The sequence below is a fragment of the Flavitalea sp. genome, from assembly GCF_035489435.1.
In the GTDB taxonomy this organism is placed as follows: Bacteria; Bacteroidota; Bacteroidia; order Chitinophagales; family Chitinophagaceae; genus DATHKG01.
On the sequence record NZ_DATHKG010000027.1, the window covers coordinates 1 to 57,671 of the forward strand.

The window sequence follows — 57,671 nt, forward strand, 5'->3', positions numbered from 1 at the left end:
ATCGCCACAATGAAAGAAGACAAAATTGATGAAACACTCGTAGAAGCAGGAGCTTTATAACTGGAGCTTCATAACAAGTGCTTCATAATTTATTTTATTTTATGGCTGGTATTTTAGCACAATCGGTTAAGCTGAATACCATGCTACTGTCGAAAACCAGGGATGAAACATTTCTAAATACCATTTTCCCGTTATTTTCTTCCACATCGCCAAAACCTTCAAGCAGTTCATCGCCACGTTTGAGAAAAACAACCTGTCTCACAGAGGTGGTTCCCTCCGAATTGAATTTATAATCAGCTATGATTGTATCCCCTTTTACTGTTCCGTTAATGATTCCCGTGTTGCGATCCTTTTGAAAAAACTGGTATGTAAGTTCACCGCTTATCGCTGTATCACTGCGGGTGAAACTCAACAAAACGGTATCCCTGTTCCTGAAATTTGAATAACATATCCTGGTACCGCGTGCGAATCCGGAGGCTACGTCACTTCCATCTTTTACTGATACATCCTGGCTTGTTGTATCATTCCCTTTAACCGTGGTGGCGTCGGCTGGTTTATCATTACATGCAATAAGAAAAAGAATGCTGGTTGCAAGGAATATTTGTTTCATTGGTTCTTTTTTTTGTTTTCAAATTTTATCAATCATCACTTTGTATTGAGGATCCTCGATAATATTGACTTCGATAATGGAAGATGCGTTATTTAGTAAGGTAACACTATCAGGACTAAGATGCCGGAGATGAAGTGTTTTGTTTTGATGCTTGTATTTTTCGGTTAATTTATTAATTGCCTCTATTCCACTCATGTCAGCTATCCTGCTGTCCTTAAAGTCAATAACAACTTCAGGTGGATCACCACTTACATCAAATAGCCGTCTGAAAGCGGTTACTGATCCAAAAAATAATGGTCCATATAATTCATAATGTTTTACCTGGTTTTCGTCGGTATATTTTTTCGCACTGATTCTTTTTGCGCTCTCCCAGGCAAAGACCAATGCCGAAATGATAACTCCAATCAAAACAGCAAACGCAAGATTATTAGATACAACAACAATAATCGTGACAAGAGTTCCAACCAGGATATCATGCGTTGGCATTTTTCCAATCATTTTGAAACTTGCCCACTCGAAGGTTCCAATAGCAACCATAATCATAAGGCCGGTTAATGCTGCCAACGGAATACGACTTATAAAAGAAGAACCAAACATCACAAAAACAAGCAACATAACGGCCGCTATGATAGATGACAAACGTGCACGCGCACCTGCAGATATATTGATAAGACTTTGACCAATTAATGCGCAACCTCCCATCCCGGAAAAAAATCCGGTTATGAAATTGGCTGCGCCCTGCGCGATGGCTTCTTTATTACTTCGCCCCCTGGTGCCTGTAATTTCATCGATCAGGGTAAGGGTAAGCAAACTCTCTATAAGGCCCACACCGGCAACAATAGCTGAATACGGAAGAATAATAATCAATGTCCCGATGTTGAAAGGCACCTCCGGAATATGGAATGGTGGAAATGTTCCTTTTATCGCTGCCATGTCACCAACTGTTCTTGTATCGATATTAAACCCTATCACAAGAGCAGAGATCAGAAGTACAGCTGCTAATGAAGATGGAAAAGATTTTGTTAGTTTTGGCAATCCCCAGATCACGAGCATCGATAAGAGTACGAGCCCTGACATGATATACAAAGGCGAACCTTTCATCCAGTGTAATTCTCCGGTGGCATCTTTTACCTTGAATTGCGAAAGTTGCGCAAGGAAAATAATGAGCGCTAATCCATTTACAAAGCCAAACATAACCGGGTGTGGTACAAGCCGGATGAACTTCCCCAAACGAAAGAATCCTGCTACAATTTGAATAATACCAGCAAGTATCACCGCCGCGAATATGTATTCCGTGCCTTGTTCTTTGGCTAGTGTAACAATTACAATTGCAACAGCGCCTGTAGCTCCTGAAATCATACCTGGTCTTCCGCCGATCAACGCAGTTATCAGCCCCATGGTAAAAGCTGCATATAAACCTGTTAATGGCGAGAGTCCCGCCAATAAAGCAAACCCAACGGCTTCAGGAATAAGGGCCAGGGCTACTGTAAGGCCGGAAAGTATTTCAGTTCTGTAATTTATTTTTTGGGAAAAGTCAAACAACTTAAATATAGGCTTCATCTCTAATTAATTATCGGCCAGGCTTATCAGATCAACGAGCAAATGCCAGCCTGTTATTACCAGCTCCTGAAAGGCCGGTTTGTCATTATCAAATCCCTCAATAGTAATGTCAGAATCAAACAAAATTAATGTGCGGCGTATAGTTCTTCAAATTAAATTAAAAACATGGTTGCAAAAATCACGCACAAAACGGCCCGTAGACTGTGATCTGCAACCATCATGCAGACTCTTATTTGATTTTCGAAAACGAATCAGCTAATTTTTTGTTTTAATAGAATCAAGGAATAGTTAATGAATAAAATTCAGCAGAAACCCAATCATGAGCATGGCCTGGACAATAACCGCCAGGATGGGCATATTCATGTTAAACAAAATCATGGTGCAGATAGCCATAACGACCATATCCATGCTCACAGTGACCATGGCGATGACGACCACAGCCATGGCGACGGCGAGGTGCCAGGTTGGAAAAAGCACTGGGATCTGATACTGGCATTTACGATCCTCGCTATAATGCTTGTGATGAAGTATGCCTTTAACCTCGTATTAGCAGAGCCTTATCTTTTTATTGTAAATCTCTCTGCATATATACTGGCCGGAAGAGAAGTGTTTATGCATGCATTCAGAAAATCGATCAGGGGAGATTTTTTTAATGAATTTGTTTTGATGACTGTAGCTACGATCGGGGCTTTTATACTGGGTGAATATGAAGAAGGTGTGGCAGTCATGGTGTTCTACCAGATAGGCGAATGGTTCCAGGATTCCGCGGTCAGCCGCGCTAAACGTAGTATAAAATCTTTGTTAGAAATAAGACCCGACCATGCAACTGTTATCAGATCCGGCCAGCCTGAAACAGTGGACCCGGCACAAATAAGGCTGGACGAAATTTTAGAAATAAAGGCCGGCGAAAAAGTTGCGCTGGACGGCATTCTTGTTTCTTCCCAGGGTTCATTTGATACTGCCGCTTTAACCGGCGAAAGCAAGCCCGATACAAAATACAGTGGTGAAATAGTTTATGCGGGAATGATCAACCTGAATACAGTAGTGCAGGTTCGGGTGTCGGCGCTATTCAAAGACAGCAAACTGAGTACCATTCTTTCCATGGTCCAGGATGCAACCGCCAGGAAATCCCAGACACAACTATTTATTTCAAAATTCGCCAGGGTATATACTCCCATCGTCTTTTTCCTGGCGCTTGCAGTTTGCCTTCTACCTTATTTTTTTGTAGCTGATTATCAGTTCAGCACCTGGTTTTATCGTGCTCTTGTATTTCTTGTAATAAGTTGTCCTTGTGCTTTGGTTGTGTCTATTCCATTGGGATATTTCGGCGGCATTGGCCTGGCTTCCAGGAACGGAGTTCTGTTTAAAGGCGGAAACTTCCTGGATGTAATGGCCAGGATTGACACAGTTGTAATGGATAAAACCGGGACTTTGACCAGGGGCGTTTTTAAAGTTCAAAAAGTAGTCGCTGTTTCCATGCCTGAATCAACATTTGTTTCACTGGTGGCTGCACTTGAATCAAATTCCACACATCCTACGGCCAAAGCTATTGTGAAGTTTTCCGAAGAACCGCTAGCTTCAGGTCATTCGCCCGCAACAATCAACAGACACGCAGTCAGTGATGTTGAAGAAATTTCGGGACATGGTCTAAAAGGAAGATTAGCCGGACAATCTATCATGGCTGGCAACCTGAAACTACTCAGCAAGTTTAATATCAGTTATCCATCGTCGCTGGATGATATTGTAGAATCAATTGTGGTGGTGGCTATCAATTCAAAGTACGAGGGCTATATTACGATAGCTGATGAATTGAAAGAGGATGCGGTTGACGCGATTCGACAAATGCATGGGCTCGGTATTAAAACAGTAATGTTGTCGGGAGATAAGGAATCCGTTGTATCGCAGGCTTCCCGCTCGTTGGGCATAGACGAAGCCTATGGCAACCTGCTGCCGGAAGATAAGGTGGCGAAAGTTCAACAGTTGAAAACCCAGGGCAGACGTATTGCATTTGTGGGTGATGGGATAAATGATGCACCCGTAATCGCCCTGGCTGATGCCGGCATTGCCATGGGAGGCCTGGGCAGCGATGCTTCTATAGAAACAGCCGACATCGTGATTCAAAATGACCAGCCATCCAAAATCATATCGGCAATAAAAGCCGGAAAGATTACCAGGAACATTGTATGGCAAAACATAACGCTTGCAATGACAGTAAAAGTAATTGTACTTGGCCTTGGAGCCGGTGGTGTGGCAACTTTATGGGAAGCTGTAATTGCTGATGTAGGTGTCGCACTACTTGCCATATTGAATGCAGCCAGGATACAACGCCTGAAGATCTGATTGTTTACCGAAAGTCAGATCCCCACTGGTTATTTCCTGGCCATAATCATGTTTGGAAAAGATGTCGAAGGTTTTTATTAAAAAACCCTTGCCATTCAATCGAATTTGTTGGTGCATTGAAAATAAATTATATATTTATCGAATCTAAGGCCGAATCAAAGCTTCGTGAAAAAACTGCTCGCGCTAACACTGCTTATTGTCCATCTTTTTAATCTTACGGGATATACATTCCTATTCAGGTATCTGGGTCAGCAGGCATCCATGCAAATCACAAAACAGATCGATCAACATAGCTATAAAGATGCTGAACTCGTAGAGATAAGAATTCCTTTGAATCTTCCATATATAAGTTCCTGGGGCGATTACGAAAGACTGGATGGCGAAATCACCATCAATGGCAATCATCATAACTATGTAAAAAGAAAAATTGCCGGTGATACGCTTTATCTACTTTGTTTACCCAACAAACAGAAAGATGAATTACAGCTTGCTAAAAGCAATTTCGGCACTGATGCTAATGACCTTGACAGCAAGTCTGACAAACAACAAATAAAGAAAGCTGAGGTTTTTAATCAGTATCAAATTCAGGATATCGGGTATGCCATTACTTCTGAAATGGGTTCTCTTGTCAAATCTTATCCCGTTATCACATCTTCACTAACTTATTCATTTATTGATAAACATGGCAGGCCACCTCGATCATAAAGCTGACCCTCTCAACTTCTGATCATTAGAAACTTAAGCCATTCCATCATCCCGGTACAGGAGCATCTTCCTCGTATCGCCGGCTGTTTGGAATTTCATGAACACCTCAAAGTTCATAAACCTCAATCAAACAACTAACTCTTAACTCTTTTCAAATATGAAATACGCATCTGCGCTCATTATCGCGCTTGCATTTTGTTTTTGTGCCTATACCCAGGATCTCAAATTATCGGGCACTGTAACTGATGGTATCACCCGCGAGCCAGTGAGTAGCGCGAGTATTACCGTAAAAGGAAAAACAAACGGTACTATCTCAAACGATAAAGGTTTCTTTTCACTAAACATTTCAAAACTTAAATTTCCTTTTACAATTCTTATTTCATCCGCCAGTTATGCTGAGAAAGAATTAGTCATAACATCTAATTCTACTTCCCTGAATATTTCACTTGATCAGAAATCAGCTCTTAACGAAGTAGTGGTTTCTGCATCAAGAGTGCGGGAAAACATTTTGCAATCGCCGGTAAGTATAGAAAAAATGAACTACCAGGCGGTTAAGGAGACTCCTTCGCTCAGCTTTTATGATGGGCTTCAAAGCCTTAAAGGAATGGAAATGTATTCCGTTGGCCTGGGAATGAAAACCGTTAACACCCGTGGATTTAACGGAACTTCCAATGCCCGGTTTTTGCAACTCATTGACGGCATCGATAATCAACCTCCCGGACTCAACTTCCCAATGGGTAATCTATTTGGGGTTTCAGATATTGATGTGGAAAGCGCGGAACTTATCCCCGGCGCTGCATCTGCACTTTATGGGCCTGCAGCATTTAATGGTATGTTGAGTATTCAAACAAAGGATCCCTTCAAATACCAGGGTTTATCCGTCCATCTGAAAACCGGTTTAAATCACATTGATGAAGATTTCGCTAATCCACATGGAGTAAATGATATTGCCGTTCGCTATGCAAAGGCTTTCAATGACAAGTTTGCCTTTAAAATTAATATCGGTTATTTCAATGGTCTTGACTGGTACGCAAACAACTATACTGACATTAGTCCCGGCACCCCGGTTGCCAACCGTGGCCCCAAAAATCCTGGCTATGATGGACTAAACATTTATGGAGATGAAGTGTCAAGAACGCTACCCGGTATCGGCCTTGTTGCGAGAACCGGCTATGAAGAGAAAGACCTTATGAACTATAACACCTATAGTTTCAAAACAAACGCTTCGCTTCATTATAAAATAAACAATAATCTCCGCCTTATTTATCAATACAACCGCGCACAGGCTTTAGCAGGGTTCACCAGCAGCGCGCGTATGAATGTGAATGGCTTTGTATTACAAACGCACCGACTGGAATTAAGACATAATAATTCCTTCATAAGAATTTATAGTTCAGCTGAACGGTGTGATAATGGTTATAATACCAGGACCCTTGGACAATTTATTAACCGTTATTGGGTGAAAGGTCTTGATGGCAATACGGTTGCCCCGAATGTTGCAGACAATACCTGGTTCACAAGATATTCAACTGCCTATAATGGGGGCGTAAGTGGTGTTACTGCCGCAGATCATACAATGGCGAGGGCATTTGCTGACCAGGGAAGACTATTACCAAATACACCGGGATTCAATGATGCCAAAGATGTTATTTCAAAACAATACGGCACGCAGGGAGCAGGGATATTCAGTCATAATAAATTTTATCATGCAGATGGTCAGTATGAATTCGAAACAATAAAGGTTGTTGACCTCCTCGCAGGAGCAAGCTTCCGTTACTATGACATGAACACCAATGGAACATTGATAGACGATAAGGACCAAAAAATAACCATTAAAGAATATGGCGCTTTTGTTCAGGCAGCCAAACGCCTGTTGAATGACAAGCTCAAGTTGACATTATCTCTGCGGTATGACAAAAACGAAAACTTTGAAGGAAGCTTTACTCCACGTTTTTCCGGTGTGTATAGCGTTGCTCCAAATCATTACCTGAGGGCTTCTATTCAAACCGGGTTCAGGAACCCAACGCCGATTGATCAATACATCAAACTGAATGCCGGACCAATCACTATTCTTGGTGGTGTGCCCAACAATAGCATCGATATGAATGTTTATGAGAATTCATTTACCTCAGCTTCTGTTGCTCAGTTCGGTGGTGCCTATGCCGCTATGATGGCTGCAGGAGGCAAGACGCCTGTACAGGCAATCGAAGCAACAAAAAATCTGCTGGTACAGTCAAATTATCCTTATATAAGTCCTGAAAAACAAAATGCCTGTGAAGTTGGTTACAAGGCGCTGATAGGCCAGAGACTTTTTGTAGATGTGAACTATTATTATAGCCGTTATACAAATTTCATATTGAATGCGGTGGTGGTTCGTCCGCAGAATCCCGTGATGGCAGACGGTGCTATTAATTCTGCTGCAGCTGCTGATATACTTAACGGCGGCGTCCAAAATTTCCAGTTGTATACAAATGCTGAAGATAAAGCTTCTGCACAGGGAGTAACCACGGGCCTGACATATAACCTCGACAAGGGCTATACAATCGGAGGTAATGTTACCTGGTCATCCTTTATACTTGGCAAAGCTGATGCAACAAAAGTTGCTCCTTTCAATACCCCGGAATGGAGTACGAATCTGTCCATTGGCAATCCTGATGTCTACAAAAACTTTGGATTCAATGTTTCCTGGCATTGGCAGGATGCATTCCAGTGGTACGGACCATTCAATGGCATGAGGCCTGGCCCGGTGACAGCTTATTCATTGGTTGATGTGCAGATAAATAAAAAGATCCCCAATGCGAAGGCAATGATTAAAATCGGCGCAAGTAATGTTTTGAACAATAAGATCTACACGGCCTACGGTTCACCATCTATTGGTGGAATTTATTATGTTTCCTTTACGATTGACGAACTGCTTAAATGAGTAACTATGAACAAGACATCGAATCTATACCTGGGTGCACTGTTCACAATTTGTTTTTTGTGCAGTGTACTCGGAGGAACAGTGTCCACCCTGATGTCGGTTTACCTGCCGGTTGCAGTAAAAGATTTGCTTGGTGAAACCACCACAGATCTCAATACTATCAGTGGCTATATCAATGCACTGTTTATTTTTGGTTGGGCCTTTGGAGGGTTCACCTGGGGCGTGATCGGAGATGCGATTGGCAGAAAGAAATCGCTTCTGTTCGCTATAACCTGTTATGGGATTTTCACCATACTCACAGGCTTTATGACTAACTGGTGGGCTGTAATGCTTTGCAGATTAATGAGCGGATTTGGAGTTGGAGGAGTTGCGGTAGCATCTTATACGCTGTTAAGTGAAGTGTGGCCTCAGAAATCCAAGGCAATAGTAATCGGAATCTTATCTATTGCTTTCCCAATTGGAATATTTTCAGCCGGGTTGATCAATTATGTCGTGAGTTCTTGGCGCGAAGGATTTATGGTCGGCGTGATCCCAATGGCATTAGCAATAGTTGGCGCTATGATCATCAAAGAATCAGACAAATGGATAGCCGACAAAAACAGTCTTTTGCAAAGAGAAAATACATTCAAAACGATGTTCTCCGACAACCATCGTAAAGATGTTATCAGTAGTTCCGTGATTTATGGTACTATGTTGATTAGTCTCTGGGCAATTTTTTCGTGGTTGCCGACCTGGGTGCAAAGCCTCATAACTGACGCGGACGCACAAAAGGAAAGAGCCACTTCAATGATGCTGCTTGGAATGGGTGGGCTGGCTGGAGGTTTCTTATCCGGGTGGATAGTGAGAGCTATCGGGATCCATAAGTCAATGACAATAGGCTTTGCAACCTGCGCAGTATTGTCTTTTATATTATTCAAAAGTAACAGCGTATTCAGCCCGGTGATCTACCTGGAGATTGGGGTGTTGTCTATCTTTTTTGGACTGAATATGGGAATTATGTCATCTTATATTCCGCAGTTATTCCCCACACAGATCCGCGCAACGGCTACCGGTTTTTCGTTGAACATAGGCCGCATTTTTACGGGACTCGGAGTTTTGTTTGTTGGAGTGCTTGTTACGCTTATGGGTGGCTATGGCAACGCGTTGCTGATTTTCTCTATGATTTTTGTTTGCGGACTTATCGTTGTATTATTTGTAAAACCAAAGTAAAATTATTTTTATGGCATATATCAATGTTCCTGAAGGCGTGCCCGGTATTCGCAGCCTTGCAATGTTCAGACCTGAAACAGGCAAACATCTTTATGAACTCGCACAGGTGTTGCTTCGTGGACCATCGCCGCTAACTGAGGCGGAAAGAGAAATTATCGCAACATTTGTTTCTTCCCGTAACAACTGCAAGTTCTGTGCAAACAGTCATGGTGCAGCGGCGAAAGTTTTATTAGGTGATGGAGCGCAGTTAATGGATGATGTTATAAAAGACTATCAAACTGCGGGCATCAGTGATAAGTTGAAAGCATTATTGAACATAGCTGGTAAGGTCCAGATTTTAGGTAAAGAAGTTAAGCAGCAGGATATAGATTCGGCACGCCTCGCGGGCGCAAACGATCTGGACATTCATGATACTGTTTTAATCGCCGCAACTTTTTCGATGTTTAACAGGTATGTGGATGGGCTTGCAACCTTAACACCAAATGAACCTGGCGACTATCTTGAAATGGGCAAAAGGCTTGCAGAGAAAGGATATGCGGTGCCTCAATCTCAAACTGTTCAACAATCATAATCAATCACTAAATTTTTTGTATGGCACATATAGATTTAAAAAACGATGAACCCGGTATCCGGGGGCCCATGGCATACAGTCCTGAAACTGCAAAGCCCATGAATGAACTTGCAGAAATTTTATTAAGAAGTGAAAACAACTCGTTGACCAAAGGCGAACGAGAGTTGATCGGAACTTATGTTTCTTATCTCAATGACTGTTTTTTTTGCCAGAGTGTTCATGGCGCGATGGCCGGATATTATATGGAATGTGATATTCAGCACATAAACGATCTCAAACAAAACTTTCTGAATTCTGATCTTTCAGAAAAAATGAAGGCTTTGCTGGTGATTGCAGGTTCGGTACAAAAAGGGGGAAAATATGTAACTGATGAGCAGATTCGCTATGCCAGGGAAAAAGGAGCCCTGGATAAAGAAATCCATGATACTGTGCTTATCGCTGCTGCTTTTTGTATGTTTAACAGGTATGTGGATGGGCTGGGCACTTCGGCACCAGGGGATCCGCAAATTTATGTAAACCGTGCACCCATGCGGGCGGCACAGGGTTATATTGGTTCTGTGCCGGCGGCGGTTCATGAATAATTACCTTGCTTCATGCAGGTCTTCGAAAACCTGGTTCTGAGCCGATTAATTTAGTTAATCGGCTCATTTATTTTGGATACTTGAGCCGAATAAAAGGAACATAGGTTCAAGGCAATTACACCTGGGAACAAAAGAACTGGTACTACTTTACAAACACAAAGGCTACCGCCACCCGGTGATCTGCAGGATCTTGCAGAGAACTCTGCTTTTTATGTCTTATGTATGCCCTATGGTAAAGGATGAAGACGAAGCAATAATCAGTAGATCAAATTTCAAACAGCGTTAAAGGCACTCATATAATTCTGCAATTTATTTAAGTGAACCTCCGTATATTAGAGCAACTGTCAGCTCCATTTACCATTATCTTTTAGAGGTCACATGGTAGCAGGCTCCGATTGCTGCCATCAAAGAATTATTCCCAACGCAAAACTGACAATATGCAATTACTGAAATCACTTTCTGTTGTTTCCCTTTTATTGGTATCACTTAATTCAATTATTCCGATCAACGCTTATTCACAAAACAAGACCGTTAAAACGGATCCTAAGGTTGAGGGCTGGAAAAAAGATGTAATAAAGTCATTAGATGGCAAATTGAAAACCGCCCAGGAAATGGTAGACCAGGTTTTCAGCTTTTCTGAACTTGGTTTCCAGGAGACTGAAACCTCGGCTTATCTCACAGGAATACTGGAAAAAAACGGTTTTACCGTAGAGCGCGGTATTGGTGGCATACCCACGGCATGGATTGCAAAATGGGGAAATGGTAAACCGGTAATTGCACTTGGAAGCGATATCGATGGTATTCCTAAAGCTTCTCAAAAGCCGGGTGTTGCATACAAAGAGCCTATAGTAGAAGGCGCGCCTGGTCATGGCGAGGGACATAATTCCGGTCTCCCCTTATTGATCTTATCTGCACTGGAAGTAAAGCAAAAAATGGAGCAGCAGAAATTACCTGGCACTTTAATGATCTGGCCCGGCGTTGCAGAAGAACTGGTCGGTACCAAGGCCTGGTATATAAGAGATGGATTTTTTAAAGATGTTGATGCCTGTATATTCACCCATGTCGGCAACAATCTCGGTGTATCCTGGGGTGATGCCGGAAACAACGGTCTCGTCTCTGTTGAATTTACATTTGAAGGCAATTCTGCTCATGCTGCCGGTGCACCGTGGCGGGGGAAAAGTGCTTTGGATGCAGTTGAGCTAATGGATATTGCCTGGAACTTCAAAAGAGAACATCTGAAACCGACTCAACGTTCGCACTATGTGATTACTGATGGCGGCGATCAGCCAAATGTAGTGCCTTCCAAAGCTTCAGTATGGTACTACTTACGTGAAAGAACATACGAAGATATTAAGTCGATGTATGATGAAGCGGTGCTTTACGCAAAATCAGTAGCTACCATGACAGGGACAACAGTTAGTTATAAACTATTGGGGACTGCATGGCCTGGGCATTTCAATAAGGCGATTGCAGAATCGGTTTATAAAAATATTCAGACCGTTGGTTTGCCTGTTTGGGATTCCGCTGATCAGCAGTTTGCAAGGGCGGTACAGAAGCTCGTAAACGCTCCGAAGAAAACACAGCGTGGTGAACCAATTGACGGCCTTGCGAAAAAGATCGATACGCTTAGCGGGCCCGTGCAATTTTCAATGGGTGGCGGTAGCGATGACATTGCCGATATAGCCTGGAATGTACCGACAGTAGTGGTTCGTTATCCTTCAAATATTCCAGGCACACCTGGCCACAACTGGGCTGATGCGATGGCGATGGCTACGCCGATAGCTCATAAAGGAGTATTGGCAGGATCAAAAGTAGTGGCTGCTACATTGCTGGATATGTTAACTGATCCGAAGATCATATCAGATGCATGGACCTATCACAAAAATGTGCAGACAAAGGAAACAAAATACGTATCATTTGTTCAGCCAGATGACAAACCGGCAATTCATCTTAATAAAAAGATAATGGATGAATACAGACCTTTGTTAAAAAAATATTATTACGATCCCTCTAAATACAAAACATATCTTGAACAGCTCGGAATAACTTATCCGCAGTTGCAGAAAAAAGCTTTTTGATTATTATAGACCACTAAGTTGCAGCAAAAAGGTTTCTGACATCATATACCGTCACTGAGCCTTCATAATTTCTAAGAGCATACATATTCCTGGGGGCAGATGTTCATCGCTAAGTGACTTTCACTTAACGATGAACATCTGCTCCCATTTTTATTCAGACAATTTTGAACCGGCGCTGACCGAATCTTTTTCCGCAGATTTTGAAGCCGGTGTATTCCATTCCCTGATTTTATTAAAAGGAAGTTTTAATAGATACCCGATGGTCAATTCCGATTGATCACTATATGAAGGCACGCCAGTCACAACCAGGTTCTGATCGACATTCAGGCGAACAGTTTTATGTATCCGGTCCCACCATGAAAAAACAACTGAATAATTGCTATCCGTTTGTTGCCTGACAACAGAATGATGAATACCATGCATCCGGGGCGTCACTATAACCAGGTTCAATATTTTTTCCAAGCGAAACGGCAGTCTCCAATTGCTATGATGAAATTGAGTCGCAGCTTCAAAAACGATTTCATAAATCAAAACCAGTTCCGGAGTAGCGCCAGTCAACAGAACAACCGCGCCACGAGAAAATACTGATCCTATCAGCTCTCCGAAATGAAAACGAAAAGCAGTAGTTATGTCAAGGTCAGGGTCCGTATGATGCACCAAATGAAATCTCCAGAGAAAGCCAAGCTTATGATTTAAAAAATGCCAGATGTAATTGCCATAATCAAGTAACAGGAAAGCAATGCAGCTTTCTGGCAAATCAGGCAAATCATAGAGATAGTTTAATCCAAATCGAAATTCCTGGTTTGCAAAGGCAATCCATACCATAGCCGGAAGCAAAAGAAAACGTAGCAATGTGAAAGCCGGTATTGACACAACCGAGTTGGTGATAATCCGCCGCCATCTATTACCCACTCTTTTCCGCAATTGAAACCTGGACTCCAATACGAAAAGTACTACGAAGATAACAAGCAATACAGGGATGCCTATGGTATCAAAAATATAGTGGATCATTCAACCAAAAAATTTAAATGCGCCTTTTAATATTTTTTTTACTGTTGAATTAAGGCTTGACTCTTTTAGTTTAACAACCAGCTGTTGGTTAATTCTTGCGGCAACAGGATAAGGATAAATTTTATCAAAAATTGCATTCACAGAGATCCGGCTTGTATTCGCCAATATCAGTTCCTGGACCAGTTCACCGGCACCAGGTGCAATCATTGTTCCACCGAGAATTTTTTGATTACCAAATAGATTCTTAGGGGTCAGGTATAAAATAAGCCTGGCATATTCAAAATTTCCTACCACGGCCCGGTCATCCGTATTGAAAGTCTGTTCTGCTTTCAGGTGGCGAATCTTTTTTTCGTTTAACTGCTTTTCGCTAAAACCAAAGGTAGCCAGCTGTGGATCAGAAAAGGTGACCCAGGACATATGCCGGTTATCGAGCTTTTTTTTGAATGGGGAAAAGAAATTATTGATCAATATTCTTGCATGAAATTCCGCAGCGTGAGAAAATTTCAGATCACCGGCAACATCACCACAAACGAAAACATTTTTGTTGCTTGTTCTGAGGTACTTGTCTATAACTATCTTTTCATCGTGCACCCGTATACCCGCTTTTTCCAGGCATAGCGTTTTAAAATTCAAATCCCGGCCGACAGCGGCGAATACCGCGTCGAACTTAAATGTATAACTGTTTCCATCATGGCGTTTTATGACAGCCTCGGTACCAGACAAGAATGCTTCAAGCCTTGCATTTAATTCAACAATAATTCCCTCTTCCCTGAGTTTGGCAAGCAGGATTTCGGCAATTGCCTGATCATCGCGATCCAGGATCATATTTCCACTATGTATGAGTGTGACCGCCGTTCCCAACCTGCTTAAAGCCTGGGCCATCTCAACACCAACAGGCCCGCCACCTATTACTAATAACTTTCCTGGCAATGACTCCAACTCAAATACATTTTCATTATTTAAAAAACGCACTTTTTCGGATCCAGGCACAATGAGCCTGGAAGGAGTTGAACCCGTCGCGATAACAATTTTTTTCCCGGAGTAGGTCTGACCATCCACTTCCACTTCGTTTTTGCCAGCAAACGATGCCATTCCGAGTGCCACCGAAATCCCTTGCTTTCTGAGCCAGTCTGCATTTTCGTGCTGACGGATCGACTCTTGTTTCGAATGAACATAAGCGATCACTTTTTGAAAATTAACGCTGCCCGCAACTTCCAGGCCAAAGCCGGAAGCCAATCTTGCCTTGTTAATAATTTCAGCAACATGGATCAGCGCTTTGCTTGGAACGCAACCATCGTTCAGGCAATCACCGCCAATATCCCTGTCAGTTTTGGACATCATCAAAACCCTGAAACCGGCCTTATTCATAAACAAGCCGACACTGAGTCCAGCTGAACCTGATCCTATAATAATGATATCGTATTGCTGCACTGGCATGATGATCGTTTGCTTCTTTTTTTGTGGTGCTTTTGCTATAGCTTGTCTTGTTTTATGAGTTTGCGATATGTGGTAAGAAGTTGTTGTTGTGAGTAACCGAGTTTGTACATAAAAAAAATCAGAAAGAATACAGCCTGAGTTTTATAGATGCCGTTTGCCAGGTACTTTCTTGCGGAGGTTAACACGGGCAACCTGATAATAACAAACTTTGATTTTTTCCTGATTCTTTTGACCAGTTCATGATCCTCCATTAAGATATGGTCCTCACGAAAACCATTTTTTTGACCGAAGAGATTTTTCCTGATAAATAAACTCTGATCACCGTATCTGAAAGCATCGAGGTCAAATCTTGTAAACCAACAGAGCGTTTTCAGGAACCAGTGATCATGATCAAAAGCCAGCATGAAACATCCGGCATCGGCACCAGCGCTAAAAGACCTTGCAATATCTGTCGAATATCCATGCGGCGGCGTGGTATCAGCATGAATGAAATATAACAGTTCATTAGAAGCAAGGCCAGCGGCAAAATTCATCTGTGCCGCCCGGCCTTTACGCGGTGAACTTACAACAAAGCTATTGGTTAATTTGGCTACCCTTATCGTATCATCTGAACTGCCCCCGTCTGAAATGATTATTTCAGAAATAAGTTTGTCAACATCGCGTTGCCTGATAAGTTCGACGGTAGCGGCAATATGATTTTCTTCATTATATACAGGTATGATGACACTAATCATAGATCCATTCATTCAATGGTTTAAGGGCGAGAAGGTCTTTCTCAGTATCTATGTCTGACAATTCTTCCATTAACAAGTTTGAAAGTCTGCTTTGGGCGCATGCAAGCAACGTCTGTTGTAACACCTGGTCTGTGCTCCATGAAATGTTATCAAAAAGACCTGGATAAAGTTTTTTCATGCCCAGCAGGTAGTACCCGCCATCCCTGGCCGGGCCTATAACAATATCATGATTATTTAAACTGTCAAAGGCCGCGGTTATTATTGCGGGCGATAGTTCAGGGCAATCTGTTCCGATAATTAGCACCCTGCTATAACCCTGAGTAAAAAGATCTGAAAAAGCATTTTTCATTTTTTCTCCAAGCCCTGCACCCGACTGTAATTTTTTTGAGTAGATGTTGTTGCTCCAATTGTCATCGGGTTCTATCGAATCTGAATAGAAGATAAATTTCGGTACGGGTAACTGATCTGTAATTTCAATTGTATAATGAATCAACTGTTTGTAAACTGCCAGTGCCTTATCGTTTCCTATAGTAGTGGCGAGCCTGGTTTTTACCTGGCCATGAATGGGATTTTTTGTGAAAATGATGAGCGCCTCGTCCATAACAAATTTAGGTTGACAGATGCTTTATCGTATCGTAAATAAGTTGTGATAGCACAAGATCGGCCTTCCCGGCAACGGCAATAATTTCACCGATATTAACCGGTTTCAAATTATCGGGATCGCATTCATCCGTTACCACAGAGATGGCAGCACAAGGGAGTTGCATATGACTAGCTGCAATAACTTCCGGTACTGTTGACATTCCCACCAGGTCAGCGCCGATTACCTTGAGGTAACGATATTCTGCCTTTGTTTCAAGATTTGGACCATTTACGGCAGCGTAAACCCCTTTTGAAAGTTTAATACCGAGCCGACCCGCCTCTTCAAGAATAGCGGCTGATAAATGTGCGCTGTATGGTTCGCTCATGTCCGGAAAGCGGCCTCCCAGTTCGTCAAAATTCTTACCGGTTAACGGGTTTCCTGTCTGCAGATTAATATGATCTTCTATCAACACCAGTTCGCCTTTTTTATAATCCAGGTTTATCCCGCCTGCCGCGTTGGAGAGAAACAACTGCTTTATTCCTAACAATCGCATTACGCGTACAGGAAAAACTATTTCCTGTAAACTATATCCTTCGTATGCGTGCAACCGGCCCTGCATAATGAGCAGGTAATGATTGTCGATTTTGCCATAAACAAGGTTACCCTTATGAAATTCCACTGTTGATACCGCGAAGCCCGGAATGCTGGTGTAGGGTATTGTTTCTATCACATCAATCAGGTTGATGATATGATGCAGGCCGGTGCCTAACACCAGGCCTGTTGTTACTTGTTCTATACCAAGGCCGACTAAATAATCCTTTGCTTCAATTAATTTTTCCATCCCGTTGTCCTATTAATTTTCGATCTGAGTTTAATAGCTGTTGCAGCGATAGCCTCTTTGTTTAACAAAATCATCAGGTCACGACACCGCCGCAGCTGGAACCTGCACCGGCAGTACATCCGAAACAATGCTGACCAATAACAATATTACGCTTCTGCAGGCTTTCATCGTTGAATTGTGATATATGGTTCAGTGAATGATCAACCTTTAATTCGAGCATCTGGTTAAAATCGCAATCATATAAGAATCCATCCCAACCAACAGAAATAGTGTTCCGGCACATAACATTAGCTGCAGCGGCGGGATTGAATGCGTTGGCAAGTTTTTCCATGTATTGTTCATAGTTGCCACTTTGCAGTAGGTAGTCGAGGAACCGACTTATAGGTAGATTGGTGATTGCATAAAGATTGTTAAAGAAAATATTGAAAGTTGACTTGAGTGCCATCTTGTATTCCCTGGTGAGGGCATCCTGGGATGGGGGCAAAAAAGCACCTGCCGGATTATACACAAGATTCAGAATTAACCCGGTTCCTTCGATACCATAACCTGTTTCATTCAACATCTGCAAAGCCTTTATACTGTCTCTAAAAACACCTGACCCTCTTTGCCTGTCAGTTCTGTCCTGGGTATAAAATGGTAGCGAAGAAACTACCTCAATGTTATGTGATTTGTAAAAGGCGGGAAGATCATTATACTTTTTGTTAGCAACTATGATGGTTAGATTGCAGCGGACAATCACATGCCGTTTAAGTTTTTTAATCTCATCAACGAACCATCGGAAATCAGGATTCAATTCAGGTGCACCCCCGGTCAGGTCGACTATCTGAAGGCCAGGATTATTTTCAAGAGCCTGCAAACACTGAAGCATAGTGGTTCTTGTCATAATCTCTTTACGATCAGGACCGGCATCTACATGGCAATGCTTACAAACCTGGTTACACATCTTTCCGACATTAACCTGCATTATCTCCAGTGCTAACGGCGCCAGGGGAAATAATCTGCTTTCCAGTAATTTTTGCTGGAAGGGAACAAGGTTGAATTCGCCAGAGCGGCCACGCATAAGTATCCCCTGCTGAACCCTGGCATCAGCAAGTATATTATGTTGTGCCTGGAGTGATTTAATCATTACATCGCAATTTCCTTTACTTTATTCATCATCTGAACCCCGTGTACCAGTGAGGCTCCGCCACGTATTGATGCTGCTACATGAACCGCTTCCATCATCTGTCCTTCACTCCAGCCCTTTTCAAATGCATCGCTGCTATATGCGTCTATGCAATAAGGACATTGCACGGCATGTGACACGGCTAAAGCAATCAATGACTTTTCACGGGCGGTTAATTCGCCGTCTTTGAATACTTCGCCATACCAGGCAAAAAATTTTTCTCCCATCGCTTGCTGAAAGTCTGTGATATTACCGAATTTCTTCAGATCAGCCGGGTTATAATAACTATTGTTCATGTTTGACGAATTTCGTTTAATCTATTTAACTACATCTGTTTAGCTAAATCTGCTTAGCTACGTTTGCTTAACTACATCTGCTTATACAAACCGCAACATCATAAGTTGTAAACTCGCCTGAAGGATATTTGTCTGATTCATCTTCTGATCTACTGCCTGTAGCCATAAATCTTTTTTGCTTTATTTGGATCCGGGGTTGATGGCAGCTATTACTGACTTCAATAGTTCGGTTTCGCCCCAATGACTTGCGCGGGTCAGTCCCAGCCTAACTACAACCAATTTTTGTGAGGGTATTACAAAAATATTCTGTCCTTCATAACCATCGGCATAAAACATATCGGCCGGCAGTTCCGGGTAAAGCCTGTTAACCGGATTGTTTTTTGCACCGGCGTTTAACCACCATTGCAATCCGTATTCACCCTGTTCGGCGGCATTGGAAGGAGTGGTCGTTTGCTTAACCCAATCTTCAGGCAAGATCTGTTCTCCATTACTTTTACCATTATTCAAATATAATAATCCAAACCGCGCCCAGTCCCGGGCAGTGGCATAGCAAAATGAAGATCCGATAAAAGTGCCTGAGGCATCGGGTTCCATCACAGTGTTGTACATACCCAGCTTATAAAAAAGTTTGCTATATGGAAATGAATGATATTCCTTGTCGCCAACTGTTTGCCTTATGATCCTGGAAAGAATATTCGTGTTGCCACTGCTATAACGAAAATCTTCACCGGGACGTTTATTATAAGCCTGGGAAGCGGCATATACTGCCGCATCCCCTTCTATAAAAAGCATTTTATTGGCATGTGAACTCATATCATATCTTTCCTCGAAATCAAGTCCTGTTGGGTTCGCTAAATTAACTGGAATAAATTAACTGGGAAAGCAATTAATTATTTGATCGAAGTTGAAATTTAGAGGAAGTATAACTTGATCGGGAATTATGACTTGTTTGGGAAGTATAACTTGATAGAGAAGTATTACTTAATTGGGAAGTATTACTTTGATTGCTAAATATGACTTAATAGAGAGGTCATTATTTTTGATTAAGCACATTTATGAACCGGATATTTCAATAAGTTTTTCTTTCCGATTGGTTCGCTTTTTGAAAACCGTTTTATTCGGGCATCAAATGAGTGAAGGTATAAGCTGATGTTTGATATTAAGGAGGGCGAAAATGCACATTTTTTGCCCTCCTTAACCCTTCAAGGGCGATTTCTGTCCTTGAAAATTATTCAAAAAAATAATGCGAACGCGGTCACCATCTGCGCCGTCAAACATTCCAATACATTTTTGGTGTTGGTGTTCAATACAAGTTTGCGTTTCGCCAATTGTGGCGGAAACAAAAATGAAAGTAGTATTATCTCAATAATATTTTTCCCTGGCTAATATAGCCCTGGGGTGTTACTAACTGGTAAGCATAAACGCCGGGTGGATAATTGCTCAGATCAATGTTCAGGGCCGATCCTGCATCGGCCGTGTTTACCTTATGTGTTTGTATCTTTCTGCCGCTTCCATCGTGAATAGTCAGGTTGCCATTATTTATTTTTCCATTTATGTTGATACGAACCTGCCTGGCAGATTGATAAGCCAGTGCTACTGTTATGTTGTTGCCCGGGCCCTGGTTTACCAGTAACACTTTAGATGCTGTTTTATGGCCTTCACGATCCACCTGTTGTAAACGGTAAAAGTTCTTTCCGTTCAGGGGATTTTTATCAGGGAATACATAAGACTTAGACGAGATAGAATATCCTGCGCTGTTAACGTTGCCAATAGGAGTATAATTAATTCCATCTGCGCTTCTTTCAACTATAAAACGATCAGCGTTTTCTTCCCCTGATGTGGTCCATTTTAATATTACTTCGTTTCCACTTTTGTCCGCTTTGAAGCTTGATAAATTCACATCCAGGATCACGAAACCGCCATGTATCCAGAATTCGCCGAGGGTGTTGGTCGTAAATTCAAGGTATTGCACTCCATGATCTGTACCTGTAGTGATAGCTGCTGAGGGAATGAATTCAACCGTTCCGGCGGATGTATTATAGGTTCCATCTTCACCCGGTCCGGTATAATTTGTTACGTTGAGATCGGCTACAGAGAGTATAGTCGGATCTACGAGTCTTAAAGCCAGCAATTCCAAATTCGTAATGTAAAGACGCACCTGAACCGGAGCAGATGGCGTAACTGCGGAGCCCACTACAAAATGTCGCGCCAGGTAACGCTGCCCGGTAAAAACAGTGCCTGGCACAAGATCCACATAAACCGAACTTGTGACTGCTCCTAAGTTATTTCCGTTTGATTTTACAGATGCGATTACGTTGTTCGTTGTCGAGTTGTAGACGGTTTTCCAGGTACCATTATCACATACGTTGTTGGCGAATAATGTAATTGGCACAATACCGGAAAGTACCAGGACGGGCGTTAAATTTCTATATACACCAACTGTACCGGTGGAATTGCTTGTTACAGCTGCATCCACCTTCCCGTCATTGTCCACATCATGCAATGCTACGCCAAGAGCGTTATTACCCGCTGGAAAACTAACCATCGGGGCAAACGAAATTGTTCCAGGTACAGAGGTGTTGCGAAAGCCGGTTAATCTTGCGCTGGATGCTGTATTGCTTGACGCTGCCATCTCAGGCCTTCCGTCGCCATCTAAATCGGCTAAAGCAATTTCACGCGGACTGGTGCCTGCAGTATAATCCGTTTTAGGTGATATCGATATAGTGCCTGATGCTGAAGTATTGCGAAAAACCGAAACAGAGTTTGAGCTGGTATTTACTACGGCGATATCCTGCTTTCCATCGCCATCAAGGTCTCCAAGTGCCACAACCCTTGGAGCATTGCCAGTGGTCGCAGTGACGGGAACATCAAATGTGAAAGCGCCGCCTGCAGGAGAATTGTTGCGGTAAACCAATATCCTGTTTCCTATTTCGTCAGACACAACCATGTCCGCTTTTCCGTCTGCATTCATATCGCCTACCGCTAATTCCCTTGGTCCGGTCAAGCCGGTATTATGTATCTGCCTTACAAAGGTTGGGGTTGCACCGACCGTTGTATTGCGAAACAATGCTACAGAAGAAGTACTGTAATTGGCAATAGCAATATCTGGCTTACCATCCCCATTCATATCATGAATTACCACCCCCAATGGATTAATGAATCCCGATGGCGGCATCACATCCCAGGTAGCAATATCTACCCTGGTTGCAAATGTTATGGTTGAGCCAACTGTAGTATTAATAAATATTGAGATGTCCATCGAGTTATAATTACTAACAACGATATCCAATTTACCATCTCCGTTTAAATCGCCGGTTGATATACCAGAGGTACCGACACCGGCGGCAAATTCGAGCTTGGTGGCAAACAATGGCAATCCCGGCAGCGAGAGATTTCGGAATACCGAAATATCACCGCTACCAACGTTTGTTGCAATCATATCGGCTTTTCCATCATCATCCAGGTCAGAAAAAATAACAGTCCTGGTAGTTGTACCTGTAGCATAGTCAGTTCTCGTTGACAGTGAACTTGCATCAAAGGGTGCGCAGCCGGAAAAAGTTGTTGTAAAAGGCAAAGCAGAGTAGCCAGTTAGTTTGCTGGTATTGTTCAAGACATTTATATACTCAAAGCCGGTACCCGAAGGCGATGAGACAGTAAGAGTAGTTGCGGTAGCCGAAATAACATTCGCTCTGACAACACCGAAATGTACAATATTGTCAGAAACTGTGGCATTGAACCCAGTACCGGTAATGGTAACAGTTGTGCCGATAGGTCCATTAAGAGGAGTAAAACTTGTGATTGAGGGGGTTTGCGCACCAGCTATCTTGATGAGAAGCAACAAACAGGTTGTAATTACTGCGAAAAAATTCTTCATAGGGTTTGGAGGTTACTGGATTTGTCGATCATTAAGACTTGCCAGCCTGGCTTTTGTAAAGCCGTAAGGACGGATAAGTCTTAATTATTAGTTGCCATTTCTTAATTACTGGTTTCACTTTGAAAGATAAAAAATGCCTTAGGCTAAAAGTATTTTTTTCGCTGAACCACACTTAAATCATGGCTGAAGAAACATATCATAAACTTTCTTACTCCTTCAGTTTCATTTATCTGTGTAAGGTTTTTCATCAATTTTTGATAAGTGTAAACCACATAGGTACATAAGTGAAATCTGGCGAAATTATTGTGCGGGCAATCTAAAACAAATCGATATTGATTTTAATCAAGTTGCGTCTAAAGGGTTGTTGGTATCCCCTTTAGAGACTTTTTCACCTTGCCAAAGCACCTGCAAAAACAAGCGTTCAAACGATTAGTGCTTTGTTGCCAGAATTGTAATCTTCTTGCTTTAGCACATTCATGAACCTATAAAAAGATTGGGATTCGGTAAATTGGTTATGGTCCCTTTCAGTTCCGATAATGGGCAGCTCGGTTTGATCTCTTTTTAAGCATCGCAGGTGTTCGACAACCGATTTCGGTGCCAGTCTAATTCCTGCCCTTGAAACATCGGAAAACATATAGTTAGAAGTTAAGGTTTGTACACTGGTTCAGTGGACAAGGTCAATTCAGCAAAGTAGCCCTGACTGACTTCAAATATTTATTTCCAGAATGTTACCCAATTTTTTACTCTTTGCCATTTTGATGGTTGGACGCAAATGCCTCCAGTAAAAACTATATCCCCCAGCAACGTGTTCTCAACCGGAACGAGGGAAACGTTCAGTGCCCTCGCAAATGGAACCTTAACTGAAAGGAGCTGCACGTTATAACCGACATGCTGAATAGATAGTTTTATTGAATCAGCAATTTGCTCATCAGGCACTTTTAATGAAAAGCGTCCATCATTGTTGGTAGTTACTCCGATTGGACTACCATGGATAATTACACTCACCCCTGCTATTGGCAAACCCGTAGTATCTTTCACGATTCCTGTTATAACAGTATCAACAATATTGAAGTGATTAGTTAAATAATCGGAACCTCCGGTCTGTAGCAGATCCTGGTTCTGTTTTCCGATGTTTGGGCTGATCAGTACATTGTCTTCTGGTTTGCTATCTTGTGTTTTACTGCGGTCTGCTTTACTTCGGAATTCTCTTCTTGCTTCTGCGTCACCATTTTCTAGTTTACCATCGTTTGATCTAAGATCATTTAGTTTTCTCTCTTCTGATTTACTAAAATTTTCGGATGATAAAGAAGAATCAGCAATGTGGGTTTCTGTTATTTCAACCTCTCCCAATGATACTTGGCCCATGGCCGGAATGCAGGAAGTTATATTCAGCAGCGAAAAACCCAGGCCAACGAGCAATGGTGATTGCCGTATTGAATAAGGTTTTGAGGCGGCGGCAGATTTTGAAACCCAAGAAGCTCTTAAATTTGCCAGGCTTCGGTCTATCTGTCCGGAGGAAAGTTTCCCACAAATATTTTTGGGATATGATTTAAAATAAGCCGCAAGTTGAGCATCTGTAAAGCCGGTAAAATCGATCACATTTTTTGCGCACGCGTTGCAAAACCTGCCATCCAAAGCGGGTTGCATTTCGTTCCATTTCTGGTTGCAGGGTTCAGGAATAACAAGTTTCATCATTTAGCGAAGTTTAGGTTCCCTATATGATGTGATTTGCGGGTGAATTACATAATCACCTTCTGATTCGTGAATTACCGGCGCCGGGAGGTGGCCGTAATAAAAAAAGCGACTACAACATTCGTTATAATCGCTTCTTCATGTTTGTGGTGTGAGGCGGGATCGAACCGCCGACACAAGGATTTTCAGTCCTTTGCTCTACCAACTGAGCTACCGCACCATCACGCCTGCTTTTGAAGTAGCTGGCTTGCCACCCGAAACAAACTTCGCTCTCATGACCAGCATGAAAACTATAATGAATCTAGCGGGCTTCGCCCGCCGAAGCCACACAGAGTAGTTGAGTATCAACCTCCCCTCGGCGTAGGCGGGCAGCAAAAATAGGATTTGATGATCAAAATGCCAAAAATCTTGCCTGTGATTTAAGAAGTAAAATAAATTCAGATCACGAATAAATTCCAATCGCTAGTTACCATATTCACTCAAAAACTTAATTCGCATAATCTTCAGCTGCTCCCAGGTGAAATTGCTTTCCTTTAATTCATCAAGCGCAATCTGTAAACTGGAAGTTTCGCAGCTTTTGAAATATTCAATGATCTCTTCCTGTTCGTATTCGTCAAGAATCTCGTCAATTGCATAATCCAGGTTAAGCCTGGTTCCGCTTGCAGCAATCGTTTCCATGTTTTCCATCAGGGCATCTATTCGAAGATCCTTGTTTTTGGCAATGGTTTCCAGGGGTATCTTCTTATCAACCTGTTGAATGATATAAACCTTATTCAGACTCTTGTTGGCCACATTTTTCATGATGAAATCATCGGGCTTAACAATGTCGTTTTCTTTCACATATTTATCGATCAGTTCTACAAACGGTTTCCCGTAACGGATCGATTTGCCTTTGCTCACACCCTGGCATTTTTCCAGGTCGGCCAGCGAAGTTGGATATAAGGTCGCCATATCCTGCAATGAAGTCTCCAGGAAAATCACAAAAGGTGGCAGTGTTTTTCGTTTTGCTTCCTTTTGACGTAGTTCCTTTAGCATATCAAACAGCTTCTCATCAACTGCAGCCCCGGTATTGGATTCGACTGCCGCTTCTTCGTCATCGGCATTTGCCTCTTCAAACAGGTTATTTAAGACAATCTTGAATGATTTTGGCTTTTTAGCAAACTCAATGCCCTTTTTGGTTAGCTTAAGAACACCATAATCTTCTATATCCTTGCTTAACAGACCTTCCAGTAACATCTGGCGGATCAGCGAGTTCCAATAGTGGTCTTCCTGTTCCTTACCTATTCCGAATTCAGCCAGTTTTTCATGACGATACATGGCAATGTTTGGTGTCAGGTGTCCACGCAAAACATGAACGGTATAAATTGTGGCAAAACACTCATCAAGCGCCTTGACGGTCTTCAATACTTTAACTACATCGTCTTTCGCCTCAATTCTTTCTTTCGGATGAAGACAGTTATCGCAGGATCCGCAGTTTGGAATATCATATTCTTCGCCGAAATAACTCATCAGCACCTTACGGCGGCAGACTCCTGTTTCCGCAAAAGCTACCGTTTCGTTGATCAGCTGTGCACCCACTTCGCGTTCGCTCAATGGTTTATCCCGCATCAGGTGTTCCAGTTTGGAAACGTCCTTATGTGAGTAATAGAGGATACATTTTCCTTCCAGTCCGTCACGACCCGCACGGCCGGTTTCCTGGTAGTAATTTTCTATACTTTTCGGTATATTATAATGTATAACGAAGCGAATATCAGGTTTGTCGATGCCCATTCCGAAGGCGATGGTCGCAACAATGACCTGAACATCTTCGTTCAGGAATAAATCCTGGCGGGAAGCGCGCAGTTTACCATCGAAACCGGCGTGATAAGCAACTGCCTTAATGCCATTGGCCTCCAGGGTGCCCGCAAGCTCTTCCGTTGTTTTCCGGTTAAGAGTATAAATGATGCCGCTGTTGCCTTTCATGCCCTTTATAAAGCGTACAATGCTTTCATCGGTCTGGCTTTTTTTGATCTTCGGCTGGATCTCGTAATAAAGGTTAGTCCGGTTAAAGGAAGAAATGAAAATATTAGCGTCCCTCAGACAAAGATTTTTTACGATATCACTCTGCACCTTTGGTGTTGCGGTGGCTGTGAGTGCAATCATCGGGATATCCGGGTTGATTTGTTCCATCATTTCCCGCAAGCGGCGGTATTCAGGGCGAAAGTCATGGCCCCATTCCGAAATACAATGTGCTTCGTCAACAGCGAAAAAGGAGATCTTTAAATCTGAGAAGAATTCCATGTTCTCCTGCTTTGTAAGTGTTTCAGGAGCAACGTATAACATCTTGGTATGTCCATCAGTAAGATCTGATTTCACTACCGCTATTTGTTTTTTTGTAAGCGTCGAGTTTAGAAAATGCGCTACATGATCTTTTTCACTGAAACCGCGTATCAGGTCAACCTGGTTTTTCATCAGGGCGATCAGGGGACTCACAATAATTGCCACACCTTCACTCATAAGCGCGGGTAACTGGTAACATAAACTTTTACCTCCGCCAGTTGGCATGATCACAAATGTGTCTTTCCCCGATAATAAACTTGTAACTGATTCTTCCTGGGTTCCTTTAAATGTATCGAAGCCAAAAAATTGATGCAAAGCTTTGTATAAATCAGCCTTTGCTATTGGTGATTTGCCGTTGGTTGATCCGCCGGCGTCTTTTGTTATTGTCTTTTTAGTTCTGGTAGTAGCTTTTTTTGCAGTTGTTGCCATAATCATAATGTTGTCTTCAACGGAGCCCCGGATGCGGGGGAATTGCTTTTTACAAGAGAAGATTGTATCAGTACCTTATCTGTAATCCTTCGTATAGGGGTGGCGAATTTACTCTATTTTACGGGTTATTTCATTGTGAAATGCCGTTCTTTAACATTTAACATTTATTCGCGGCTATGAGTTTTCAACAATAATGATTTACCTGTATGATGTCAGAGCCTTAATTTTCGTCTAATTGTTTTTTCAGTAGGTTTGCGGCAATCATGCACAATTCGATTGATATAAAATCAGTTGCTACCCGCACAATCCGGCTGGAAGCAGACGCAATCAGGAGCCTGGCTGATCTTGTCGACGATCAGTTTGTAGCCGCTATCGATGCTATTGCATCAAACAAGGGCCGTCTTGTGGTAAGTGGTATCGGCAAATCTGCGATCATTGCCCAAAAACTGGTTGCGACTTTGAATTCGACCGGTACCCCTGCCATTTTTCTGCACGCCGCTGATGCTATCCATGGCGACCTCGGTATTGTTCAGCAGCAGGATGTGGTTATGATTATCAGTAAAAGTGGCGAGTCCCCCGAAATAAAAGTGTTGATGCCTTTATTGCGGAATTTTGGAAACAAGCTGATTGGCATGGTTGGCAATATAAATTCATACCTTGCCCGCCAGGTAGATATTATCCTGAATACGACGGTTTCCCAGGAAGCCTGCCCGAATAATCTGGCCCCAACGAGTAGTACAACGGCTCAGCTTGTTATGGGCGATGCGATCGCCATAGTATTGATGGAACTGAAAGGATTTGGATCTGATGATTTTGCAAAATTTCATCCCGGCGGAACATTAGGCAAAAAACTATACCTGAGGGTATCGGATTTGTATATACAAAATGAAAAACCGAGAGTATCACTAAACGCTTCATTAAAAGAAGTGATCGGGGAGATCTCAAAAAAACGATTGGGTGCCACTGTAGTTACCGACGATGATGAACAGGTACTAGGTGTGGTGACCGATGGCGATCTCCGTAGAATGCTTGAGAAAAGTATCTCGCTTGATACTGCCACTGCCAGGGATATAATGACAGCAAATCCAAGAACGATTGAAGCAGGGAAACTTGCTGTTGATGCGCTTGACCTTCTGAGAAAACATGACATAACACAATTGATCGTAGCAGAAGGACAAAAATATATCGGAATTATTCACCTGCACGACCTGATAAGAGAAGGAATTATCTGATCACGCGAGGCTTTTAATCAAAAATCATTCACCCGAACGAACCAACATGAACAAACACCACTATGTAGCAATTATGGCTGGCGGCATTGGAAGCCGTTTCTGGCCCATGAGCCGTACCAACTTTCCCAAGCAATTCCTGGACATACTTAACACTGGCAAAACGCTCATCCAGTCAACTTTCGAGCGATTTGCCACATTTATTCCAGCCGAAAATATTTTCATTATCACCTCGAATGAATATGTCAACATTGTAAAAAAACAACTGCCGGAAATTCCAATCCAAAACATCCTGGGCGAGCCATCAAGAAAAAACACTGCACCCTGTATCGCATACATTTCTTTTAAACTTAACCAGCTTGATCCCAAAGCATCATTGATTGTTGCTCCAGCTGATCATATCATATTGGATCCTACAGCTTTTACAAAAGTGAGCCTGGAAGCGCTGGCTTTCGTAAACAAACACAATGCTTTTATCACTCTTGGTATCAAACCGACTTATGCAAATACTGGTTATGGTTATATTCAGTATGAGCAACATGGTGTAACAGATAATGTTTACAAGGTTAAGACCTTCACAGAAAAACCAAATCTCGACCTGGCTAAAACATTTATAGCTAGCGGTGAATTCCTCTGGAACGCGGGTATATTCGTTTGGCAGGTTAAAAATATTCTTACGGCTTTTGAAAAATATCTTCCTGAAATGTATGAAGTATTTGAAGCTGAACAAAGTCGCTTCAATACGCCGGAAGAGGCAAATGCATTAAACGAAATCTATCCACAGTGCCCCAGCTTATCCATTGATTTTGGTATCATGGAAAAAGCAGACAATGTCTACCTTATTCCATCTTCTTTTGGCTGGAGTGATCTTGGTACCTGGAACAGTGCCTACGAGAACCTTGAAAAAGATTATCTGGCGAATGCAGTTGCAGGTGAAAATGTAATTGTGATAGATGCTACCAAATGCGTTGTTCATGCACCGGATAACAAGCTGGTAATGTTACAAGGCCTTGATGATTATATTATTGTTGACACAGAAGACGTGTTGCTCATTTGCAAAAAAGAAAAAGAACAGGAGATTAAAGAATATGTTGCCGAAGTAAAAAGGAATAAAGGAGACAAATATCTCTAAACTGTTTATGTTTTTTAACGCTGGATTTTAATCAAACGATTCATAAATTGCAACAGGCTTCTATGTCAGGAGCCTGTTTTTTATTTCGTTAATGTCCGCAAATGTCCCGCTTTTAACATTGGAAACGCGGCCAAATTATCAGTATGAACGTCCCGCTAAGTAATATTCTGTTTATCGATATCGAAACGGTATCCCAGCATCCTTCTCACGACTTGCTTACTGAAGACTGGAAGGCACTTTGGCAAAAAAAAGCCGAAATCATACTTCGCAATAATACGGTCGATTCCCCGGAATCAATTTACGACAGAGCTGGCATCTATGCTGAGTTTGGAAAGATCGTTTGTATAAGCTGTGGCCTGTTGCAGGCTAACGGTTCAGGAAAAAAACTGGTTTTAAAATCTTTCTCGGGTGACGATGAAAAAAAGTTACTGCTTGCTTTTTCTGATTTGCTTGCACGCTGGGGTCCCGGACAGCAAAAATATTTTTGTGCGCATAATGGAAAAGAATTCGACTTTCCATATCTCTGCAGACGATTGGTAATAAACTGTCTTCCTCTTCCACCTATGTTAAACATTGCCGGAAAAAAACCCTGGGAGGTACCGCATATTGATACCCTCGAAATGTGGAAGTTCGGTGATTATAAGAGTTTCACATCTCTCAACTTACTGGCAGGAGTACTTGGCATCAAAACACCAAAAGACGATATCGATGGCTCTATGGTTGGAGATGTTTACTGGAAAGAGAGAAACCTCGCACGGATTGTACACTATTGCCAGAAAGATGTAATAACTGTTGCCCAGGTGTACCTGCGTTTACTCGGCGAAACCTGTGTTGAAGCAGAAAACATCGAGATAAAAGATTAATAAAAATTGATTATGGAACGTCAGAATTTTTTATCAGGTGCGAAATGGGAAGCAATCGTGGGCTATAGCCGTGCTGTGCGTGCAGGCAACATTATCGAGGTAGGGGGCACTGTAGCCGTGAATGAAAACAATGAAACAGTTGGCATAGGTAACGCCTATGAACAAACGAAATTCATAATTGAAAAAATTGAGAAGGCGCTTAAACAAGCCGGCGCCTCCCTTAACAATGTTACCAGGACACGCATGTTTGTTACTGACATCTCCCAATGGGAAGAATACGGACGCGCGCATGGAGAGTTTTTTAAAGACATCAGGCCCTGCACTTCAATGGTCGAAATCAAGAGCCTGATTGGCGTCGATTATCTTATCGAAATCGAAGCAACAGCGTATTTGAGTGATGAGTTATGAGTGAGTTATGAATGAGCTAAAATGGTATAAGTTATCAATATCTTTTTACATCTTGACTCAACCTTCATAACTCATCACTAAACAACTCACTCATCACTCATAACTCATAATTCATAATTCTCTTAAAAGGTTTTTTTCCCTTTAACCTCGTAACTGTCTTCTTTGATCTCCTTTTCGATCACGATACCATATTTTTTGGCTCCCTCTCTTATCTCATCGGCTTTACCTATTAACAAAAACTGCAACTTGTCTTTGGCAAAGTATTTAGCTATGATCTCTTTTGCTTTTGCCGGAGTTACCTGGCTTACGTTTTTTTCAAAATCATTTATGTAGGCTGCATCATATCCATAGATAAACATATCATTGAGTAAAGCGGCGAGTTGACCTGAAGTTTCAAAATCGGTAGGGAACAGCCCTACTACATAATTCCTGGCTGATTGCAAAGTAGTATCATCGATGCCTTTCTGCAACCTGTTCATCACCTCCAATGCTTTATCAATAGTCTGAAATGTTGTTTTTGTTGCCGTAAATGAAAGGATTTTAAAGGTGCCGGTATATTTATTAGCATCAAACCGGCTCATGGCGCCATAAGTAAGTCCGGAATTAACCCGCAGTTCATCGTTCAACCATGAGGTAAAACGATCTCCGAACACGGTGTTTACAACTTCAATCGCAACCCTGTCTGCATTGTTTTTTGCTATTCCTTTTGCGCCGATATAAAACGTTGTCTCACGGGCATCTCCTTTATTTACCAATAACACGTTGGCCCCTTCCGGCATCTTTACAGGTTCTGCAGCCGGATTCGGGATGGTGCCGCTGGCTTTTTTCCACTCACCAAACAGACCGGTGATTTTAGCTTTCATTTCAGCAGTATTAAAATCGCCTACTATTGCAATCACGGATCCATTTGGCCGGTAATATTTTTCATGGAATTTTTTTGCATCGTCAGCAGTAATAGCATTCACCGTAGATATCAACCCTGATGAAGGATTGGAATAAACATGGTTTGCATACATCATGGCATTCCAATAATAATTGATTACTGAAAACGGGCTTTGTTTTGCCACTTCCAGTGATGCCTTTTTTCTTGTTTTAAGCTTTTCAAATTCCTTTTCTTCAAAGGTTGGGTTGATAACAATGTCCTTTAACAAACCAAAAATAATGTCCTGTGTTTTCGCAGAAAATCTCGCATAAACACGCGTGAATTCCTGGCTTGAATAGGCATTCAGCGTTGCCCCAGCAAAGTCGATCTTATCCTGTATCTGATCTTTGGTAAAGTTTTTCGATCCGGAAACCAGTGATGCTGCGGTTAACTCGGACAGTCCTGCCTGCAAACCATCATGAATAGTAGCTGCCGGAAGAGAGAGTGCCACACTGATCAGAGGAACTTCTTTCTGTTCCATCAGGTTAACTGTAAGACCATTCGCCAGGCGGAAGGTTGTATATTTTGGAAGTTGAAATTTTTGCTGCGCGGAAGCTGTAATACACACGCAGGTAATAATTATTGACAGTGTTATCTTTTTCATTTTAATACGCTTAAGTTATTTGGCTTAAGAAATTTGAATCTAGTCTTCTACTTGTGGACTCATAATTGCAACCGTTCTGTTCGACTTTTTCAGATAGGTCTTTGCAACGCGTTTGATATCGTCAATGGTTACTTTTTCATATTCCTGCGGAGCATCAAACATTTTTTTGTAGCCCCCAAAAAACACCTCATAAATGCCCAGGTTATTTGATTTCCCATTGATAGTTTCTATCTGTCCATAAAAGGTAATTAATTTCTGATTTTTAACTTTCTGAAGTTCTTCAGCTGTTACTCCTTCGGTTTTGATTTTTTCTATCTGATCGGAAATGGTTTTTTCAAGGAGCAAAGGGTCTTTGTCTTTTGCACCTGTAGCATCAACCACCATCAGGGCGGCATCAAAACTGTTTTCAGTGAATGAAGATATTTCTGTTGCAAGCTGAAGACTGTCAACCACTGCTTTGTACAATCGCGAAGTACGACCATTGGTCAAAATAGCATCCAGCAGATCAAGCGCATAATAATCTGCCTTTCCTGTTGGGGGAACATGATAGCCAATCATAAGGTTGAAAGTCGGGACATCTTTTTTTACGAACACACGACGTTCCCCTTTTTGTTCTGGTTCAATGAGGTTCATGGGTTTCGGGGGTTTATTTTTTGGAATACTTCCCATGTATTTTTCAGCGATAGCTTTTACCTGGTCAAACTTTACAGCTCCCGAAACAACTACCACACAATTGTCGGGCGAATAATAAGTGTTAAAGTAAGACTGAAGATCGTCTTTGGACCAGTTCTTTATATCTTCAAAATAGCCGATTACAGGCCAGCGATATGAATGGGTTGTATATGCCGTTGCGAATAATAGTTCCCATAGTTCGGTTTTGGGCTCATTTTCAAGGCCAGTGGATTTTTCTGAAGCAACTACCCCCCTTTCACTTTCCACCATTTGGGTATCGATTGCCAGGTCACGTATCCGGTCAGCCTCTAAATCAAAAATTGTTTCCATGGCCTTAGCGGGGAACCAATCCGTATAAACAGTAACATTCTGGTTGGTATATGCATTGTTGGCTCCACCGTTAAACTCCATGGTTTTGTCAAACTGCTTCGGTCCGTATTTTTTTGAACCATTAAACATCATATGTTCAAAAAAATGCGACAGCCCCGTGATCCCGGGGTACTCGTTCCTGGAACCCACTTTCCAAAACAGATACATGTTTGCATTTGGTATTGAAAAGTCTTCCACTACCAGGAACTTCATCTGATTGGGGAGCGTAAATGTTTTTACGTCTTCGGGTTTAAGCTGGGAATAGCCTTTGCTGAGGACTATAGTCATCAACATAGCAATGCCCCATTTTTTAATCTGCATTTTGTATGATTTTATTCTATTACAATATAACTTAATAACTATAGCAAAGTCCGCCACTTAAATAATTGTCTCATTTGTTTTTCAATCAACGCGATAAGATGAAATAAACATAAACAACTATTTTTACCCGAAACAGACAGTCTTGCAGATTCACTCCAAATTACCTAATGTCGGCACTACCATCTTTACCGTGATGAGTGGCCTTGCGGCAGAATTGAACGCCGTAAACCTCGGACAGGGATTTCCCGACTTTCCGATGGACCACCGGTTAACCGACCTGGTTAACCAGGCTATGGCCAATGATTACAACCAATATGCGCCAATGCCAGGTTGGCTGCCACTCAGGGAGGCAATAGCCGAAAAAAATTTGTATTTATATGGAGCTGAGGTTGACCCTGTTACTGAAATAACAGTAACTCCCGGTGGTACTTACGCGATATACACAGCCCTGACCAGTATATTGGAACCAGGAGACGAGGTAATTGTATTGGAGCCTTCCTATGATAGCTATGTTCCAAATATCCTGGTGAATGGTGCAAAACCTGTATTGGTCAGTTTAAAGTTGCCGGATTACCGGATCGATTGGCCTGCTGTGCAAAAGGCGGTGACTCCAAAAACCAGGGCAATTATAATTAACTCACCTCATAATCCCACTGGCAGTATCTTATATGAAGATGACATTGAGGAGTTGAGAAAAGTTGTAAATGAAACGGGTATTTTCATCATCAGCGACGAGGTTTATGAACACCTTATTTTTGATGGCGAATCACATTTAAGCATGTTAAGATACCCCGATTTAAGAGCAAGAAGTTTTGTTTGCTTTTCATTTGGGAAAGTTTTTCACTGCACAGGCTGGAAGCTTGGATACTGCATTGCTCCTCCGCAGTTTACCAGTGAATTTAGAAAGGTCCACCAATTTAATTGTTTCAGTTGCCATACTCCGTCACAGGTTGGAATTGCAAATTACCTGGCTGACAGGAACTCATACCTTAACCTTGGAAAACAAATACAGGCAAAAAGGGATTATTTCCGGGAACTAATGAAGTCAACCCGATTTACAATGAAAGAATCCGCAGGAAGTTATTTTGTTTGTGCGTCTTATGAAATGATCAGCGAAGAGGATGACAAGTCCTTCGCAATCAGGATAACAAAAGAATTTGGAGTTGCGATGATCCCTGTTTCGGCTTTTTACCAGGATGGTAAGGATAACCGGATCGTGAGATTTTGTTTTGCCAAAAAAGAACAAACACTGGAAAGAGCTGTGGAGAAGCTCGCGAAACTCTGATGGCTTCACAGGGTTAATCCGATATTAACTTTCAGCCTGTGGTTGATGCGAATGGATTAACTAAATTTGAAAATTGCTAACGAATCAATAATTTATTAATGGGCTACGGCAGGATTTCAGGATGGATAGGGCTTTTTTTCTTTCTTATCGCCTGTACAAACGAACCAGCGCCAGCTGGCAACAAAACAAGCAAAACAGACACAGCCGCTATCAGGGAACAATATAAAGAATCCCCCGTATTAGATGCGGAAGCAGCGATTAGCAAAATGGAGATCGATCCAGGCCTGAAGATTGAGCTGGTGGCCTCTGAGCCGCTGGTAGTGGCGCCGGTAGCTATGACCTTCGATAAAAAAGGCAGGATGTGGGTGGTTGAAATGACCGGTTATATGCCGGATACTCTCGGCACCGGGGAATCTGCAATGGATGGCAAGATTGTAATTCTTGAAGACACCAATAAAGATGGAAGATTAGATTCCAGGAAGGTGTTCATGGATTCTCTTGTATTACCAAGAAGCATATGCCTGGTCGAAAACGGCATCCTGATCGCTGAGCCACCAAAATTATGGTACGTGGAGATCGAGGATGACAAACCAGTCCGAAAGACATTGGTTGACGATAAATATGCCGAGGGAGGAAATGTGGAGCATCAGCCAAATGGTTTGTTGAGGGCAATGGACAACTGGATTTACAATGCCAAATCTGATAAGCGTTATCGCAAAAAAGGCAACAACTGGCTTATTGAACGAACACATTTTCGGGGTCAGTGGGGGATAACACAGGACAACCAGGGCCGTCTTTTTTACAATAATAATTCGGAAAACTTTTTGGGTGATTATTTCAGTCCCGGCCTGGGGGCAGGTAATCTGCATCAGCAAAGAGTTTCAGGCTTTAATGAGAAAATTATCCGCGACAACCGGGTTTATCCTGCCAGGGCAACTACTGGTGTAAACCGCGGATATATGAAAGGCACTTTGAACGACAGCCTGCGACTCGTAACCTTTACTGCAGCCTGCGGACCACTGATTTATCGTGGCGATTTGTTTGAAAGCAGTTATCTGGGTAACGGCTTTGTAGCAGAGCCTTCTGCTAATCTCATCAAAAGAAATATTATTAATGACAGTGGTCTGTCAGTAAAGGGCAATCAGGCTTATAAGGATCATGAATTTCTTGCCAGCACAGATGAAAGATTCAGACCGGTCAATTTGTATACGGGTCTCGATGGTGCAATGTATGTGCTGGATATGTATCGTGGTATTATTCAACATAAGACATACCTGACACCTTATCTTAAAAATGAAATTAAAAGTCGCAGGTTAACTTTGCCATTAAACTGTGGGCGAATCTATCGGATAGTACCTGCAAATTCAAAGCCGGTACCAGTTATCACTGGTGATGATCCTGTTCAGTTGGTTGCATATTTAAATCATCCGAACGGGACTGTAAGGGACCTTGCACAACAGCTACTGGTCGATAATAAATCATCACAGATAATTCCATTATTGCGACAGGGAATCCGTCGAACCGATCAGCCCCTTGGTGTTATGCATTCGCTTTGGACCCTCGAAGGTCTTGGTGCATTGCAGTCATCAGATATAGAACCCTTGTTGAACCAAAACAATCCTGTTCTACGTACCCAGGCGATGGCAACGATCCCTTCCATCATTTCAGGCTCAAATCAAAAAAGTATTTTCAAGGCGCTTCAACAGTTTACAGCGGACTCTACAAATGCAACCTGGCTTGCTTTGCTACTGGGTAAGATCCAGCGATTTGATCCCGCAGGAGTTCAGCAGATGCAGGAACGTTTAGTGAAACAATATCCTTCCAGCATATATATCGCTGATGCGATTATCAGTACTATGGAAAATCGGGAGGATGCATTAAATAACATACTTGTTAAAAATAATGATACAGGTTTGATCGTTTATAAGCGCCTTGCGAAAGTTCGAAAGGATATGGTAAACAAACAAAATGCCGGAAAAACTGATGCGCTGATGAAACTGTATCCAAAAGGAGGTAAAGTATTTACAACTATATGCAAGACCTGCCATGGAAATGATGGTGAAGGAATTCAGTCACTTGCACCACCATTAAACCGTTCCAACTGGGTTACGGGCAACCCGGATCACCTGAGCCGGATTGTATTATATGGACTTACCGGACCGGTAGATGTTAACGGCAAATTATATAAAGCACCTGAGATAAACGGTGATATGCCGGGCATCGGAGGTAGCGATGAATTTAATGACGAAGACATCGCCCAGTTGCTCAGCTTTATCAGAAATGCATGGGGCAATAAAGCGCCAAATGTAAACCCAACTGATGTTCAGAAAATCAGGAAACAATATAAGGATCGTCAGAAACCTTTTACCATGGAAGAACTAAAAGGTATTAAATAACCATATCGTTGAATCAAGCTGATTAGGACAACATTGAATCGCATCTGGATAGCAAACTCAACTAAATAACAAGCTCAACCAAATTGCCCGATGAACCTTATCAAAAAATATCTTAAGCGAGCGTGAGACGGAAAATAAAAAGAACCTACAGGATTGCTCGTTACGTTATTTACCGACAAACAATAGTGGAACCAATCGATCACCTCTGGACCTTCATCGGGGCATTCCTGGGCATCGGCATAATCGGCTATTTTCAACAAAACCGGGTGGCAGAAACAGATAGTGTTTTCCTGATTGGCTCTTTTGGAGCCTCCGCCGTTTTAGTGTTTGGCGCTACCAATAGTCCACTTGCCCAACCCCGGAACCTGATTTTTGGACACCTGATATCCGCTCTTGTCGGCGTAACTGTTAGTAAATTAATTCCCGGACAGTTGTGGTTGGCCAGTTCACTTGCAGTTTCATTATCAATAGTATTAATGCAAATAACAAAAACAATGCATCCGCCTGGCGGTGCAACAGCACTTATTGCCAATATCGGTAGTGAGAAAATTAAGGCGCTTGGTTATATGTATGCGCTATCCCCGGTATTTTCAGGTTCGTTCATTCTGCTTTTGATCGCACTTATGGTGAACAATATTCCTTCGCATAGAAATTATCCTTACCGGAAATAGTTTCTTCAATCTTTAACCCCCGGCGTATTTTATTGTCACTTCATTAGAGAAAGAAAACATGCGACTTAGTGAAATTTTAAAGGCGGAATAAATCCGCCTTTAAAATGTATAAACCGTCCCGTGTGTTCCTATGCTGCTGCTGCTAATCTTGTTCCAATCACTTCTTCAATGTTAGGTGATATCGCTGCTACGGCTGAACTTTGATCGATGGCTACAGCCTTGTTTAATTCTTCGTCGTAAGCGAAGATATAAACCGGGCTATCGTTTATGCTCACCCGAAATCTTATTTCATTGTTATGTGTTTGATATCTTGATGCTTTTATTGCAACCGCTTTTCCTTCAAGCACTATATCAAACTTTTCCGTTCTTACTTTTTCTGTTCTGCTAATCATAATATCCACATTTAGATGAAAAATAATAACTATCTATTTTCAACAAACGTGCCAACCGGGTATCTGAAAGAATTTGCAAAATATAAGATAGTAGCTCAGATATCAGGATAGTAATTCAGATATCATGACAGTATCATGATAAGAGTAGCTGAGTGGTATCCACAAATTCGTCCAGGCATTATGTAACGTTTCTTTGAAAAATGGCTAATAGCTTCACATAACACCTTGAGATAGAAGAACTCCACGCAAGTAATGACAATGCAGATTTCATCCTGTACAGAAATTTACCCAATCGCTAACCCATTTGGCTGCGTTAAACTATTTACCCATGTCTCCTATCTACACATAAATCCCCGAAACAATGATACCCAAAGCCATAACAAAGGCCTTCAGATTTTAGATTTAAAACAATCTTTTTTGACTTAAATTGCCGCCTCATTTTTAAAGCAGGAAAGGCGGCGAATATGGCAGAAGTTAAAAAGAATTCGAAGGCGGTTTTACTTTTGTCTCCTTACAGGATGTTCCAGGATCACCAGGTTCTTGAAATCCTGGTGATTGACCGTTCAGCTCCAAAATCACCTTTTACAAATAAAGAACTGACCAGTACGGAAATCAAGCAACATTTCCCGGAGATTGAAAAAGGATTCAAAGAACTATTGATTTGGTTCAGCAAAGAGGGAATAAATTTTACCAGGGATTCGATAAAAAAGAAGTTCAGCAAACAAAAAGCCGGCATACCTTTTTCTGATTATTATTCCTCGAGTATTACGCGTCATTTACTCGATCTTTTCCAAAGGATAAAACCATTCGCTCATACTTTACAATGGTATCATAAAACACCAGTAGATAACGTGCGTTTCATTACCGCCCCCTGCACCATCAGCAAGTTCAGACCTACCCTGCAATTCGACCTTTATGGGAGTAAAGACAAATTATCGCTTCGCACAAGGCTTAGTATAAATGGCGATCATTATGAAGTCGCAATGTTCAAACGATATGAGTTCATTCTTGAAAGTAACAATGAATATTTTTTACTGAGCAATAAAGACACACAAACACTTAACTGGTTAAATACAATTGGTACCAGAAAGCTTGAACAAAACCAGGACATTTTTATCGAAGAATTATTAACCCCTCTCGAACTGGATTACCTGGTTGAAAGAAACGGATTACTCGAAGCAAAAGCAGTGGAGGTGTTGCCTGTAAACAGGGTGATGTTAAGCGAAATCAGCAATTCTTTTTTGATGCTTACTCCACAATGGATCTATGATGGATTTGTGATGGAGGATAAGTGGCAGGAAACTGTTAAGCTTAATCGTAATTCGGTGGAATATGTTATTCACCGTAACAAGCAGAAAGAGGATGAATTTCGCGTATTTCTTGAATCGCTTCATCCTGGCTTTTCCAGGCAAATGAATGGATATTACTACCTGGGATTTGCTGAAGCTCAAAAAAATCAATGGTTCCCGAAAGCATATCATAAATTACTCGGCGCAAATATCGAAGTAACGGGCATGGACATGCTAAAACATTTCCGTTATTCTCCCCACCAGATAGAAACAACCACAAAATTTATTAAGGAAGAGGGTCATACAGCAATTCTCCAATTAAAAATTTCATTTGGCAAGGAAGAAGTTCAGTTGATTGAAATGCAGAAAATGTTATTGTCCGGTCAAAGGGCGGTATTGCTGAAAGACGGTTCCCTTGGTGTTTTATCAGAACCATGGCTGGCTAAGTTTGCAGCGCTGATAAAACTTGGCAAAATCTCAGACAAGGAAATCAGTGTGCCGAGATGGCTTGCTTTTAGCAACGATGAAAGCGCCGAACTGCAAACTGTTATCAAAACAGATTGGCTGGTTAAATGGAAATTATGGCAACAACAGGACATAACTGTTTATCCTGTAGATCCACAGATCAAAGCAACACTAAGGCCTTATCAAAAGAAAGGCTTTGAGTGGATGATGCTGCTGGCAGAAGCAGGTGCAGGAGCTTGCCTTGCAGATGACATGGGACTTGGAAAAACACTGCAGACCATCTGTTTTATCAGCTCAAAAATATTAGCGAATCCTTCCTCAAGGCATCTTATTGTTTGTCCAAGCTCACTTCTTTTCAACTGGAAACAGGAAGTCGAAAAATTTGCGCCGCATCTTAACTGTCATATTTATCATGGAGCTTCCAGGCTCGAATCCAGTTTATCTGATCCATGTCATCATATCATAATTACAAGCTATGGAACGGTCAGATCAGACTTCGAAATTTTTTCTTCGATGCATTTCCAGACACTTATTCTGGATGAAAGTCACAATATTAAAAATCCGGCTGCCCAGATAACAAAAATTGTAAATCATTTATCATCAGAAACCAGGATCGCATTAAGCGGAACCCCGGTAATGAATAATACATTTGATTTATATGCGCAACTAGACTTTCTTTTACCCGGGATCTTTGGTAGTAAGGAATATTTTAAAAGGGAGTTCGCAGACCCGATCGACCGCGACAAGCAAGCAGAAAAAATCACAGGGTTACAGAAACTTACTGCTCCTTTTATCCTGAGGAGAACCAAAGAGCAGGTGGCGCCTGATCTTCCGGTGAAAACAGAAATCATTATGTGGTGTGAGATGAGCTCAGCACAAAAAGAAAATTATGAAAGTATTCGGGATAGGATCAGCAGCAGTCTTTTCCTGAATATTAAAAAAGAAGGATTGCAAAAAAATAAACTTGCCCTTCTCCAGGGAATATTGAAGCTAAGGCAAATTTGTAACTCCCCGTTATTGTTACCAGCAGATGAGCAAACCTGTGCTGATTCAATTAAGACTTCCATGCTGATGGATGAGCTTACTTACAACCTTGGCAAACACAAAGCCCTCGTGTTTTCCCAATTTACTACTATGCTTGATTTGCTTGCTGAAGAATGCTCAAAAAAAGGTATTACATATTTTCATTTTGATGGTCAGACTCCACCACAAAAAAGAGCGGAGATGGTAAGCGCTTTCCAGGATCCGGAAGACAAAACGAATGTTTTTCTCATCAGCCTTAAAGCCGGTAACGCTGGTTTGAATCTTACCGCCGCTGATTATGTATTTCTTTTCGACCCCTGGTGGAATACTGCAGTACAACAACAGGCAATAGACAGAACGCATCGAATCGGGCAAACGAAAAATGTATTTGCTTACAAGATGATTTGCAGGAACACAATCGAAGAAAAAATCATTCAGCTACAACAAAGAAAAAAGCAGCTTGCTGATGACCTGGTTGGTGAAGAAGAAGGTTTTGTGAAGTCTTTATCAGAAGATGATATTATGTTTTTGTTTAGCTAAAGAGATGGTTTTGATTGGTCGTCAAATCGGGGCAAACCATGTTTACTACACAGGACAGCCCTGCCCGGCAAAACTGGGACTGGAAAAAAATGTTACTGTAAACCAGCTCGCAGAATTTGCCGGTTTCAATTTTGTTGAGACCGATGGAAAAGTACAGGGCTGAATGTCGAAATGATGCCCAGGAGCATTATGCTCAGCCATTATTATGATCGGTTGTCATATGTGCGTTCATCTAAGCGATTCCCATTAGACGGGTCCGGCAATTCCTCCGAAATCGGCGTTAAATCGGCCTGGATTCCTAATTTCCACCCCGATTTTTAGTTTTTCGGGTATTTTATTCGCATCTTTGTACTCCTTGCCTGTATACAGGGCTCCGAAACTGCTAGAATGTTTTTTCACTCCTGTACAATTTCAAGATTAAAACAAGACTTATGTACACTCATATTTGGCTCAAATACCTGCCTATTATTAAGATACTGATGAAGAAGGCAGCGGCAACCGATCAAACACTTGCGCTTAACCGAATCGATTTTGAAAGAGCAGGCAGTGGAAGAAAAGCAGGTTACAAATTTACAATTGAATTTAACAATGGACGTGTGGCTAATGTGATCAGCACATCACCTCTTGCAGTTGACCTGGCTGCAGTTATGATTCAGGACAATGCTGTAAAAACGCTGTTCGCCACAGCGAATTACGAAGTCAGCCTGAATACAAAGTTTCAACTTAGTATAAAGAACACAAATCCAAAAGTTGAGCAAACACCATCAGAAGAGCCTGTAGAAGAGCCTAAGGAGGCAATCGACCACGACGCATAATACAAATACTGATAACAATCCGGAACCAACTTATTACCCGGCATCAGCTCTTTACAATATTCGTTTTAATTGATTTTTGCGGCTACCTATCGGTGGGCTGCAAAAATCAATTCCTTTCCATGGAGGTCTTTCCCAAAAATTCTTACAAACTCCACAGTTAACATTTTCACAATCCTGCTTTGCATTATCTTTACCAAGACCTGTTTAAATAGTCAATTAATTATTTCCCACTTTGAATTTTAAAGAATTTGGCTTGCACGAATCCCTCGTTGAAGGGATTGAAGCAACCGGTTATGAAAACGCGACACCTGTTCAGGAGAGAGTAATCCCCCTGATTCTTGCAGGAAAAGATCTCATAGCATCTGCCCAGACCGGCACCGGTAAAACCGCTGCCTATCTGCTTCCCATCATAAATATGCTGTTAAATGCTCATCATTCTGCTGATCATATTAATGCGTTAGTAATTGTTCCAACCCGGGAGCTGGCGGTTCAGATTGCCCAGAACCTGGAAGGACTTTCCTATTTTACCAACATCAGCTCAATTGCTGTTTACGGAGGCGGAGACGGTTCCAGTTTTACAACAGAAAAGCAGGCATTGTCACGCGGTGCAGATATCGTGATCTGTACCCCCGGACGAATGATCAGCCATCTCAACATGGGTTATGTAAAACTGAAGGACCTGAGATACCTGATTCTTGATGAAGCAGACAGAATGCTGGACATGGGTTTTTATGATGATATCATGAAGATTATTTCGTTCATGCCCGCGAAGCGTCAGAATCTCCTTTTCTCGGCAACTATGCCTGAAAAGATCAGGGATCTTGCACGAAAAATTTTACATCAGCCCGAAGAGATCAATATTGCTATTTCCAAGCCACCGGCAAAAATTGTCCAGGAAGCGTTTGTTGTTTATGAGGCGCAAAAAATCCCTTTAATTACCTATCTTCTGCGTGACCGGGTAAATCAATCGGTGCTTATATTCTGTTCCAAGAAACAGGCAGTTAAGCAATTGAGCCGCGAACTTAAGAGGGCGAAATTCAACATCGAAGAAATACATTCCGATCTTACGCAGGCTGCGCGCGAGCAGGTGATGTTAGATTTCAGAAGTCGTAATCTGAAGATTTTAGTTGCCACAGATATTATCTCACGTGGAATTGATATCGACAATATTGATCTTGTAATCAATTACGATGTACCAAACGATGGCGAAGATTATATACATCGTATAGGCAGAACTGCGAGGGCTGAGACCGATGGTACAGCTTACACATTTATCAGTGAGAAAGAGCAGAATAAATTTGCTGTCATTGAAAACCTTCTTGGTACTGCCGTAACTAAAGGTAAAATACCTGAAAGTTTCGGTCCTGTACCTGGTTATGCTCCAGGCAAGGGATCACGTCACAAAGGAAGGTACAAGCCACATTTTCACAAGAAACAATGATGATTAAACGCTCTTCCAAAGGACATTTTCTTCTTTAATAGCCATTTAATGCCAGGTTAGTCATAATGGATGCAGATAACTTTATCCAATCATTATGAAATCACCATCCGATCATACTATAAAGCCTGATAGTAATTCTGTTGCCGGGTACCCAAATGCAGAAAACAGTATAGTGGCACCTGCGCCTCCCACGATGGATGCTCTAACCCAAATGCTTGAGCGCTATTTTGGTTACCGTGAATTTCGTCAGCACCAGGAATCAATTATCCGTCATATTATTTCCAAAAAGGATGCGGTCGTACTGATGCCTACCGGTGGGGGTAAATCAATTTGTTACCAGCTTCCAGCCCTGGCATTACCCGGAACAGCTATCGTTATTTCCCCGTTGATTGCATTGATGAAGGACCAGGTAGATGGTTTGAAGCAAAATGGAATCCAGGCTGCTTATCTCAATTCCAGCCAAAGTACATCGGAACAATCAGAGATACTCACCCAGTTGTGGAGCGGCTCAATAAAGCTTTTATACATTGCTCCTGAACGGCTATTTGGAGATTCAAATTTTATTGTCTCCCTCAGCCGGCTCCAGATCAGTTTGTTTGCAATTGATGAGGCGCATTGTATCAGCCAATGGGGGCACGACTTCAGACCTGAATATCTTTTTTTGGGCCAACTAAAACAAAAATATCCTTCTGTTCCCCTCATTGCACTTACAGCAACCGCAGACAATCTCACCCGTCGGGATATTATCGAAAAACTTGCGCTTAAAAACTTCAGGCTTTTCGAAACTTCTTTTAACAGGCCTAATATCTATTATTATATCTGGCCTAAACGTGATTACTACGATCAGTTGATTGAATATCTTGTAAAAAGGAAAGACATAAGCGGCATTATTTATTGCCTTTCAAGGGCTTCAACGGAAACGCTGGCTGCAGATCTTCAAAAGGCAGGTTTCGCTGCGGCGGCTTATCATGCCGGTCTGGACAGAAGAACAAGGGAAGAAAGGCAGGAGCAGTTTCTGAAAGACGAACTGAGGATAATGGTTGCTACCATTGCTTTTGGGATGGGGATTAACAAAAGCAATGTAAGGTTTGTAATCCATGCCGACTTACCTAAAAACATCGAAGGTTATTACCAGGAGACAGGACGTGCGGGTAGGGATGGTTTGCAAAGTGATGCGATTCTCTTTTACAGCGCGGGCGATGTTTTCAAACTGAAACGATTCGCAACAGTCGAAGGAAATGAGGAGCAGTCACGTATCATGTTGAAGAAGCTTGATCAGATGGCTTCTTTTTGCGAAAGCCGTGAATGCAGGCGTAAATATCTTCTCAATTATTTTGGAGAAAAAACAGTTAATCATTGCGGCTCCTGCGACAGTTGTTTAAGTGAATACAAAAAGTTCAATGCCACCGTAACTGTACAGAAATTATTGAGTGCAGTAAGTCGCCTGGGTGAGCGGTTTGGGGCGAATTATATTATTGATTTTTTGCGGGGTAGTAAATCGGTGAAAGATGAACATCATTTAATAAAGACTTTTGCTATCGGCCAGGAACACAGCAAAGAAGAATGGAAAACTTTTATCCGGCAGGTTGTTGATATGGGTTTGCTGACGCAGACTACCGGCGAGTATCCCGTATTGAAACTAAACAACAATAGCTGGCCCGTTCTGCGTGGACATTCTCAGGTTGAATTGTTTGAGCCTACTGGTAAACAAGCAGAAGCTTCCTCGGGTAGCGATGAGGATGGCGGCGAACTTTTCCGATTGTTTAAGTCTGCCAGGCAATACCTTGCTTCGACAGAGAACATACCGCCACATAATATTTTTGCGGATTCAACGCTGCTGGAACTAGCCACCCTAATGCCTGGAACCCTGGCAGGAATGGCGGCTATCCAGGGCTTCAGTGAAGTAAAGCTCAGGAAATATGGTCCTCACTTTCTTGATCTTATTAAGAAAAATAAAGAGAAAAGGGATAGCACCGGCAGCAATAAAACACTGCGGCGAAAACACGAGCGGACTGGCGATACCAAAATGATTACACTTGGGTTATTCAACGAAGGCAAAACCGTGGAAGAGATCTCTGTCCAACGTCAATTAGTGCAAAGCACGATTGAGGGACACCTGGCGCATTTTGTCCGGGTGGGAATGCTGGATGCACATAGTTTGTTGCCAAAACAAAAGATCAGCACTATACTGGAAGCGGTAAAAGAAATCGGGGGAACCACTGCTATGCCCATTAAAGAAAAGCTTGGAGATGATTATTCGTTTGCCGAGATCCGTGTAGTGTTAAATTACTGGCAATGGATGAAGGAAAATAATATAGAAGTCTGATCCAGCAAGCTTTTATTTATTTTTGGGTTGATGAATCAGTTTAAGAGCGACCCTGACAACATACTATTTCAGCTGGCTGCAAACTTTGTCAATCATACCAACAGACCAGTCTTCCTGACTGGAAAGGCAGGAACAGGAAAAACTACCTTCCTGAAATATATCCGCGAAACTACACTGAAACAAACAGTAGTTGCCGCGCCAACCGGTGTGGCTGCGATCAACGCAGGTGGGGTAACTCTTCATTCATTTTTTCAACTTCCATTCGGACCTTTTATACCAACCACACAAAACTCTGTAAGCAATCACGAATCCGGAATTACCGATCAGCATTCCCTGTTCAGAAATATAAGATTCTTTGCTTCAAAAAGAAAGATCCTGGAAGAAATGGAGTTGCTGATTATCGATGAGATTTCCATGGTTCGGGCAGACATGCTGGATGCGATTGATATCATTTTACGGCAGTTCAGAAAAAACCTTCACCAGCCTTTCGGCGGCGTGCAGGTCTTATTGATAGGAGATCTGTTTCAATTACCACCAGTGGTTCCCGATGATCAATGGCAGATATTGAAGAATCACTATGAAAGTCCATTCTTTTTCCATTCCAATATCATGAGACAGGATCCGCCAGTGTATATCGAACTAAAGAAGATTTATCGCCAAAGTGACCAACACTTCATAGATGTTCTAAACCGCATCAGGAACAACCAGATGATTGCTAACGATTTTGCATTGTTAAATGGTTTATACGATCCAAAAATCCAGTCGAGCGATTCAAAAAGATATATCACATTAACAACCCATAATCATAAAGCAGATTCAATAAATCAATCCGCACTTCAACAACTTACCGATCCATCCTATACATTCGAAGCAACTATTGCTGGTGAATTCCCTGATAAAAGTTTTCCAACGGACCATAATCTTTCATTGAGGAAGGGAGCGCAGGTAATGTTTGTAAAAAATGAAACGGGTGAACTGAAACGCTATTTTAACGGCAAGCTCGCTGTCGTTACACATATCACGCAGGAAAAAATAGTTGTTGAATTAGCAGACAGCGCTATAAAAATGGAATTGGAAAAAGAGACCTGGAAAAATATCCGTTATAACTATAATAACGAAAAGGGGGACATCGAAGAAGAAGAGTTGGGTACGTTTACACAATACCCGGTAAGGCTTGCCTGGGCAATCACTATCCATAAAAGCCAGGGCTTAACATTTGAAAAAGCGATCATTGATGTTGGTAACGCTTTTGCCCCCGGCCAGGTATATGTCGCTTTAAGCAGATGCACAACACTTGAAGGAGTAGTATTGCACTCGCTGGTTCATCCCTCAGCTATAAAAACCGATCACCAGGTTATAGCTTTTTCAGCAATGGAAGCCGATGAAGAAAAGCTTGCCACTAATTTTCAGTCTGAACAATCCATACAGGGTATCAATATGCTCCATAGGTATTTCGATTGTCATAAATTGATAGAGGCAAGTCTTTTTCACCTGAAGGCGACAAAACCCCGCAAACATCCGGAGAAATTAAACAGTCTTGAGCTGGCTAACAAGATGGTTGGAGAGGCGCATCATTTGCAGGATGTTGCCCGCAAGTTTGCAAAACAATTGAGCACACTTATAACAGCCTTTCGCCAGTCAGGCGAAATTACTCCATTAAGTGACAGGGTAAATTCCGCATCGCAGTATTTTGCTCAGACAATCGAAGAAAATATTTTGAAACCGTTGATTGTGCACCGGGCCAGGTTGCAAAAAAATAAAAAAACAGCGAGGTATTGTAAAGAACTTGAAGTGTTGGAAACTGTGTTCCGAAAAAAAATAAGTTTGCTTGAACACAGCAGGGAAATGGTGAGATCAATCGACAATAAACAGGTTTCGCAAAATTAAAAAAGGTGCCGGTTATTCCCGCCCGGCACCATACGCACTGTTTCTGCATCTACATTTCGTCAATCCACGCCTTACCTTTTTGACTAAGCTTTTCTGAGATAAATCCTGCCTGTTGTTTTAAGAAGGTTTAATGATCAAGGTGTTTGATTAGCGCATTTTTTAAAGGCACATGATTACTGCTTCAACGCTTGGGTTTGTTTTTATTAAACTCTACGGAATGTTTCCAGGGGTATTCTTTTTAGGGTACACTTTCATTGTAAGGTTAAAGAGCAATGTTCAAGGGTAGGGATACTAAATCAAATTATGCTTTTTCAATACGGATTATTGAGCGCTCTGCTTTTTCGTAGTAGAACTGGTGCAGATCATCGCTGTCAATAACTATTTCTCCGATGTTCTTAACATTTACTTTGGACACACCTTCGATGCGTATAAAAAGTTGTTTACTTTTCAGTCTTCCTTTCGAACTCAGGTCTGCGCCGCCTCTTAATGTTACCTTGTTGATATCACGTACAGGTACATATACAATTGCCCTGTTTTTTGCGGATCCTTTTAAACCTGTAATTTTCAGTACGCCATTGTCGACTTCAAGATTCATGGCATTAACATATTTGTCAGTGCCTTCAATGCTGATTGTTTTGGAATCATCTGGAACAAGTACTACTTCGATATTTCCTTTTGCTGAAATAGAACCGAATGGCTGATCAACTGACCAGTTGCGTGATGATTTACCTACAGATGGTTTGCCAGTGGCAAATGATGAGATCGCGATTACTAAAAAGGAAGCGATCAGTAAGAATTGCTTTTTCATGATTGATAAGGTTTGTGTGTTACTGTTTGTTTGTGTTTGTTTGTGTTACTGTTTGTTTGACGCCTCAAATGTCAGATTTGTTACAGGGGTATACAATAGCATATGAATGTGAAAAAAGCATTGACTAATTAAAGCCTTCCAGATAAGTTGATATGTCATGAAAAGCCATTCTTCACTTTTTGTTGCTTTCATCCATGGAAATTGACAATCCATACAGACACTGTGAAAGCGAAGGCAGGGAAAAAGCTTTTTTTGTATCACATATATGGGTGATTCTGATGCTGACCTGATTAATTAATCATCGGGAAGATTAATTTTGGAAACTACTACTTTACTGTTTTGAGATACGTTCTGCATATCATCTTACTCCTTTTGCTGGCACTCCGATTACCGGCCCAGCCCAGGCAATACGTGTTTAACCGGCTGTCTTCGAGGGAAGGCCTGGCTTCAAACTTTGTCTATACCATATTCCAGGATAAAAAAGGCTTTATGTGGTTTGGAACTGCGAACGGCCTTCAACGCTATGATGGAAGAAAGATTATCCGGTTTACACCTCCTCCCGGTTCAGATGAATACCTGCCACCGGTAAGTATATCGCAGATGTTTGAAGATAAAAAAGGTAACATCTGGGTCAGAAGCGGCAAGGAAGTTGGCATATTTGATCCCGCGACTTTCCGTTTTAAACGTGCTGGCATAACGCCCGGGAAACAGGTGAATCCCAGGGCAACCTATAAACTGTGGCAAAACTCCGAAGGGCAGGTGTTCCTGTTGATCTCAAAATTTGGTCTGCTTGCGTACGACTCTGTTTCAAATACATTCGCAAAGCAAAACGGTCCACATGTGAGCGCTCCTGACAAATGGTCGATAATGACAATAATCGAAGATCCGGCTACCAATGATTATTGGCTGGGATGCGATTCAGGACTCGCGTTATACGACACCAGGAAACATACCGTTTACAACCGGCATAAGAATCCCCATAACATTCCGATTCTGAATGCTTTTTCAGAAAACGATGCCATTAACCTGTTGTTTATTGATCAGAGTAACCGTCTTTGGATCACGACATGGAATACAGCAAAAAAACAAGAGAATAACAACTGTTATGATCTGACCAGTAAAACTTTTACCAGTGATACGACAGGCCTTAAGTTCGGTCCCGAAGTTTACCGGGAGATGCGTGGATTTGCCCAACATAGTTCCGGTGGCTTATGGGCATTTGGACGGATGTATTTGTTTTCTTATGATTCTAAACTTCACCGTTTCAATTTTATCAGGAACGAACATCTTGAGGATTATGGAATAAAATACGATTATGTTTTTTCAATGTACGAGGATAAAGAACATAATCTTTGGCTGGGAACTGACCAGGGTGTTTATGCTGTTAACCCTAATGAACAATCATTTAATACTGTTAAAGCACAGGTCAAAGGCAAGGCAGCGGACATATCCATAACAAATTTCCTGGAAACTGCCGACAAACAATTGTTCGTAAGTACCTGGGGTACGGGGCTCATCAGTTATGATCAAAATTTTTGGCAAACGAAAAATAATATTAACGCTGCTGTCCCAAACGGTGATGGCAATTTCCTCCTGCAATGGGATCTGTTAGAACAACAGCCGGCAAACAAAGTCTGGATTGGCTGCCAGTCGGGGCGTATCATGGTTCATGATCTTACAACCAAAAAGAATTTATTTTTTAACCCGCCCATATTCGAGGACAAAACAATCCGCCAGATTATAGGTGATAAAAATGGCAACATCTGGTTTGGCTCACAGTACGGTCACCTTGCAAAGTGGAACAGTCGTACAGGAAATATTAATAATCTTGAGAAAGAACTGGTGCCTGTTGCAAACCTGGAAACGCTGATTTATAAATTGTATGAAGACAAACAGGGTTTCATCTGGGCGGCTACCCATGAATACGGGCTTTATAAAATTGATCCCGCGACCGGAAAAACGGTTGCTATATATTCAACCCAATCGGGCAAAGGGAAATCGCTTTATTCCAATGTAGTCACAGACATAGTGCCGTACAACGACAGCACGCTTATCATTGCTTCAGGCGCAATAAATTTCTTAAATGTAAATACCGGTGCTATAAGGCAGGTTTCATCAGACGATGGGCTTCCTTCAAATACAGTCAATAGCGTTGAGTATGATCAAAAAGGCTCTTTATGGATCAGCCTGCTTACTGGTCTTTGCCGTTACAATATTCCAAACAATATTTTTACAGCATATTCTCAGCGGGATGGTATTTTTTATGACAACTTCCAGATAGGAGCCAGCCTCAGGCTGCCATCGGGTTCGATGCTTTTTGGAAATATCACGATTTTGTTGCATTTGACCCTGATAGGATTGTCAGTAGCCAGACCCCACCCGATGTAAGCATCACTGATTTTAAGTTGTTTAATAATTACCTGTCCCCGGATTCAATTCTCGGTCTCAGCCAGGTGGAACTGGATTATAAGCAGAATTCAATTACCATAGAATTTGCCGCCCTCAGTTTTTTACAGAAAGATAAGATCGTTTATTATTATAAACTTGAAGGTATTGATAAGGAAACTTACCGTACTGACAGACTGTTACTGGCAAACTATACCCAGCTGCCTCCGGGAAGTTACACATTCAAGGTTTGGTGTGAAAATGGGGACGGGATACGATCCAAAGGGGTAACTCATTTAAAAATTCATATCCGCCCTCCATTCTGGAACACCTGGTGGTTCATGTTGCTTATGGCATTGTGTGTTGCTGGTCTTGTTTACCTTGTACACCGGATTAAGGTTAACCGTTTACTCGATATGGAAAAAGTGAGAAGAAGGATAGCCCGCGATTTGCATGACGATATGGGATCCACACTCAGTACCATCAACATCCTGAGTGAGATGGCAAAAATGAAAGTGAACTGCGACACTGGTAAGACCAAAGAATATATTGATAAGATCAGCGATAACAGCAGCCGGATGATGGAAGCGATGGACGATATTGTATGGAGTATAAATCCCATGAACGATAGCATGCAGAAGGTGGTGGCAAGGATGCGTGAATTTGCCACTGGAGTCTTCGAGGCAAAGAATATAGAGTATAGTTTTAAAGTTGATGAAGCTGTTCATGATCTTAAACTGGATATGGAAGCAAGGCGCGATTTATTTCTCCTATTTAAAGAAGCAGTAAACAACCTGGCTAAATATTCAAAATCCAAATGGGCAGACGTTGATATCCGGGTTTTGAAGACTTCGTTAATAATGACAATCAAAGACGAAGGAATAGGATTCGACAATGCGGTGGCCGATGGTGGTAACGGTCTTATAAATATGAAAAAAAGGGCTCAAAGTCTGCGCGGAAAGCTGGATATCAGATCGGGGTTGAATAAGGGCACAGTGATTACCCTGGATGCGCCGGTGAACTAAAAGATGATTTTTCAAATGCTATCTTTAATAATTAAACCCCGGTTATGATAAAAATTGTTTTGTATGAAGATAACCCCCAATTACGTGAAGGTTTATCAATGCTCCTGAACGGATCCGATGGCTTTGAAGTGGTCGCGGCTTTTAAGAACTGTAATAATGTGATGGCTGAAGTTGAAGCTTTGCAACCGGATGTTGTATTGATGGATATCGACATGCCGGGAACCAATGGGATTGACGGGTTGAAATTAATCAGGCAAAAAAATGCAGATGTAAAAGTATTGATGCTGACAGTTTTTGACGATAACAAAAATGTTTTTGATGCAATACGCAATGGTGCCAATGGATACCTTTTAAAAAAGACGCCCCCCGCAAAGTTACTTGAATATATACAGGAGGCGCATTTGGGCGGGGCTCCGATGAGCTCATCAATTGCAACCCAGGTTTTGAAAATGTTCTCCGAAGCAAACACTCCATCCGGAGATGACTATCATTTATCGGAACGCGAGAAAGAAGTACTGCAATTGCTTGTTAATGGCTATAGCTATAAAATGATTGCTTCCGAGATGTATATTTCCATCGACACCGTAAGGTCACATATTAAGAAGATCTACGAAAAACTGCATGTGAATTCCAAAAGCGAAGCAGTAGCAAAAGCCTTTAAAGACAGGCTGGTTTGAAGCTGGCTTGAACCTGGTTTGAACCTGGTTTAAACAAAATCAGTTTGGATTGAAATCTTCGTTCTATTTATTGAATTCATCATTTGCGGCTATGATTTATTTGTATCACACAATGGTTCACAGATCTCATTCACAGTGATCCAATCATAACATTTCTTTAGTTCAGGCATCGTGTTGCAATCGCTTATTGGAACAGTTGTGCCGGAATTAATATTACCAGCCGGTTAACATCACCTGTCATCTCTTATCAATCAATATTAAACCGGGCCATCCCGGTTTTTTAAGTTTGCACTATGGCATAAACTCCAGACACGGTGGATTTATGTGATAAGAATGTAATGGTCACTAAGGCCTTTCACATCTTTATGCGATTGCGGTCCGCAGATATCCATCATACTTTTGCTGCGTACCATTAATCATTAAACAAATCCTAAATCGTTTATTATGCCACCAAGGCTTTTCTCCGGAAAATTATTTTTTACCCTATTCGTTGGAATCGTTGCGCTTTCTTCCTGCAAAAAAGACAAGGACAATGATGGACCCGGTAAAGGTACCATTCCCGAAAAAAAAATCGTAAAGCTTTACCAGGATCCTCAAAATTTTATTGAGTTTTTTTACAACACAGAAGGAAAGCTCAGTAAAATCAACCTTGCCGAAGAAGACGCCGGCAGCGATGTTCAGACCCTCGAAATATTCTATGGCGACAACAAAAGGATCGCGAATATATATACACAGGATGGTCTTCGTATAAATTACAGGTATGAAAACGATAAACTTGAAAGAACAGAAACGCAAGACTCAAAAGGACAAATAATCACAATGGGTAGCTACTTTTATGAAAACGGCAACCTGACTGATTATGGATTATTTGGGCCGTTTCCATTGGAGGATGGCCAGGAAGGCATCTCATACAAACGAGTCCAGGAGTCAAAATACAGTTATAACAATGACAAAAGTATCAGAACCATCACAACAAATTTGCTAAATCCGTTCACAAACCGGATGGAATATGCTGGTCGCCGCGTTTATGAAAGATATGATGCAAAAATCAATCCCCTTAAACACCTTGCCGATTTCAGTTATGGATTTTTCCAGGAATTGAATCCTTCTAACATCCTTAAGGAAGTTGCTTACGATGACAAAGGAGCTGTCCAGGAAACCGTTGAAAGAACTTTTACCTATGATGAATATGGCTATCCTTTGACCTGTGTTGAAAAAACAACAGAGGCAGGAAAAGGACCAGTAACAAAGACACTGACATTTACCTACAAATAGCATTTAGTTAATTAACCCTAATCAACCAGAAAGGGATACCCCGTAAGGTGTTCCTTTTAATCAAATTCCTCAGCATGAAATTCTTCTCAACTTTTTTATTCCTCTCAATTTTCATATCCGGAATTTCGTCCTGTAAAAAAAGAATTTCGGGTTCAGGCAACTCTATTACGGAACAAAGAAATATCGGAAATTTTTCAGGCCTCGAGTCCAATGGCAGCTTTGATGTTTTGATTGTAGAATCTTCAACAACTTCATTAAATATCACCGGGGAAGATAATATCATCAGCGAACTGGAAACTGTTGTTGAAAATGGAACTTTAAAAATCAGGTTCAGGAAGAATCTGAATGTGAAACATGGGGATATTACCATGGCAATCCTGGTTGCCTTAAGTTATTCGGGTAATGTTTCTGATTCCTGTCGGTCTGAATGGAATTTTATTAAAAACAATGATCCCGTTATTGAGGAAAAAATGGTAACGGAAGAGATGAATGCAAAAGGTTATGATTCAGAGAAATCAGTTGGCAAACGTTTGTCTGATTCCGATTTGATATTTCCGAATTTTTTATTTGGGTTATAACCTGATCGTATACCAAAGTTGAAAATCTGACATTGTTTTCAAAGCAAGATGTATGAGATATTATCAGTGCCGAAACAACCATCCCAGTAGAAGACAAAGTAAAACGATAAATGGAGAAGGGATTTTTTTAACACTTAACAGCATCCAGGTCCCAAGTATAACCCCGATGTTCAGAACACTCACTGTTTTGAATTCTGTCAGTGAAATATCTTTCATCATATAGAGCGTTGAGGCAATCATGATCCCAACCACTACCGCATTAATACCTTCAAGCGCCCGGAATACAACAGCATATTTTTTGAGGTTGTTCCAGATCGGGAAAAAAAATATTACAAGCAAAGCACTGGGCATAAAGATCGCAATAGATGCGATGATGCACCCGGCAATCTGCCAGGCCGTGCCCTGGTCTCTCAGGGCCATCCCACCTGTAAATGATGCAATTGAAAATACAGGGCCGGGTATTGCGCGGACTACACCTGCCCCCGTATAAAACTCATCTCTTGGAATATTGATTGCTTGTTGAGAATTACCTTCATTTTTTTCCTGGACTCTTTTGGATTGTGGCCTGGCTACATACTGTTCATACATCATGGGAATCAGCACTTGTCCGCCGCCGAATACAAGACTGCCAAAACGATAAGTGTTTTCAAATAAGTTAAACTGGTTTCGAGACTGCCAATCATTTTTCCTGGCGACTTCCGAGAAGATCCCTGCCAGTAAAAAAACAATTCCAAACATCCAGATATTACCCCACTTGATTTTCTTTGGACTATCAGGTGCCTGGGGAATTCTCTTATCACTTAGATTGGTAACGAATCCTCCCAGCACGATCAGTCCAGGGAAGATCCAGGGCGTTTTGAAAAGCAGGAAGGTTGTAATTATACTTACAAAAAGAATAACTTTTGTAATAGTATTATGTACCGCAAACTTCAGTGATATAGATGCTGCATAAGCCAGGAATCCAACGGCCATAGGCTGTATGAATTTGAAAATTCCGTCCCGGATATTTTCCTGGTCCATGTATTTCAGCAGAAATGAAAATGCACCCATCAACAGACAAGCCGGAAATATCCAGATTAGCAAAGTAAGTGTTCCAAGAATAAATCCACCTCTTTTGTATCCAACCAGCGTAAGCACCTGGGTAGATGACGCACCTGGCAGCAATTGGCAGAATGCATTGTATTCCATCAATTCTTTTTCGGTTATATCTCTTCGTTGTTGCACAAATGTTTTCATCATCATTCCGAAATGGCCTTGCGGACCACCGAATGCTGTGATGCTGTGCAGGAACACTGCCTTTAAAAAAGGAATATGACGAAGTAAAGTCAATTAAGTTTAATTATTTATTATTTTCCCCTGTTCAAATTTGGCTCAAAATAATTCCATAATAATGCGGAAAGCTTTGAAGCCAATACCCATCCGGCATTTTTCGGATCCCAGCTCCGATCTACCTGATTTTTTGTAATGATCGAAAAGATATATGGGCCATGTGGTGCCATCACCAATAAGGTTTCACTACGGGACTGATCCACTTCGCCATTTTTCGAAGCCACAAATATAGAAGGTGGAATAGCGTTGATTGCATGATCATCATTAAAATTTCTACCAAGCAATCTCAACATCTTGTCAGAAATATTCTTGTTTATCACTTCACCGTTATAAATCTTTTCCATCAGTATTACCATTTCCCGGGGCGATGTCTGCCCCCATCCATAAATTGTCCGGTTACTTTCTCTTCCGGGAGTTCTCGAATTTACCCTTGTATATTTTAAACCGAGGCTGTCCATCATTTCATTTATACGCTTCCCTGTACCTGCCAGGCTTTGCAACCAAAGACTCGCAGTATTATCACTCAGGGTTAACATCAACATTATAACTCGTCCTAATTCAATCTTTTCATCCTGCTTAAATGAACCAAGCACATCTTCGCCGGCATATAACAGTGAGTCCCGGTAAATCAAAGGTTGATGATAAGTTAGTTCTCCTTTTTGAATCTTGTCCATAATCCCCACCAGGATTGGGATCTTGATCATACTTGCAGTCGGAAATATAGTATCTGCATTCAAAGCAGCTGTTTTGCCGGTTCTGAGGCATTTTATAAAAATTCCGATATCACCTTCAAAACCTGCTGTAAGGCTTTTGATTTTTGCTTCAAGTTTTTTATCGACCCTTTCCTGGGCAAGTACAGGGGTCGCAAACATAACAGTAATAATCAGGAAACTAATTGCCGAAATACGGGTCATGTTGCGAAATCGGGTATTTAAAGAACTCAAATATAACACATTCTATTGATTATCAATACATTACGAAATAGCAGGCTTATTGGTAGTACCTGTTCCGATCTATTTCTTCTAATACTTTATCCGGAACAAGGTACCTGATTGACTTATGATTCATCAGGTTGTGTCGGATATGCGTAGCTGAAATCTCGAGTAAAGGAGCTTTGACTACCTGTATTCCGGGAGGCAGAGGATTCGGCATTTCGTATTTTGGCCGCAGGTAGACATAGAGCTCATAATTTGAAAGTATCTGCTCATGGTTTTTCCATTTAGGTAGATTTTGATAGCTGTCGCTTCCCATGAGAACTGAAAATAGATGTTGGGGATATTTTTCGCTTAAATAAGTGAGTGTGTCGATTGTGAACGAAGGCCTTGGAAGATGAAATTCAATATCAGAGATTCTTAAACCATCCATTCCCTCAATTGCCAGGTGAACCAGGTGGAGACGGTGGTATTCATTTAACAATCCTACAGAAGTTTTCAGTGGATTTTGGGGGGACACTACAAACCAAACCTGGTCCAGGTTAGTATTTTGAACAACATGCGTGGCTATTATAAGATGTCCATGATGTATCGGATTGAAGGATCCGAAGTATAACCCTATTTTCATTTTGGAAGTATAACCCTATTTTCATT

The 57,671-nt window shown here is 41.7% G+C and carries 46 protein-coding genes and 1 tRNA gene; 25 read left to right on the forward strand and 22 right to left on the reverse strand.

The genetic code is table 11. The features are described 5' to 3' along the window. Positions 1-94: 94 nt before the first annotated feature. Together VK664_RS04765 and VK664_RS04770 are read right to left on the reverse strand one after the other, a co-directional pair. Positions 95-610 (reverse strand): hypothetical protein, encoded by a 516-nt coding sequence (locus VK664_RS04765; RefSeq protein ID WP_461397472.1) that lies wholly within the window; start codon positions 608-610, stop codon positions 95-97. An 18-nt stretch (positions 611-628) separates the two neighbouring features. After that, complete coding sequence (locus tag VK664_RS04770) at positions 629-2,170, reverse strand: SulP family inorganic anion transporter (protein WP_461397473.1); 1,542 nt, start codon at positions 2,168-2,170, stop codon at positions 629-631. Between the two features lie 291 nt (positions 2,171-2,461). Here VK664_RS04770 and VK664_RS04775 point away from each other — a divergent pair, with 291 nt between their 5' ends. The 7 genes from VK664_RS04775 to VK664_RS04805 all read left to right on the forward strand — a co-directional run bounded on the left by VK664_RS04775 (position 2,462) and on the right by VK664_RS04805 (position 12,577). Beyond that, entirely contained in the window at positions 2,462-4,510 is a 2,049-nt protein-coding gene (locus VK664_RS04775; RefSeq protein WP_461397474.1) for a heavy metal translocating P-type ATPase, read from the forward strand. 165 nt (positions 4,511-4,675) lie between these two features. After that, a complete protein-coding gene (locus VK664_RS04780) occupies positions 4,676-5,215 on the forward strand; it encodes a hypothetical protein (RefSeq protein ID WP_461397475.1) in 540 nt (179 codons plus the stop codon). A 157-nt stretch (positions 5,216-5,372) separates the two neighbouring features. Then, positions 5,373-8,138: a TonB-dependent receptor gene (locus VK664_RS04785; protein WP_461397476.1), complete on the forward strand. Its 2,766-nt coding sequence runs from the start codon at positions 5,373-5,375 to the stop codon at positions 8,136-8,138. Between the two features lie 6 nt (positions 8,139-8,144). Next, positions 8,145-9,347 (forward strand): MFS transporter, encoded by a 1,203-nt coding sequence (locus VK664_RS04790; RefSeq protein ID WP_461397477.1) that lies wholly within the window; start codon positions 8,145-8,147, stop codon positions 9,345-9,347. A 10-nt stretch (positions 9,348-9,357) separates the two neighbouring features. Next, on the forward strand, positions 9,358-9,918 hold the full coding sequence (locus VK664_RS04795; protein ID WP_461397478.1) for a carboxymuconolactone decarboxylase family protein: 561 nt from the start codon (positions 9,358-9,360) through the stop codon (positions 9,916-9,918). Between the two features lie 20 nt (positions 9,919-9,938). Next, entirely contained in the window at positions 9,939-10,499 is a 561-nt protein-coding gene (locus VK664_RS04800; protein WP_461397479.1) for a carboxymuconolactone decarboxylase family protein, read from the forward strand. Between the two features lie 437 nt (positions 10,500-10,936). Continuing rightward, complete coding sequence (locus VK664_RS04805; RefSeq protein ID WP_461397480.1) at positions 10,937-12,577, forward strand: amidohydrolase; 1,641 nt, start codon at positions 10,937-10,939, stop codon at positions 12,575-12,577. Between the two features lie 150 nt (positions 12,578-12,727). On the opposite strand, the gene VK664_RS04810 is transcribed toward VK664_RS04805, so the two are convergent. The 12 genes from VK664_RS04810 to recQ (VK664_RS04865) all read right to left on the reverse strand — a co-directional run bounded on the left by VK664_RS04810 (position 12,728) and on the right by recQ (VK664_RS04865) (position 26,958). Further along, positions 12,728-13,588, reverse strand: coding sequence for a sterol desaturase family protein (locus tag VK664_RS04810; RefSeq protein ID WP_461397481.1), 861 nt, complete (start codon positions 13,586-13,588; stop codon positions 12,728-12,730). Continuing rightward, the gene (locus VK664_RS04815; protein ID WP_461397482.1) at positions 13,589-15,025 is read right to left on the reverse strand and encodes a dihydrolipoyl dehydrogenase family protein; all 1,437 of its coding nucleotides are present in this window, start codon (positions 15,023-15,025) and stop codon (positions 13,589-13,591) included. Positions 15,026-15,060: 35 nt separating this feature from the next. Beyond that, positions 15,061-15,771 carry a TIGR04283 family arsenosugar biosynthesis glycosyltransferase gene (locus VK664_RS04820; RefSeq protein ID WP_461397483.1) on the reverse strand — a complete coding sequence of 237 codons (711 nt, stop codon included), beginning with the start codon at positions 15,769-15,771 and terminating at the stop codon, positions 15,061-15,063. Continuing rightward, positions 15,752-16,360: a TIGR04282 family arsenosugar biosynthesis glycosyltransferase gene (locus tag VK664_RS04825; RefSeq protein ID WP_461397484.1), complete on the reverse strand. Its 609-nt coding sequence runs from the start codon at positions 16,358-16,360 to the stop codon at positions 15,752-15,754. Before VK664_RS04825 ends, VK664_RS04820 begins: the two co-directional genes overlap by 20 nt. Positions 16,361-16,367: 7 nt before the next feature. Beyond that, entirely contained in the window at positions 16,368-17,183 is an 816-nt protein-coding gene (locus VK664_RS04830) for a purine-nucleoside phosphorylase (RefSeq protein WP_461397485.1), read from the reverse strand. A 73-nt stretch (positions 17,184-17,256) separates the two neighbouring features. Then, positions 17,257-18,309 carry an arsenosugar biosynthesis radical SAM (seleno)protein ArsS gene (gene arsS / locus VK664_RS04835; protein WP_461397486.1) on the reverse strand — a complete coding sequence of 351 codons (1,053 nt, stop codon included), beginning with the start codon at positions 18,307-18,309 and terminating at the stop codon, positions 17,257-17,259. Next, positions 18,309-18,644, reverse strand: a complete 336-nt coding sequence (locus VK664_RS04840; RefSeq protein WP_461397487.1) for an arsenosugar biosynthesis-associated peroxidase-like protein — start codon at positions 18,642-18,644, stop codon at positions 18,309-18,311. Before VK664_RS04840 ends, arsS begins: the two co-directional genes overlap by 1 nt. A 180-nt stretch (positions 18,645-18,824) precedes the next feature. Then, positions 18,825-19,457 (reverse strand): serine hydrolase domain-containing protein, encoded by a 633-nt coding sequence (locus VK664_RS04845; protein WP_461397488.1) that lies wholly within the window; start codon positions 19,455-19,457, stop codon positions 18,825-18,827. A 544-nt stretch (positions 19,458-20,001) separates the two neighbouring features. Then, complete coding sequence (locus tag VK664_RS04850; protein WP_461397489.1) at positions 20,002-22,518, reverse strand: FG-GAP repeat domain-containing protein; 2,517 nt, start codon at positions 22,516-22,518, stop codon at positions 20,002-20,004. Positions 22,519-23,232: 714 nt separating this feature from the next. Further along, on the reverse strand, positions 23,233-24,213 hold the full coding sequence (locus VK664_RS04855) for a carboxypeptidase-like regulatory domain-containing protein (protein WP_461397490.1): 981 nt from the start codon (positions 24,211-24,213) through the stop codon (positions 23,233-23,235). Between the two features lie 144 nt (positions 24,214-24,357). After that, positions 24,358-24,430 (reverse strand) — tRNA-Phe (locus VK664_RS04860). 242 nt (positions 24,431-24,672) lie between these two features. Further along, entirely contained in the window at positions 24,673-26,958 is a 2,286-nt protein-coding gene (gene recQ, locus VK664_RS04865) for a DNA helicase RecQ (RefSeq protein WP_461397491.1), read from the reverse strand. Positions 26,959-27,221: 263 nt separating this feature from the next. On the opposite strand from recQ (VK664_RS04865), the gene VK664_RS04870 reads away from it, so the two are divergent. From VK664_RS04870 to VK664_RS04885, 4 genes are all read left to right on the forward strand, one after another. Beyond that, on the forward strand, positions 27,222-28,190 hold the full coding sequence (locus VK664_RS04870) for a KpsF/GutQ family sugar-phosphate isomerase (RefSeq protein WP_461397492.1): 969 nt from the start codon (positions 27,222-27,224) through the stop codon (positions 28,188-28,190). 46 nt (positions 28,191-28,236) lie between these two features. Beyond that, positions 28,237-29,319, forward strand: coding sequence for a mannose-1-phosphate guanylyltransferase (locus VK664_RS04875; protein ID WP_461397493.1), 1,083 nt, complete (start codon positions 28,237-28,239; stop codon positions 29,317-29,319). 143 nt (positions 29,320-29,462) lie between these two features. Beyond that, positions 29,463-30,182, forward strand: coding sequence for a 3'-5' exonuclease (locus tag VK664_RS04880; RefSeq protein WP_461397494.1), 720 nt, complete (start codon positions 29,463-29,465; stop codon positions 30,180-30,182). A 12-nt stretch (positions 30,183-30,194) separates the two neighbouring features. Beyond that, on the forward strand, positions 30,195-30,590 hold the full coding sequence (locus tag VK664_RS04885) for a RidA family protein (RefSeq protein WP_461397495.1): 396 nt from the start codon (positions 30,195-30,197) through the stop codon (positions 30,588-30,590). Positions 30,591-30,712: 122 nt separating this feature from the next. On the opposite strand, the gene VK664_RS04890 is transcribed toward VK664_RS04885, so the two are convergent. Further along, complete coding sequence (locus tag VK664_RS04890; protein ID WP_461397496.1) at positions 30,713-32,116, reverse strand: M16 family metallopeptidase; 1,404 nt, start codon at positions 32,114-32,116, stop codon at positions 30,713-30,715. Positions 32,117-32,155: 39 nt separating this feature from the next. Further along, complete coding sequence (locus VK664_RS04895; RefSeq protein ID WP_461397497.1) at positions 32,156-33,478, reverse strand: M16 family metallopeptidase; 1,323 nt, start codon at positions 33,476-33,478, stop codon at positions 32,156-32,158. 142 nt (positions 33,479-33,620) lie between these two features. On the opposite strand from VK664_RS04895, the gene VK664_RS04900 reads away from it, so the two are divergent. The 3 genes from VK664_RS04900 (at position 33,621) to VK664_RS04910 (ending at position 37,830) form a co-directional block, all read left to right on the forward strand. Then, positions 33,621-34,763 (forward strand): methionine aminotransferase, encoded by a 1,143-nt coding sequence (locus VK664_RS04900; RefSeq protein ID WP_461397498.1) that lies wholly within the window; start codon positions 33,621-33,623, stop codon positions 34,761-34,763. 98 nt (positions 34,764-34,861) lie between these two features. After that, positions 34,862-37,159: a DUF7133 domain-containing protein gene (locus tag VK664_RS04905; protein ID WP_461397499.1), complete on the forward strand. Its 2,298-nt coding sequence runs from the start codon at positions 34,862-34,864 to the stop codon at positions 37,157-37,159. 122 nt (positions 37,160-37,281) lie between these two features. Next, positions 37,282-37,830: an HPP family protein gene (locus tag VK664_RS04910; protein ID WP_461397500.1), complete on the forward strand. Its 549-nt coding sequence runs from the start codon at positions 37,282-37,284 to the stop codon at positions 37,828-37,830. 128 nt (positions 37,831-37,958) lie between these two features. On the opposite strand, the gene VK664_RS04915 is transcribed toward VK664_RS04910, so the two are convergent. Then, the gene (locus VK664_RS04915) at positions 37,959-38,222 is read right to left on the reverse strand and encodes a hypothetical protein (RefSeq protein WP_461397501.1); all 264 of its coding nucleotides are present in this window, start codon (positions 38,220-38,222) and stop codon (positions 37,959-37,961) included. A 464-nt stretch (positions 38,223-38,686) separates the two neighbouring features. Here VK664_RS04915 and VK664_RS04920 point away from each other — a divergent pair, with 464 nt between their 5' ends. Both VK664_RS04920 and VK664_RS04925 read left to right on the forward strand, forming a co-directional pair. Then, complete coding sequence (locus VK664_RS04920) at positions 38,687-41,539, forward strand: DEAD/DEAH box helicase (protein WP_461397502.1); 2,853 nt, start codon at positions 38,687-38,689, stop codon at positions 41,537-41,539. Positions 41,540-41,549: 10 nt separating this feature from the next. Continuing rightward, positions 41,550-41,702 (forward strand): hypothetical protein, encoded by a 153-nt coding sequence (locus VK664_RS04925; protein WP_461397503.1) that lies wholly within the window; start codon positions 41,550-41,552, stop codon positions 41,700-41,702. Positions 41,703-41,785: 83 nt separating this feature from the next. On the opposite strand, the gene VK664_RS04930 is transcribed toward VK664_RS04925, so the two are convergent. Further along, positions 41,786-41,938 carry a hypothetical protein gene (locus VK664_RS04930; RefSeq protein WP_461397504.1) on the reverse strand — a complete coding sequence of 51 codons (153 nt, stop codon included), beginning with the start codon at positions 41,936-41,938 and terminating at the stop codon, positions 41,786-41,788. 32 nt (positions 41,939-41,970) lie between these two features. Here VK664_RS04930 and VK664_RS04935 point away from each other — a divergent pair, with 32 nt between their 5' ends. From VK664_RS04935 to VK664_RS04950, 4 genes are all read left to right on the forward strand, one after another. Beyond that, on the forward strand, positions 41,971-42,354 hold the full coding sequence (locus VK664_RS04935; RefSeq protein ID WP_461397505.1) for a hypothetical protein: 384 nt from the start codon (positions 41,971-41,973) through the stop codon (positions 42,352-42,354). A gap of 232 nt (positions 42,355-42,586) precedes the next feature. Beyond that, positions 42,587-43,795: a DEAD/DEAH box helicase gene (locus VK664_RS04940; RefSeq protein ID WP_461397506.1), complete on the forward strand. Its 1,209-nt coding sequence runs from the start codon at positions 42,587-42,589 to the stop codon at positions 43,793-43,795. 94 nt (positions 43,796-43,889) lie between these two features. Beyond that, the gene (gene recQ, locus VK664_RS04945) at positions 43,890-46,121 is read left to right on the forward strand and encodes a DNA helicase RecQ (protein WP_461397507.1); all 2,232 of its coding nucleotides are present in this window, start codon (positions 43,890-43,892) and stop codon (positions 46,119-46,121) included. Between the two features lie 30 nt (positions 46,122-46,151). Next, positions 46,152-48,008 carry an ATP-dependent DNA helicase gene (locus VK664_RS04950; RefSeq protein ID WP_461397508.1) on the forward strand — a complete coding sequence of 619 codons (1,857 nt, stop codon included), beginning with the start codon at positions 46,152-46,154 and terminating at the stop codon, positions 48,006-48,008. Positions 48,009-48,309: 301 nt separating this feature from the next. On the opposite strand, the gene VK664_RS04955 is transcribed toward VK664_RS04950, so the two are convergent. After that, positions 48,310-48,816: a GIN domain-containing protein gene (locus VK664_RS04955; RefSeq protein ID WP_461397509.1), complete on the reverse strand. Its 507-nt coding sequence runs from the start codon at positions 48,814-48,816 to the stop codon at positions 48,310-48,312. Between the two features lie 339 nt (positions 48,817-49,155). On the opposite strand from VK664_RS04955, the gene VK664_RS04960 reads away from it, so the two are divergent. The 5 genes from VK664_RS04960 to VK664_RS04980 all read left to right on the forward strand — a co-directional run bounded on the left by VK664_RS04960 (position 49,156) and on the right by VK664_RS04980 (position 54,756). Next, positions 49,156-51,204 carry a ligand-binding sensor domain-containing protein gene (locus VK664_RS04960; protein ID WP_461397510.1) on the forward strand — a complete coding sequence of 683 codons (2,049 nt, stop codon included), beginning with the start codon at positions 49,156-49,158 and terminating at the stop codon, positions 51,202-51,204. Positions 51,205-51,221: 17 nt separating this feature from the next. After that, complete coding sequence (locus tag VK664_RS04965; RefSeq protein ID WP_461397511.1) at positions 51,222-52,226, forward strand: ATP-binding protein; 1,005 nt, start codon at positions 51,222-51,224, stop codon at positions 52,224-52,226. A gap of 44 nt (positions 52,227-52,270) precedes the next feature. Continuing rightward, positions 52,271-52,903, forward strand: coding sequence for a response regulator (locus tag VK664_RS04970; RefSeq protein ID WP_461397512.1), 633 nt, complete (start codon positions 52,271-52,273; stop codon positions 52,901-52,903). Between the two features lie 444 nt (positions 52,904-53,347). Continuing rightward, positions 53,348-54,178, forward strand: coding sequence for a hypothetical protein (locus tag VK664_RS04975; protein ID WP_461397513.1), 831 nt, complete (start codon positions 53,348-53,350; stop codon positions 54,176-54,178). A gap of 74 nt (positions 54,179-54,252) precedes the next feature. After that, complete coding sequence (locus VK664_RS04980) at positions 54,253-54,756, forward strand: GIN domain-containing protein (protein WP_461397514.1); 504 nt, start codon at positions 54,253-54,255, stop codon at positions 54,754-54,756. 63 nt (positions 54,757-54,819) lie between these two features. Here VK664_RS04980 and VK664_RS04985 read toward each other — a convergent pair whose 3' ends face one another. From VK664_RS04985 to nadD, 3 genes are all read right to left on the reverse strand, one after another. Next, positions 54,820-56,085 carry a chromate transporter gene (locus VK664_RS04985; protein WP_461397515.1) on the reverse strand — a complete coding sequence of 422 codons (1,266 nt, stop codon included), beginning with the start codon at positions 56,083-56,085 and terminating at the stop codon, positions 54,820-54,822. 17 nt (positions 56,086-56,102) lie between these two features. Then, positions 56,103-56,999 (reverse strand): serine hydrolase, encoded by an 897-nt coding sequence (locus VK664_RS04990; protein WP_461397516.1) that lies wholly within the window; start codon positions 56,997-56,999, stop codon positions 56,103-56,105. Positions 57,000-57,075: 76 nt separating this feature from the next. Beyond that, complete coding sequence (gene nadD / locus VK664_RS04995) at positions 57,076-57,645, reverse strand: nicotinate (nicotinamide) nucleotide adenylyltransferase (protein WP_461397517.1); 570 nt, start codon at positions 57,643-57,645, stop codon at positions 57,076-57,078. Positions 57,646-57,671: the final 26 nt, after the last annotated feature.

Bases quoted from the DNA above. Each gene is read 5' to 3' on its own strand.
- VK664_RS04885 (WP_461397495.1), top strand. From the start codon at position 30,195: ATGGAACGTCAGAATTTTTTATCAGGTGCGAAATGGGAAGCAATCGTG.
- VK664_RS04775 (WP_461397474.1), top strand. From the start codon at position 2,462: ATGAATAAAATTCAGCAGAAACCCAATCATGAGCATGGCCTGGACAAT.
- VK664_RS04890 (WP_461397496.1), bottom strand. From the start codon at position 32,116: ATGAAAAAGATAACACTGTCAATAATTATTACCTGCGTGTGTATTACA.
- VK664_RS04805 (WP_461397480.1), top strand. From the start codon at position 10,937: ATGCAATTACTGAAATCACTTTCTGTTGTTTCCCTTTTATTGGTATCA.
- nadD (WP_461397517.1), bottom strand. From the start codon at position 57,645: ATGAAAATAGGGTTATACTTCGGATCCTTCAATCCGATACATCATGGA.
- VK664_RS04870 (WP_461397492.1), top strand. From the start codon at position 27,222: ATGCACAATTCGATTGATATAAAATCAGTTGCTACCCGCACAATCCGG.
- VK664_RS04840 (WP_461397487.1), bottom strand. From the start codon at position 18,644: ATGAACAATAGTTATTATAACCCGGCTGATCTGAAGAAATTCGGTAAT.
- VK664_RS04810 (WP_461397481.1), bottom strand. From the start codon at position 13,588: ATGATCCACTATATTTTTGATACCATAGGCATCCCTGTATTGCTTGTT.
- VK664_RS04800 (WP_461397479.1), top strand. From the start codon at position 9,939: ATGGCACATATAGATTTAAAAAACGATGAACCCGGTATCCGGGGGCCC.
- VK664_RS04820 (WP_461397483.1), bottom strand. From the start codon at position 15,771: ATGAATGGATCTATGATTAGTGTCATCATACCTGTATATAATGAAGAA.
- VK664_RS04845 (WP_461397488.1), bottom strand. From the start codon at position 19,457: ATGAGTTCACATGCCAATAAAATGCTTTTTATAGAAGGGGATGCGGCA.
- VK664_RS04830 (WP_461397485.1), bottom strand. From the start codon at position 17,183: ATGGAAAAATTAATTGAAGCAAAGGATTATTTAGTCGGCCTTGGTATA.
- arsS (WP_461397486.1), bottom strand. From the start codon at position 18,309: ATGATTAAATCACTCCAGGCACAACATAATATACTTGCTGATGCCAGG.
- VK664_RS04895 (WP_461397497.1), bottom strand. From the start codon at position 33,478: ATGCAGATTAAAAAATGGGGCATTGCTATGTTGATGACTATAGTCCTC.
- VK664_RS04765 (WP_461397472.1), bottom strand. From the start codon at position 610: ATGAAACAAATATTCCTTGCAACCAGCATTCTTTTTCTTATTGCATGT.
- VK664_RS04920 (WP_461397502.1), top strand. From the start codon at position 38,687: ATGGCAGAAGTTAAAAAGAATTCGAAGGCGGTTTTACTTTTGTCTCCT.
- VK664_RS04855 (WP_461397490.1), bottom strand. From the start codon at position 24,213: ATGATGAAACTTGTTATTCCTGAACCCTGCAACCAGAAATGGAACGAA.
- VK664_RS04975 (WP_461397513.1), top strand. From the start codon at position 53,348: ATGCCACCAAGGCTTTTCTCCGGAAAATTATTTTTTACCCTATTCGTT.
- VK664_RS04980 (WP_461397514.1), top strand. From the start codon at position 54,253: ATGAAATTCTTCTCAACTTTTTTATTCCTCTCAATTTTCATATCCGGA.
- VK664_RS04880 (WP_461397494.1), top strand. From the start codon at position 29,463: ATGAACGTCCCGCTAAGTAATATTCTGTTTATCGATATCGAAACGGTA.
- VK664_RS04915 (WP_461397501.1), bottom strand. From the start codon at position 38,222: ATGATTAGCAGAACAGAAAAAGTAAGAACGGAAAAGTTTGATATAGTG.
- VK664_RS04875 (WP_461397493.1), top strand. From the start codon at position 28,237: ATGAACAAACACCACTATGTAGCAATTATGGCTGGCGGCATTGGAAGC.
- VK664_RS04795 (WP_461397478.1), top strand. From the start codon at position 9,358: ATGGCATATATCAATGTTCCTGAAGGCGTGCCCGGTATTCGCAGCCTT.
- VK664_RS04950 (WP_461397508.1), top strand. From the start codon at position 46,152: ATGAATCAGTTTAAGAGCGACCCTGACAACATACTATTTCAGCTGGCT.
- VK664_RS04790 (WP_461397477.1), top strand. From the start codon at position 8,145: ATGAACAAGACATCGAATCTATACCTGGGTGCACTGTTCACAATTTGT.
- VK664_RS04970 (WP_461397512.1), top strand. From the start codon at position 52,271: ATGATAAAAATTGTTTTGTATGAAGATAACCCCCAATTACGTGAAGGT.
- VK664_RS04825 (WP_461397484.1), bottom strand. From the start codon at position 16,360: ATGGACGAGGCGCTCATCATTTTCACAAAAAATCCCATTCATGGCCAG.
- VK664_RS04905 (WP_461397499.1), top strand. From the start codon at position 34,862: ATGGGCTACGGCAGGATTTCAGGATGGATAGGGCTTTTTTTCTTTCTT.
- recQ (WP_461397491.1), bottom strand. From the start codon at position 26,958: ATGGCAACAACTGCAAAAAAAGCTACTACCAGAACTAAAAAGACAATA.
- VK664_RS04815 (WP_461397482.1), bottom strand. From the start codon at position 15,025: ATGCCAGTGCAGCAATACGATATCATTATTATAGGATCAGGTTCAGCT.
- VK664_RS04785 (WP_461397476.1), top strand. From the start codon at position 5,373: ATGAAATACGCATCTGCGCTCATTATCGCGCTTGCATTTTGTTTTTGT.
- VK664_RS04955 (WP_461397509.1), bottom strand. From the start codon at position 48,816: ATGAAAAAGCAATTCTTACTGATCGCTTCCTTTTTAGTAATCGCGATC.
- VK664_RS04990 (WP_461397516.1), bottom strand. From the start codon at position 56,999: ATGACCCGTATTTCGGCAATTAGTTTCCTGATTATTACTGTTATGTTT.
- VK664_RS04850 (WP_461397489.1), bottom strand. From the start codon at position 22,518: ATGAAGAATTTTTTCGCAGTAATTACAACCTGTTTGTTGCTTCTCATC.
- VK664_RS04770 (WP_461397473.1), bottom strand. From the start codon at position 2,170: ATGAAGCCTATATTTAAGTTGTTTGACTTTTCCCAAAAAATAAATTAC.
- recQ (WP_461397507.1), top strand. From the start codon at position 43,890: ATGAAATCACCATCCGATCATACTATAAAGCCTGATAGTAATTCTGTT.
- VK664_RS04935 (WP_461397505.1), top strand. From the start codon at position 41,971: ATGTACACTCATATTTGGCTCAAATACCTGCCTATTATTAAGATACTG.